This window comes from Aquabacterium sp. (genome assembly GCF_030652515.1).
Taxonomy (GTDB): domain Bacteria; phylum Pseudomonadota; class Gammaproteobacteria; order Burkholderiales; family Burkholderiaceae_C; genus Aquabacterium.
In genome coordinates this window covers 115,344-173,014 of record NZ_JAUSAR010000188.1, presented here as the reverse complement: position 1 = coordinate 173,014, position 57,671 = coordinate 115,344, and the positions used below count along the sequence as shown (strand labels likewise).

51 protein-coding genes, 1 tRNA gene and 1 pseudogene (2 of these 53 cut by a window edge) are annotated in these 57,671 nt (G+C 59.0%); 26 read left to right on the top strand and 27 right to left on the bottom strand.

The window, feature by feature from the left end:
• The 3 genes from Q7V20_RS21675 to Q7V20_RS21665 form a co-directional block, all read right to left on the bottom strand.
• Nucleotides 1–2,920: the 5' portion of a CHAT domain-containing protein gene (locus Q7V20_RS21675; RefSeq protein ID WP_304795828.1), read on the bottom strand. It extends 1,895 nt beyond the left edge of the window; only the first 2,920 of its 4,815 coding nucleotides appear in the window; its start codon is at nt 2,918–2,920; its stop codon lies off the left edge, out of view.
• 152 nt (nt 2,921–3,072) lie between these two features.
• Entirely contained in the window at nt 3,073–3,348 is a 276-nt protein-coding gene (locus Q7V20_RS21670; protein WP_304795826.1) for a DDE-type integrase/transposase/recombinase, read from the bottom strand.
• 484 nt (nt 3,349–3,832) lie between these two features.
• Nucleotides 3,833–5,800: a hypothetical protein gene (locus Q7V20_RS21665; protein WP_304795824.1), complete on the bottom strand. Its 1,968-nt coding sequence runs from the start codon at nt 5,798–5,800 to the stop codon at nt 3,833–3,835.
• 193 nt (nt 5,801–5,993) lie between these two features.
• On the opposite strand from Q7V20_RS21665, the gene Q7V20_RS21660 reads away from it, so the two are divergent.
• Genes Q7V20_RS21660 through Q7V20_RS21650 form a run of 3 tightly spaced genes read left to right on the top strand, consistent with a single transcriptional unit; the run spans nt 5,994 to nt 7,833 of the window.
• Nucleotides 5,994–6,809, top strand: coding sequence for a hypothetical protein (locus tag Q7V20_RS21660; RefSeq protein ID WP_304795822.1), 816 nt, complete (start codon nt 5,994–5,996; stop codon nt 6,807–6,809).
• Nucleotides 6,810–6,863: 54 nt separating this feature from the next.
• Nucleotides 6,864–7,208 (top strand): DUF2628 domain-containing protein, encoded by a 345-nt coding sequence (locus tag Q7V20_RS21655; protein WP_304795821.1) that lies wholly within the window; start codon nt 6,864–6,866, stop codon nt 7,206–7,208.
• Nucleotides 7,189–7,833 (top strand): hypothetical protein, encoded by a 645-nt coding sequence (locus Q7V20_RS21650; RefSeq protein ID WP_304795819.1) that lies wholly within the window; start codon nt 7,189–7,191, stop codon nt 7,831–7,833. Before Q7V20_RS21655 ends, Q7V20_RS21650 begins: the two co-directional genes overlap by 20 nt.
• Before the next feature lie 1,135 nt (nt 7,834–8,968).
• On the opposite strand, the gene Q7V20_RS21645 is transcribed toward Q7V20_RS21650, so the two are convergent.
• The 6 genes from Q7V20_RS21645 to Q7V20_RS21620 all read right to left on the bottom strand — a co-directional run bounded on the left by Q7V20_RS21645 (nt 8,969) and on the right by Q7V20_RS21620 (nt 16,466).
• Nucleotides 8,969–9,772: a hypothetical protein gene (locus Q7V20_RS21645; protein ID WP_304795818.1), complete on the bottom strand. Its 804-nt coding sequence runs from the start codon at nt 9,770–9,772 to the stop codon at nt 8,969–8,971.
• A gap of 3 nt (nt 9,773–9,775) precedes the next feature.
• Entirely contained in the window at nt 9,776–10,861 is a 1,086-nt protein-coding gene (locus tag Q7V20_RS21640) for a hypothetical protein (RefSeq protein WP_304795816.1), read from the bottom strand.
• A 10-nt stretch (nt 10,862–10,871) separates the two neighbouring features.
• Nucleotides 10,872–13,238, bottom strand: coding sequence for a sensor histidine kinase (locus tag Q7V20_RS21635; RefSeq protein ID WP_304795814.1), 2,367 nt, complete (start codon nt 13,236–13,238; stop codon nt 10,872–10,874).
• Nucleotides 13,239–13,247: 9 nt separating this feature from the next.
• Nucleotides 13,248–14,546, bottom strand: a complete 1,299-nt coding sequence (locus Q7V20_RS21630) for an Eco57I restriction-modification methylase domain-containing protein (RefSeq protein WP_304795812.1) — start codon at nt 14,544–14,546, stop codon at nt 13,248–13,250.
• 751 nt (nt 14,547–15,297) lie between these two features.
• The gene (locus Q7V20_RS21625) at nt 15,298–15,888 is read right to left on the bottom strand and encodes a hypothetical protein (RefSeq protein ID WP_304795810.1); all 591 of its coding nucleotides are present in this window, start codon (nt 15,886–15,888) and stop codon (nt 15,298–15,300) included.
• A 98-nt stretch (nt 15,889–15,986) separates the two neighbouring features.
• Nucleotides 15,987–16,466 (bottom strand): HAD domain-containing protein, encoded by a 480-nt coding sequence (locus tag Q7V20_RS21620; protein ID WP_304795808.1) that lies wholly within the window; start codon nt 16,464–16,466, stop codon nt 15,987–15,989.
• A 165-nt stretch (nt 16,467–16,631) separates the two neighbouring features.
• Here Q7V20_RS21620 and Q7V20_RS21615 point away from each other — a divergent pair, with 165 nt between their 5' ends.
• The 3 genes from Q7V20_RS21615 to Q7V20_RS21605 all read left to right on the top strand — a co-directional run bounded on the left by Q7V20_RS21615 (nt 16,632) and on the right by Q7V20_RS21605 (nt 17,859).
• The gene (locus Q7V20_RS21615; RefSeq protein WP_304795806.1) at nt 16,632–17,186 is read left to right on the top strand and encodes a hypothetical protein; all 555 of its coding nucleotides are present in this window, start codon (nt 16,632–16,634) and stop codon (nt 17,184–17,186) included.
• Between the two features lie 189 nt (nt 17,187–17,375).
• On the top strand, nt 17,376–17,675 hold the full coding sequence (locus Q7V20_RS21610) for a helix-turn-helix transcriptional regulator (protein WP_304795805.1): 300 nt from the start codon (nt 17,376–17,378) through the stop codon (nt 17,673–17,675).
• Entirely contained in the window at nt 17,641–17,859 is a 219-nt protein-coding gene (locus Q7V20_RS21605) for a hypothetical protein (protein ID WP_304795900.1), read from the top strand. The genes Q7V20_RS21610 and Q7V20_RS21605 overlap by 35 nt, the downstream gene beginning before the upstream one ends.
• A gap of 101 nt (nt 17,860–17,960) precedes the next feature.
• Here the strand turns inward: Q7V20_RS21605 and Q7V20_RS21600 are convergent.
• Nucleotides 17,961–18,836 (bottom strand): annotated as a pseudogene (locus Q7V20_RS21600) (YifB family Mg chelatase-like AAA ATPase); the annotation flags it as partial.
• Between the two features lie 352 nt (nt 18,837–19,188).
• Between Q7V20_RS21600 and Q7V20_RS21595 the strand changes: the two are divergent.
• The 7 genes from Q7V20_RS21595 to gshB all read left to right on the top strand — a co-directional run bounded on the left by Q7V20_RS21595 (nt 19,189) and on the right by gshB (nt 27,498).
• Nucleotides 19,189–19,527 (top strand): P-II family nitrogen regulator, encoded by a 339-nt coding sequence (locus Q7V20_RS21595; protein ID WP_230182375.1) that lies wholly within the window; start codon nt 19,189–19,191, stop codon nt 19,525–19,527.
• Nucleotides 19,528–19,625: 98 nt separating this feature from the next.
• The gene (locus Q7V20_RS21590) at nt 19,626–21,161 is read left to right on the top strand and encodes an ammonium transporter (protein WP_304795803.1); all 1,536 of its coding nucleotides are present in this window, start codon (nt 19,626–19,628) and stop codon (nt 21,159–21,161) included.
• Nucleotides 21,162–21,367: 206 nt separating this feature from the next.
• Nucleotides 21,368–21,982: a PEP-CTERM sorting domain-containing protein gene (locus tag Q7V20_RS21585; RefSeq protein ID WP_304795801.1), complete on the top strand. Its 615-nt coding sequence runs from the start codon at nt 21,368–21,370 to the stop codon at nt 21,980–21,982.
• A 126-nt stretch (nt 21,983–22,108) separates the two neighbouring features.
• On the top strand, nt 22,109–23,404 hold the full coding sequence (gshA, locus tag Q7V20_RS21580; RefSeq protein WP_304795799.1) for a glutamate--cysteine ligase: 1,296 nt from the start codon (nt 22,109–22,111) through the stop codon (nt 23,402–23,404).
• 52 nt (nt 23,405–23,456) lie between these two features.
• Nucleotides 23,457–25,343 (top strand): potassium transporter Kup, encoded by a 1,887-nt coding sequence (locus tag Q7V20_RS21575; protein ID WP_304795797.1) that lies wholly within the window; start codon nt 23,457–23,459, stop codon nt 25,341–25,343.
• A gap of 17 nt (nt 25,344–25,360) precedes the next feature.
• Nucleotides 25,361–26,554 carry a benzoate/H(+) symporter BenE family transporter gene (locus Q7V20_RS21570; protein WP_304795898.1) on the top strand — a complete coding sequence of 398 codons (1,194 nt, stop codon included), beginning with the start codon at nt 25,361–25,363 and terminating at the stop codon, nt 26,552–26,554.
• Entirely contained in the window at nt 26,551–27,498 is a 948-nt protein-coding gene (gene gshB / locus Q7V20_RS21565; protein WP_304795796.1) for a glutathione synthase, read from the top strand. The genes Q7V20_RS21570 and gshB overlap by 4 nt, the downstream gene beginning before the upstream one ends.
• Here gshB and Q7V20_RS21560 read toward each other — a convergent pair.
• Together Q7V20_RS21560 and Q7V20_RS21555 are read right to left on the bottom strand one after the other, a co-directional pair.
• Nucleotides 27,488–28,162: a response regulator transcription factor gene (locus Q7V20_RS21560; RefSeq protein ID WP_304795794.1), complete on the bottom strand. Its 675-nt coding sequence runs from the start codon at nt 28,160–28,162 to the stop codon at nt 27,488–27,490. The two genes, gshB and Q7V20_RS21560, sit on opposite strands and share 11 nt — an antisense overlap.
• A complete protein-coding gene (locus Q7V20_RS21555) occupies nt 28,146–30,044 on the bottom strand; it encodes a sensor histidine kinase (RefSeq protein ID WP_304795792.1) in 1,899 nt (632 codons plus the stop codon). The genes Q7V20_RS21560 and Q7V20_RS21555 overlap by 17 nt, the downstream gene beginning before the upstream one ends.
• 66 nt (nt 30,045–30,110) lie before the next feature.
• Between Q7V20_RS21555 and Q7V20_RS21550 the strand changes: the two genes are divergently transcribed.
• Both Q7V20_RS21550 and Q7V20_RS21545 read left to right on the top strand, forming a co-directional pair.
• Nucleotides 30,111–32,024 (top strand): ATP-binding cassette domain-containing protein, encoded by a 1,914-nt coding sequence (locus Q7V20_RS21550; RefSeq protein WP_304795790.1) that lies wholly within the window; start codon nt 30,111–30,113, stop codon nt 32,022–32,024.
• Nucleotides 32,025–32,046: 22 nt separating this feature from the next.
• Complete coding sequence (locus Q7V20_RS21545) at nt 32,047–33,063, top strand: AraC family transcriptional regulator (protein ID WP_304795788.1); 1,017 nt, start codon at nt 32,047–32,049, stop codon at nt 33,061–33,063.
• Here Q7V20_RS21545 and Q7V20_RS21540 read toward each other — a convergent pair.
• Nucleotides 32,990–34,036 carry a fatty acid desaturase gene (locus tag Q7V20_RS21540; RefSeq protein ID WP_304795786.1) on the bottom strand — a complete coding sequence of 349 codons (1,047 nt, stop codon included), beginning with the start codon at nt 34,034–34,036 and terminating at the stop codon, nt 32,990–32,992. The two genes, Q7V20_RS21545 and Q7V20_RS21540, sit on opposite strands and share 74 nt — an antisense overlap.
• 96 nt (nt 34,037–34,132) lie before the next feature.
• Nucleotides 34,133–35,929 (bottom strand): phosphoenolpyruvate--protein phosphotransferase, encoded by a 1,797-nt coding sequence (gene ptsP, locus Q7V20_RS21535; protein ID WP_304795784.1) that lies wholly within the window; start codon nt 35,927–35,929, stop codon nt 34,133–34,135.
• A gap of 161 nt (nt 35,930–36,090) precedes the next feature.
• On the opposite strand from ptsP, the gene Q7V20_RS21530 reads away from it, so the two are divergent.
• From Q7V20_RS21530 to Q7V20_RS21505, 6 genes are all read left to right on the top strand, one after another.
• A complete protein-coding gene (locus tag Q7V20_RS21530) occupies nt 36,091–36,924 on the top strand; it encodes a GNAT family N-acetyltransferase (RefSeq protein WP_304795782.1) in 834 nt (277 codons plus the stop codon).
• Nucleotides 36,925–36,963: 39 nt separating this feature from the next.
• Complete coding sequence (gene rsmB / locus Q7V20_RS21525; protein WP_304795781.1) at nt 36,964–38,322, top strand: 16S rRNA (cytosine(967)-C(5))-methyltransferase RsmB; 1,359 nt, start codon at nt 36,964–36,966, stop codon at nt 38,320–38,322.
• Between the two features lie 7 nt (nt 38,323–38,329).
• Entirely contained in the window at nt 38,330–38,917 is a 588-nt protein-coding gene (locus Q7V20_RS21520; RefSeq protein WP_304795780.1) for a DUF4390 domain-containing protein, read from the top strand.
• A 7-nt stretch (nt 38,918–38,924) separates the two neighbouring features.
• Entirely contained in the window at nt 38,925–41,264 is a 2,340-nt protein-coding gene (locus Q7V20_RS21515) for a PAS domain-containing sensor histidine kinase (RefSeq protein ID WP_304795778.1), read from the top strand.
• A 31-nt stretch (nt 41,265–41,295) separates the two neighbouring features.
• A complete protein-coding gene (locus Q7V20_RS21510) occupies nt 41,296–42,057 on the top strand; it encodes a response regulator (protein ID WP_304795776.1) in 762 nt (253 codons plus the stop codon).
• 44 nt (nt 42,058–42,101) lie between these two features.
• A tRNA-Phe gene (locus Q7V20_RS21505) sits at nt 42,102–42,177 on the top strand.
• 138 nt (nt 42,178–42,315) lie between these two features.
• Here the strand turns inward: Q7V20_RS21505 and Q7V20_RS21500 are convergent.
• The 5 genes from Q7V20_RS21500 to Q7V20_RS21480 all read right to left on the bottom strand — a co-directional run bounded on the left by Q7V20_RS21500 (nt 42,316) and on the right by Q7V20_RS21480 (nt 45,500).
• On the bottom strand, nt 42,316–42,717 hold the full coding sequence (locus Q7V20_RS21500; RefSeq protein WP_304795774.1) for a type II toxin-antitoxin system MqsA family antitoxin: 402 nt from the start codon (nt 42,715–42,717) through the stop codon (nt 42,316–42,318).
• Between the two features lie 2 nt (nt 42,718–42,719).
• Nucleotides 42,720–43,016 (bottom strand): type II toxin-antitoxin system MqsR family toxin, encoded by a 297-nt coding sequence (locus tag Q7V20_RS21495; RefSeq protein ID WP_304795772.1) that lies wholly within the window; start codon nt 43,014–43,016, stop codon nt 42,720–42,722.
• Between the two features lie 82 nt (nt 43,017–43,098).
• Nucleotides 43,099–43,854, bottom strand: a complete 756-nt coding sequence (locus Q7V20_RS21490; protein WP_304795771.1) for a tyrosine-type recombinase/integrase — start codon at nt 43,852–43,854, stop codon at nt 43,099–43,101.
• A 16-nt stretch (nt 43,855–43,870) separates the two neighbouring features.
• Complete coding sequence (locus Q7V20_RS21485; protein WP_304795769.1) at nt 43,871–45,217, bottom strand: type II toxin-antitoxin system HipA family toxin; 1,347 nt, start codon at nt 45,215–45,217, stop codon at nt 43,871–43,873.
• A 10-nt stretch (nt 45,218–45,227) separates the two neighbouring features.
• On the bottom strand, nt 45,228–45,500 hold the full coding sequence (locus Q7V20_RS21480; RefSeq protein WP_304795767.1) for a helix-turn-helix transcriptional regulator: 273 nt from the start codon (nt 45,498–45,500) through the stop codon (nt 45,228–45,230).
• A gap of 163 nt (nt 45,501–45,663) precedes the next feature.
• Between Q7V20_RS21480 and Q7V20_RS21475 the strand changes: the two genes are divergently transcribed.
• The 5 genes from Q7V20_RS21475 (at nt 45,664) to Q7V20_RS21455 (ending at nt 50,815) form a co-directional block, all read left to right on the top strand.
• Nucleotides 45,664–46,470: a glycosyltransferase family 25 protein gene (locus tag Q7V20_RS21475; RefSeq protein ID WP_304795765.1), complete on the top strand. Its 807-nt coding sequence runs from the start codon at nt 45,664–45,666 to the stop codon at nt 46,468–46,470.
• Nucleotides 46,467–47,567: a glycosyltransferase gene (locus tag Q7V20_RS21470; RefSeq protein WP_370652539.1), complete on the top strand. Its 1,101-nt coding sequence runs from the start codon at nt 46,467–46,469 to the stop codon at nt 47,565–47,567. Before Q7V20_RS21475 ends, Q7V20_RS21470 begins: the two co-directional genes overlap by 4 nt.
• A 134-nt stretch (nt 47,568–47,701) precedes the next feature.
• Nucleotides 47,702–48,562 carry a glycosyltransferase family 2 protein gene (locus Q7V20_RS21465; RefSeq protein ID WP_304795764.1) on the top strand — a complete coding sequence of 287 codons (861 nt, stop codon included), beginning with the start codon at nt 47,702–47,704 and terminating at the stop codon, nt 48,560–48,562.
• Entirely contained in the window at nt 48,559–50,094 is a 1,536-nt protein-coding gene (locus Q7V20_RS21460) for a glycosyltransferase (protein WP_304795762.1), read from the top strand. The genes Q7V20_RS21465 and Q7V20_RS21460 overlap by 4 nt, the downstream gene beginning before the upstream one ends.
• Nucleotides 50,095–50,104: 10 nt before the next feature.
• Nucleotides 50,105–50,815: a glycosyltransferase gene (locus tag Q7V20_RS21455; RefSeq protein WP_304795760.1), complete on the top strand. Its 711-nt coding sequence runs from the start codon at nt 50,105–50,107 to the stop codon at nt 50,813–50,815.
• A 6-nt stretch (nt 50,816–50,821) separates the two neighbouring features.
• Here Q7V20_RS21455 and Q7V20_RS21450 read toward each other — a convergent pair whose 3' ends face one another.
• The 8 genes from Q7V20_RS21450 to Q7V20_RS21415 all read right to left on the bottom strand — a co-directional run.
• Nucleotides 50,822–51,934: a glycosyltransferase family 1 protein gene (locus Q7V20_RS21450; protein WP_304795758.1), complete on the bottom strand. Its 1,113-nt coding sequence runs from the start codon at nt 51,932–51,934 to the stop codon at nt 50,822–50,824.
• 2 nt (nt 51,935–51,936) lie between these two features.
• On the bottom strand, nt 51,937–52,731 hold the full coding sequence (locus Q7V20_RS21445) for a class I SAM-dependent methyltransferase (protein WP_304795756.1): 795 nt from the start codon (nt 52,729–52,731) through the stop codon (nt 51,937–51,939).
• A gap of 129 nt (nt 52,732–52,860) precedes the next feature.
• A complete protein-coding gene (locus Q7V20_RS21440; protein WP_304795754.1) occupies nt 52,861–53,790 on the bottom strand; it encodes a glycosyltransferase family 2 protein in 930 nt (309 codons plus the stop codon).
• A gap of 6 nt (nt 53,791–53,796) precedes the next feature.
• Nucleotides 53,797–54,729, bottom strand: a complete 933-nt coding sequence (locus Q7V20_RS21435) for a UDP-glucuronic acid decarboxylase family protein (protein WP_304795753.1) — start codon at nt 54,727–54,729, stop codon at nt 53,797–53,799.
• Between the two features lie 20 nt (nt 54,730–54,749).
• Nucleotides 54,750–55,976, bottom strand: coding sequence for a glycosyltransferase family A protein (locus tag Q7V20_RS21430; protein WP_304795751.1), 1,227 nt, complete (start codon nt 55,974–55,976; stop codon nt 54,750–54,752).
• Nucleotides 55,977–55,990: 14 nt separating this feature from the next.
• Nucleotides 55,991–56,680 (bottom strand): hypothetical protein, encoded by a 690-nt coding sequence (locus Q7V20_RS21425; RefSeq protein WP_304795749.1) that lies wholly within the window; start codon nt 56,678–56,680, stop codon nt 55,991–55,993.
• A complete protein-coding gene (locus tag Q7V20_RS21420) occupies nt 56,677–57,513 on the bottom strand; it encodes an NAD(P)-dependent oxidoreductase (RefSeq protein ID WP_304795747.1) in 837 nt (278 codons plus the stop codon). Before Q7V20_RS21420 ends, Q7V20_RS21425 begins: the two co-directional genes overlap by 4 nt.
• A gap of 2 nt (nt 57,514–57,515) precedes the next feature.
• Nucleotides 57,516–57,671: the final stretch of a class I SAM-dependent methyltransferase gene (locus Q7V20_RS21415; protein ID WP_304795745.1), read on the bottom strand. It continues 1,071 nt past the right edge of the window; the window shows 156 of its 1,227 coding nt (coding positions 1,072–1,227); its start codon lies off the right edge, out of view; the stop codon is at nt 57,516–57,518.

The window sequence follows — 57,671 nt, the reverse complement described above, 5'->3', positions numbered from 1 at the left end:
GATGTGTCGCGCCCGTGTGTACAAACTCTATCAGAGTCTTAGTATCTCCGAGCGCATGAAGCACCTTCGTGACATTCACTTCTCTGAGCCATTGGGCGGTCTGCAACTCCGGGATGTCTGCTGCTAGAGTGGTTTCAAGCAATTGCACTTGGGACTGCAACTCAAACCTGTTTTCTTCATCGACAGGCGTTCCGCGGACGGAGACATGCATAGCTTTCGCAAGACGATTTCGGGCCTCGGTTAGCTGTAAAAGCCTGGCTTTCAGGAGTGGGTAGCGAAGATTATTGACGGTTTCTCTGGCAACAATGGCCCCTTCAGCCGCAAGGCACTTGCGCCGCAGAACGACATTGAAAACACACGCGAGTCGCACTGGGTCGTTAGGAAATTGTTCGCAGGCGAGCGGAACCAAATCGGCAAGTTCTACGCGGGCTTGCCACAGATAGTTTAGGCTCAATTCCGGATTGCCCATTGCAATGGTATCCGCTACTGCCGTGTCTGCAGCCTTTGAGGCCTCAAGCAACCAGTCCAGTGCACCATTTTGGTCGTTCTCACTAAGCGCGATCTGAGCCAATACCCGTTTGAGCTCATAGATGATGGAATCTCTGGCCCCTAAATTTTTGACCAAATGGGAAAGTGCTGCATTTGAAGCGTCTCGTGCTTCGGATAGTTCGTTGGCGCTCCACGCCGTATTTGCTATATGCACGAGATTTGTAAGCACCGCCGAATGCAGGCTAACAATTTCGGCATCGCGCCTCGTCCTCAGTTGGTCAAAGATCTGGCGTGCGCGTCGGTGCAAATTGAGCGCTCGTCCCACTTCTCCATCTAACCTGTAAAGGGTGGCTTGGGTATCCAAAATGACCCCGTGTATCACAGTCTCTTCTTGGCCTCCCTTTATGATCGTCTCAATAGCCATTTTAAGATAGTGAGATGCGCTGGTTAAATTGCCATATATCAATTCCACCGTTGCCAAAGAGTTTAGCCCTGACACGAACGCATCGGAAACTGAGTGTGCTTTTCCAAACTGCGTGACAGCTTGTTTGAGGAGTAGTCTTGCATTTTTAAGGTCTCTCACCTCCACTAGAATCTGGCCGACTCTCATGTCGAATAACGCGCGCTCGGATGTTAGTACGTAGCTTGAAAGTGATCTTCCTTTCGCAGCCACCGTAAGAACTTCGCTGTGACGCCCCTGCTGCGACAATAAAATTGCAAGAGACAAGAAGGCTTCAGCGAGATCCCCTTTGGGTGGATCCCCCATTTCCTCCATAATTTTTATTCTCGCCCGCATGGCTGCTTCCGCTAGCTCATAGCGACCACTGTGGCTATGTTGCCTCACCAACAAAGCAAGTCCGTCCAATCGAGCTAATGGGTTCGCGAGCGAAGTTTCGAGAATCTGACGTTCGACAAAGCTGGCGCCCACCTCAAGAACGCGTCGCTCCAGGAACTCGGCCTCTTGCCATCGACCGTCGGCTTGCATACGCAACATGCCATAGAACGCAACCTGCCCACGTGCTTTTAAATCTAGGCTGGTTTCTTCCCAAAGGTGATGATGCGATTTTTTTCCCATCAAAACTTGTAGAAGCTTCTCATACCATGGGAAATGCAATAGCTGCTTTCGAACAATTCCAGCCATACTTTCTGCAATAGAAGAAGCGCCAAGCAAGTACAGAGAAGCGACAGAAAGCAGTGCACAATCTGGTGTTATCTGAAACTCCACGTGATCTGTTTTCTTGTCAATCAGGCAAGTTGCGAAATCATATTTGGCAAAAGCTTCCCTTTTCTCTTCAATCAGCTTGCTGGACAGTGGTGTTAGGTTTGATTGCTCACGGGCTAGATTGGCAAGTGCTTCGAGTTCTAGGCCTGCTTGATGCTGTTCAGGCAAATTGGGATGCGCAACGAATTCGTTCACCGCAAGTTCGAAATACCTAGTTGCTTCCGCTGCATCCCGCGCCACCAAAGCATTGACCCCAGCAAAGTATGCAATAACACAACTCTCTCTCCCACTTGTTGAATTGAGCGCGGAATCAATATTTCCGATCCCAATGATGGCCATCGACACTCTACGTATCCAATCCTCATTCGCAATGCTAAGGACCGCTTCTTTCGCTTGGACATTTTCGAGATTGTCGAGCGCCCGCATTGATATTAGCCACACGAGCAGCATCCTCGGATGCCGCCAATTTGAGCGCAATACTTCGGCCGCGCATCGCCCGGCTGTTTCATAGTCGTGAACTATGAATGCGGCCCAGCTTTTATGCCCAGTGAGGATCGCTTGTTCTTCGGATTCTGGTTGTTCCAGTTGAGTATCCGAAATTTGTCTGCCGGAAAATTGCCGCATGCGATCGATGGCCCGATTCATATCGGCTAACTCTCTCACGCCGCACTCGGTTGCATTATCGCGCACACCTTGTGCATTAGAAATAAGAACCTCAACCATTGCTTGGCGGCCCGTGCATATGAAAACCAAGCCAAGAATCATATACTCAACAACCAGTTTGGGGTGATACGGGTCAATTCCGGATAGTCGATTTATCGTAGCTGTTGAAATTTGCTCAGCCAGTTCATACCGGCCGGCCCGCAAAAAAATATTGCCAAGTAGGCTGCGGGCATTAACCCAATGTTCGATTGAGTCGGCGGGGTCGGAAAGCTCTTCCAAGAGGGCTTGCGCCATGGTTTCGGCAGCGACGTAATCACCCATTGCAAGATGGCAATCGGCGAGATTCGCAGTAAACGCAAGCTTCTTCTCGTCCTTTGCTGGAATGTGGCAAGCCTTGCTTAACGCAGTATTGAGTAGAGTGCGCGCGCGTTCAAAAAGACCTTGCTTGAAGAAGGTTAGTGCTTGCATGCCTAACTGAAGGAATTCTTGATACTCTTCGCTTTGAAGGTATGCAGCCCGCTCGGTAGGTGTCGAAAAATCTTCCATGTGCTCTGCCAATCTAATCAAATATGATCATTTTTAATTGAAACATCAGCGACGCGTTTAGCTAAGCGCCGCATATTGAGCAGACTGGATCCCGCAACTGTGCCAATCTAAGTTGAACGTGGCGCGTCTAGCCAGCAGGAGCTTTGAATAACTCATGTCAGTGCATCAATGATCAATTGTGCTGTCGGATGGTTAGCCAAGCGCCAACCACTGATGCGGCCCGAGTAGTTGTCCATCATAGTGGCGAAATAATAGCTATGGCCGCTAACCTTGAGGTAGGTTTCATAGCCGATCCAGATTTGATCAGGTCGATCAATGCAAACTTCTCGTATGGTATTGGGCATACCCGCAAAAAACGTCTGGGTGCCCACGCGAGAGCGGAAGAGGCCATTTCCATGCCCCTTAGCCTGGCATGGCGCATCAGGCATGCGATGCACACACTGCCACCCTGATCTTTGGACCTGAGCCACCGCGAATCGTGGCGGCCTCTCATGCTGGCTCTGGACTAAGACCAGAGACCAACTCGTAGGTCTCGATACTGAAGCGGTTATGTTGTTATATTTGCTCAACCGAACCGAGTCCCCGTCATTCCCGTGCCTAGCGTGTGCCGGGGTATTCCTGAATGCTATCTTCTTGACTTCGAATCCGGAACCGGGACGCCGCTTTTGGATCGGCGTGAGCCAGTAACTCTACTCAGGAACACCCGCTCGAGCTGATGTGCCGGTTGAAGCGCAGTCAAGCGACTGGATTCACATGCAGCTGTCGGTTGAGATCGCCAACTTCAAGAGACCGCTGTTCGGAAGTAGCGGAACTTGACGATGCCGAAACGGATCGCCGACGAGTGGACTCTTAAGGCTAAAGCATCGTCGCGCGCGGCGGATTGCCTCCATAGGGCCCAAGCAAACAGTTAATCTAGGAACAATCCACCCGAAGGATGCCCTTCTCAACCAGCTCTTTGGTCAATTCGGGAGGGTACATAACTTCACCCTCGGCTTCGCCCCGGCCGAAACTCAAGACGCCATCAAGAACGCCGTCTAGCTCGCCGTTCCGATTGGCCAAAGGAGATAGCTCTTTCACAGCTGAAGACAGCGCCTCAATCCAATCGGAGGCTGGCTTAGTTGCATCCACGATGGAGAAAAGTTTCGATAAAAGGGGGAGCAACAGCTCGGACTGCCCTCGCATGCTTAATGTGGTGAGCATTTCACTTTGAGGCCAGGTCAGAGACAGCGCGATGCTCCCGATCCCAAGTTTTGAAACATCTTTCGTCAGTGCTTCGGCCAGGTCTTGTACCTGCTGATACATGGTTCCTGGGAACCCCGCTGAGGCCCCGAAAAGCAGTCTTACCAGTTCAAGTCGCCCATCCGGAACGCGCATCGACGCCACAGAGGCAAGCGAAAGTCGAGCTCTCAGCAGCTCGTCGACCTCTCCGATCCCAGTCTCCATGACAGCGACTGTGTGCTTCCCGTCTGGGAGGCTGACGTGCCTAGGCACTAGACCCAACGCCCCGAGGGGGCGGCCGGGCCCCAGATGAATGAACACGCAGAGCGGCTCTTCGGCCGAGAGCACTGGATCCAACGGCTCGTCAGCGGCCACAGATTCTGACGCCGGTGGCTCAACCGCCCGTTTGTCCGGCCCTTCATACGGGAGCTCATCCGAGGGCGCGCCAAGGTACTCCGGAATAAGCGGGTTTCCTCTGAAATAGTCGCTTAACAGCCGCTTCCAACTGTCGATCGGAAGCTCACCATCGAAGCGAAAGAGCTTTGTGTATTCGGAATTTTTGCCTGCATGATCAATGTTCTGGTCAATCCGCGTGAGATATGGCTCGGCCAGATAAGCACGGATGGCACCGTCGAAGTGAGTGATGCACGTGTCATCCAATGAGTATTCAGCGTGAGCGTAGCGACATCCATACCTATCTCCTGGCAATCCCGCCGCAGGCAAATCCACTAGCTCTTCGATCTCGAGCGTTCGATAGTTCTTCGCTCCTTCGCCGCTCGTGCGAGTCTCTGGCGACTTCCACCAGACCTGAGTCTTATCGACACCCTCGTACTCTCTCGTTTGCTCCGAAGCCTTGTGGACCGTCACCCCGCTCGGAATCGACGCGACGTCATCAGAGTACCTAGGCCCGTGCCAGTACTCGAACTCGAGCAGTTCTTTGAGGTCACCCGGGTGACCAACAAGATCAGGATCCAGTCGAATTCTGGGCCGCGTCTTTTCATTCCTGGCCACATCGGCAAAGCTGGTTAAGAAGTACTCATTTAGCTTGTTTCGGTGCGAGAGACTTCGTCGAAAAAACCGATGTGCAAATAGCAAAAGTTGCCGACGCTCATCGAGAAAAATGCCGGGACCGACAACCTTCAGCTGCCGGATCAGGTAGCGATAATCGGTCAATCCGTCCTTGTCGACGTGCTCACTCGATGTGGCAAACAGCTCTGGGTAGAGATTCGCAGCCAAATCCTTGCGGGCTGCCACAGAGGTCTCAACTCGGAGAAACACTGTGCTCGCCTCGTCCAATACTTCTGGATCAACTCGCTGCTCCACTTCCATCCGGAGAACTGCAGTTTCTGCCGTGTGATGGTCTTCCCAGAAGCGTTTACCAACACTTCTTAGCCGTGACCACTCAGCCTCCGTCTCAGGCTCCTCGATGAGGCCGACAACTCTAACCATTGATCCGTCAATAAAGTGCCCCAGTGTCAAGCTCCAACCAATCAGTCGATGCATATCATGCTGAAAGTTGACGGGCAAGCCCCGCGGAAGTCCCTGCTTCATCACGTATGCGACGTGGCTTTCCTCTGCTTCCATCAGGGCAGACGCCGGAACGCACATCTTTGCGCGGTTCACTTGGTCCGAATTGAAGATTGCCAAGCTGCGCTTCGCCATTGAACACCTCCCCCTAGTAATTCTGACTATAGCTGCGACACAGCTACTGACGGCGTTGCATCGGCATTGCCTCTGGGCCGAAGGACAGCAATAAGTCGAATACAGACAAAGTCAAAATGACTCAGCACAGCCGAGCCTTGTGCGAAAATCCTGCTCAAGCTCAGATGTTCAATGAGCAACGAAGGGGGACGACATGTGGTTGCACGTATTGGTCGCCGCTGTCTGCGGTGGTCTAGCCGCATCTTTGGCCAAGTTAACCGTCAAGAATCGGGCTGGCGGCGTGGTTGCCCAAAGGATTATCTTTGGATTGGCCTTCGTGCTCTTATGGGCCGCGTTTCAAAGGACAGTTGTGCCGCGCGCCCAAGGCATGCTTGCCTCCTTGACGATCGAGGATGAGTTTGCTCAGAACCCAGCCTTTTCTGCCCTGCGCAAATACGATCGCCTGACCTTCGACTCTGTGATTGAAGCGGCAGGCCAATCATTGCAGCATGGCGCGACCAATGCGCAGGTCATGTCGGAAGTAGGGGCTCGCATCAAGATCTCAGTGCTACCCAAAGTCTCATCGGCCTCGGATCAAGCCGCCATTCAATATGTCAGAGTTGTGGTTGCGTCCGCAGGTGAATTGGAGCGTCAAGGTGGCGACCTCTGCTATCAGTTTCTTTTCCCCAAAGACAACGCGCCTGCCGAGGCCTTTACTCAACTGGCCGTGACGACGAGAGGTGCGACCTACGCGGCCTTGGCTGAAGTCATTCGTACCTCGGCAATCTCGCCTCAAGCTGCGCCCAGGCAGATTGACGTGCGTGAACCCTTGACTTACATAGCCTCACTCGTGAACAACCGCTTTGGCGCAGACGTTTCGATGCTTGAGAATCCAGGCGCTTCTGAGGTGGACAAGACCAAGGTGTGCGCAATGGCCATCTACATGTACAACGAGATCTTCAAGTTGCCAGAGAGCGCGCAAGGCAAGCTTTTGCGTTTCATGCTCAACACAGGCGGACCACAAACATGAGCCCGTCCTGCCATCAAAAGGCAGCAGCCGCCCTAGCCCTTTGAGTAGCCAGTAGTGCCATCCACCGTCGCCCTTATCTCTCCAAAAGGGAAGCTGATCCTTGTGGATACCGGCTTTTGCTGGGGCGGATTCTTCTTCGGCGGCTTTTGGGCGCTATATCGCCAGCTCTGGCAGAAGGCAGCCCAGCTGCTGATTGCCTGGGTTAGCGTGGCGGTAACTGATGAGCTTTTCATCAAGAACAGCAATATTCCTGGCCTGATCTCAGCCGTCCTTATTTTTTACATCGGCTGCATGTTTGTGTGCGGCAAGTTTGGCAATGCTTGGCGACTTGATGGCTTGCTCAAGCGTGGCTACCAAATTGCAGCGATTGAAAGTGTCCATGAATCCGACAGAACGTGACCTCCGGGAAAACTATCAACAGCAGGAGACAGAGGAGCTGTTGTTCATCGCGAGCAAGGAGCTGACTGAGCTCGCGCGAACTGTGCTTCATGCCGAGCTTGCAACACGGGGGCTTACTGCCAACGAAATTGAATTGGCACGTTCAAATCCGGAACCTGAGCTTCTCCAGAACAGGGCCACTGGCTCCTTGGCAAGCTTGGCCAAGTTCGCAGTCAAAGCATCACCGGCACGAACAGCTGAGCCGCCGAAGCCAATCACTCGACCCGCAACATGGGAGTGGCTGGTCGTCGCGCTGATCGCAATAGCGTCCTTGGTCCAACTTGGGTCGCTTGTCATGATCATCTCGGGAAGTTGGGATTTGACCCGGGACAGTCTTGTCAACGGCACCATGTCTTGGGGGGTCTTCTCGATTCCCTTGTTGTGGCTCGTCGGAGTGGCAATGTTGTCGCTCATGCGCAAATGGGCATTGCCACTTATTACAGTCCACTTGATCGCTTCTATTGCGTATGCTACGTCGCTCGTCGGCCTCAAAGGCTTGACGCCGATCACTACGCTTGGCTATTGCTTGGAAGCGCTGGTAGTGCTTTTTTGCCTTCACCTGCTGGGCAAAGGGCGCCTGCGCTAAGGGTGAGCTTCCGATATCCAAGCCAGTCAATGCGTCTCATGATTAGTGAAAGTCCCTCGACTCGGTGACTAGCCGACCGAGCAAGTGACTCAGGTCCAGCAGCTTGCCAGCAATGAGGTTTCGCACCTCGCTTCTGACTGCCATTTTCCATAGACGCCGAAGACGAACTCTGGTCGTTCGCCACACGCGCCGGTACGCTGGCTCATTGGCGGCAGCTGAAGATGCTGCCCGCCTGTTTCGGACCGCTTGCGGTCGCCGCCTGCTCAGCGCAACGGGTTGATGGGCACTGGCGGATGGGGCGGGTCCGGCAGCGGGCGCACGACCACCGGTGGGGGCACGACGCGCAGGCGCGGCACCGTCTTGTGGTGCTTCTGAGCGAGTCGAGACCTGCCCCTGCATATCGCTCATCTGGTCCGCGCGGGACTCGGACTCTGACGCAGCCGTGAGCTGCAGTTGAAATGCGAACTGCCGTCCGACGGCGAACTGCTGTGGCCGCAGCGTTACGAGATGATTGGCCTCTCAGCGAGCGAGCTAGACGTGGCATTGCGATGGGCGTGAAGGTGCCCGTCCAACACTATCGCGTCAGCGCGCGATGTCAGCACTTCGGCTATCGAGGACCAGTTGAAGGCTGTACGTGCCCTGTTTCCCCGCGCTGCGGACCTGACCGACCGAATCCTTGGTCCGATAGAAGAGTCTCAATGATGGGCAAGAGCAGGCAAAATTCCTTCCTCTTCGCTAAGTTCGAATTCGAACCCTGAGTAGCTCTGGCTAGCCGGGATATTGCGTGGAACAGCCATTCATCAAAGTTGAATGACAGCCAAGGCGTTGCTTTGAGCAGACCGGCAAGTTAGTCGATGACTCTGGGGCCTCGCGCAGCGCTTCCAGCGTTGCATGAAGTTTTGTTTTTCTCGCTGAGGATCAGCATAGCGAAGGGCGCCTTTGTGTCGCGCGGTACCAGGAGCTCTTTTACCGACCGCCTGCTTGGCAGGACGCATGGGCTACGTAGCGTCTCTGCCCTTGACGTCCAAACCAACAATGTTGGAAAGTAATTCACCCTGACTTTCATTCATTTAGATCAGAAATTTAGCCTGCCGCCAAGAAGTGAAGCGAGCCAGAGTAGCGTTTCACCCTACGTTCAGACAAACTCTGCATACCAATGCGCGGCAGAGATATGACTATCAAATCTATCCTTAAGTCTTCTTGAGGAAGCCCCTTCTCGCACCGCATTTCTCTCATCAGTCAAGTGTTTCAAAATACTCCTGAACATATTTTGAATTCTCGGATTATCCTTCAATTCTCCGCCATTACAGAAAAAGTCCGCCATCAACAACGCAAAAACAGAGAATATATCCAATTGCGGCGTTGGAAGTCTAAAATATGGCGTTCCCAAATCAATCTTTTCATCATCGCTCACGATAACTTTCTCAGAACCCGGAACCCTATAATTCACCATCAGATCTTTAACTGATTCATGGGTAATAGTTCGGCAGCGCCCTCTTTGAGCATGAAAAACAGGATGGAAAGGAGTATGATTATTTGCCTTCTCATAGTCAAAATGCATTGCATCAAAAAGCTTTAATTGAACACCATCTCCATCCTCGCGTTTTATCCGATAAAAACTTATTTCACATGTGGCACCATGAAGCTCAAAGCCGCGCTCCAAGGGAGTTAATTCAAAACTCCCAGTAACAAATATTGCCATTCTCCCAGAGGACGCTATCCCCTTGCCACTAGATCCTTTGGGCGGGGCGTTATATATGCAAATTGGAGTTACAGGTTGAACGGTATACCAATTTTTTTCTTGATCTGGATCAGATTGCTTAAGTTTGGCTGGAAAATATAACTTGGCCGATTTGCTTTGTACCAGCACGCTAAGTTTTGATTCCCATTCCTTCCAATAGCGCTCCATAAGAGCAATTGGGCTTGAGTTTGCGGCCATCTTTCAAACCCTTAGAAGAGGACCAAGTTGGTCATAAATATCTTGCCGAATCCTAGCGAGCTGCGCTCCAGGTGGTATCCAGTCTGGTGATACTGCGGCGTCATCGCTGGATATAATCTCGCCAGTAACTAGGCAAACAAAGGCCGACGCGGTCGGGTCTGGATCAACCCTTGTAAGATTTGTCGCATCGATTCCTTCTAAATTCGCAATATCATTGCCAAATTTGTATAGCAACCCTGAAACATCTTCACGCCAATAATAATGACCCAAAGACGAAAATGGCCCATGGTATCGACATTTCTCCAATTCTGGATTACTCGAAATTTTACAAAATGCTTCTTCTGTTAGATTCAAAAATGCCGCAGTAGCCCTAGCGTCCAAAATTGGCCCTGGGAATGCGAGAACATAATTAATCAGCCAATAACCTAAAGTGACAGCCAATTGCGCATCCGCGTCATATTGGCTCTGCTCCAAATCGTCGTCGCCTGGGGAAAAGAAGAAGAAATTCTGTCCGCCGTACCCTAGAAGGTCTTCATTCAGAGATGGTTTTTTCAAAATACTAGCAAGTATTCCAATGGCGCCACCCGTTGAAGAATAATCGGATCGATTTAGCCGAACTGCCTCGCGAATTTCTTTAAAACCCCTATCGACTGCAATCATCCAAGGAAATAGTTCGCTGAGAAGCATATTTCTCTGAACCAAATTACTAGGAACCCAAACTGCTGATGATCCATCTCGGGCAAGTCGATACAAATCTCTGAGCTGAGAAACCTGCGTATTGCTTTGCTTTTTTGAATAACGACATACGGGCACCCCGGCCTGCCGCAACGCATGACGATATAGTGTATGACCAGCCCCGTTTTGAAACTTTGATATATCCGTATCCAAGAGAACTAGATCAATTCCTCTTGTTGAGCATATTTCTTTAACCCTCTTAAACAACTGTAGCTCGACAGACTCTCCATCCTGGAATTTTTCACTTAAGTTTGCTTCGCCAGGAGTTACTATCTCAATGTCGGAGTGCGATTCCGCTGCCACCTTTATGGAATCAACGAAATCCGATTCGTCTTCGATTATTAAAAAACGCATTTATCCACCCCTATTGATCTAACGGCAAAGTTACTTTAAACGAAGTCATAAAACCATTCGATGCATCATCCAGCAACTCAATTTTACCCTTCATTTTTTTCACTACTTGGCTGACCACACTTAATCCTAAGCCTAAACCTGTGCCAAGTGGATTGTCCTCATCGTTTCCAGGCGTCGTGCTAAAAAGCGGATCCCAAATTCTATTTCGCAGGTATGCCGGTATACCAACACCATTATCCGAAACCACCAAAATATGATTAAATAAATCATTTGTTGCGTATATTCGAATATTTCTTCCCTCTTTACCAATCTTTGGAACCAATGCTTTAAGAGCGTTAGAGACCAAATTGATGACTATTCCAATATATGCAGCCACCGGCATTTTGGGGCCATCTAACTTTCTATCTATCACAACCTCAATAGATACATTGTGCGAACTGGCAATTGGATTTAGAGTTTTTACCGCAAGCGAGACTTGTGCATTTGCTTTAAATGACTGAGGCACGGGATCTCTTGCTCGCTCAACAAAAACTCTCATATAGTCAAGATAATTGGCTAACGCAAGTTCGTGACGAGCGACATTTGCTGCGGCAACCTTCAGTTTCGGATCAAGAATTTCGAGATCCCTGAGGCTTGCCGCAGCCGCCTGTAGGGTATGCATTGCTTTTTCGAATTCGTGAGTCATGAAGCCCGCCATAACTCCCATCATGGCCATTAACTCAAGTGAAATCCTAGCATCCTTCTCATAGGCCTGTGCTTCGACAAACCTCGCACCGACAGCTTCTAACTGAGCAACGACTTTCTCTTTATAGTCTGGCTCAATCAGCGTCGAGGCTCGCAATTCATTAATTGCAATTGCCAACCCGTTTTTCGCCTCGGCTGAGTCTTTCGCGTATTTCTCCTCTTCGGCTTCAAGACGTGTCTTTCGATCGAAGTGAGCTAACAGCTCAACAGCAAAACGCGATATGTGCCATAGGAGATTGAATGCCTCATTAGTCTTCAGTGACTCTCGGTCCATATTGGGCTGCAACCAGGCGCCACTCTCACCATCGACATCAGCGCTCATCTTTCTTGTTGCAATATGCACCCTTCCTATTAATTGCGAACCTCGGGGCAGCGCCAACATAGGATTTTTCTGCGTATCTTGCTTAATGCCTGGGCCCATGCAATAAAGTTCTTCCGTGAAGATAGATTGCCAAGACCTTTCATTAATTGCCTTACTTGCATCAATCCCTAGCCAGTCGCTGCCCGCATCGGCGTAAGCTGCCATTGTGAAATTGTTATCGACAATGGCGAAGGACGCATTATCTCTTATCCAAGATTTCGCCACGCTGCCATTTAGGCCCAGATCGGTAAAAGTACCTTTTCTTTGTGGAAAGAATCTTAAATCCAAAAATACCGGCGAATTTAATTTCGTAGCAACAGGTAAATATTTAAATTCACCGAGAGCCGAACTTTTTTGCTTTTTTTCGCCCTTTTTTCGAAGAAAATTAGCGGTAAAGTGTTTATTTATATCATCTATACGAAAGCTTCCAACTTCTAACGCTTTCACATGACCACGCCAAAAAACTTTAAAGTCTAGCTTTCCGGTCTCGTCGACAGTTAATCTCACCCGCCCTACGTATGCATCCAGAATATCCTTCTGAATAGGATCTGCCACTGAGCCCCAATCGTCTGGGTCTTCGCTTTCAAACTTTACTGAGAAGCCGGGATCCTTATCAGGTGTTAGAGATTTACGATTCCACTTGAATGGCGGCTTTTCCAAACCTGCGGCCGGATTAGTCAGTTTAATTAAATCGCTTTTCAGCGATGTTGTTGCTATTTGGCTTGCTTCGGGGCGCAAGTCATTTATGGTCAGCTTTGTCCCTAAAGCTACAGTAAAGTCGACCTCTTCAACCGTATATGGAATTACCACGCTAGTTATATATTCTGCCGTATTGATTTTTCGCCAATCAAAAGTAGCAGATAGGCGAGTCCTTGTCCCTAATCTTGGGTCATCGGCCACGGTTTCGAGTATTGCGCGATTCCCAAGATAGCGCGCTGAAAACCGCCCTACGCCTTTTGAGCCGGCCATACTTCGGTCATATTTTCTAGAAAACCTGAGCCTTCCTTTTTCAGGAGAGCTGATCATCATCCAGTTTCCCTTAAATTCGCTCTCCGTCATCCCATGACCATCATCTCTTACTTGGATAAAATCACTTGATAGAATAATCGCACATTCTTTAGCATCTGCGTCGTAGGAATTCTTTACCAATTCCGCAAGCGCTATTTCTGGTTTGCCTACCAATCGCTCTCCAAGTTCTTCAAGCAACGCAGAGTTAACTACAAACTGCGCTTTTTCTTTTCGAGGCTTCACATTTAATGAATCGGCAGACAATTATATTCCTTACTGGGTAAGCTCGGTGAGCACCGAATTTAGTTGACGAACTTCTACTTTTTTTAGATTGTTGGAGTGACTTACAACCCTTTTTTCAAAGTCAAATCCACGTAGTTGATCCGCTAACTCAGAGACCCCATGATAATTTTTCGTGATAATTCCATAAACTGAACCCACAGCGATTGCCTTAACAGGATTTACTAAAACCTTTGGCGTCTTTCCAACGAATCCAGAAGAAATTATCAATGCTGGCGCTGGATGAGGTTTGTAACGCCACCACGTATCTCGCAAGGTACATGTTGTATATTTTTGCCAGCGTGTCCCCACATTAGAGATATAGGCTTGAAGGGAGGTTGACAGTTTGGCTTTATCGCTTCGAATAAGCCAACATCTTTTACCTGCCTGCACAAAATATTTCTGGAAAATTGCTTCGTTAAGAGTCGCCACGTCTTGAGGTAGATATCTCAATGAAGTGACACAGGCGATAACATCGCGATCTCGCTGTAGCGAAAAATGGAGCCGTTCTTCCTCTGTCAAAACGAAGATATCTTGCCCGCCAGGACTTAATCCCCTAAGACCATATGCGCCGCCATCTCGGTCTTGATAGGAAAGCACTTCATTTGAACCCGACGCGTAATTTAATGCCTTAGTTGTACCGTTTTTACCGATCTCGGCGAAGGTCCACTTACCAGAAGTACCGCTCTTGTCGATGATTGTGATCGAAGCCGTTGTAAGAACCCTAGGGAAGATGTCCGTGTCAAATCTAAAGACAGAGACGTCCCAACCCTGTTGTTTGATGTAATCCCGAAGCTCACTTGCACTTGGGCGAGAGACCCACTCGAAGGGAATAAGCTGAACCACCAGCCCGCCCTTTTTCGTCGAAAGAAGTGCTTGCATTAGGAACAGGATGAATAGGTTGGCGGTCTTCTTAAGCTGAAATCCTGAACGCGCCTTTAGTGCGTCGAGTACGCCATCTCGCCACTCGGGATCTAGCTTATGGTGACGAATGTAGGGTGGGTTACCAATGCAAAGATCGAAGTCTTTCAAACTTATTTGCATAGCGTCTCCGATGAGCACCTCAGCCCCCAGGGGCAGCTTCACCCCACTGATCTTGGATACGTCAGTCTCAACACCCTGATAGTCAAAGTATGCATCTGCTTGGAAAGCAAAGCGCGCATCGCCAGCTCCCAAGTCGATGACTTTCCCGAATTTGTGGTTTGGTCGCTGTGCTCGTGCGAACGCCCATACGAGATCAACGATCTCCCGTGGCGTCGCAACCTGACAGCTTTGCAGATGCTCAGTTTTCATTTGTACTGCCGTATCATATCCGTCATATTATCATGATAGCATCATAATATGACACAGACACGGCGAAGCGAAGCGCTTAAGCAGACGCTAGGGCGTCGACTAATGGATCTCGTTGAAAATTCCCTAAAAATGACGTGGGATGACATCGCCGAGAAGCTCGGCTACACCACTTCATCCACACTTAGACAGGCACGCAACGGCGAGACCCTAATAAGCGTCGAAAAGCTAAGTGAGTTGGCGAAGATTAGAACCGCGGATGGACGTAAGCGAGTCTCCGTCGACTGGTTTCTCACGGGGTCTGGATCACCTTTGATAGATGTCGATGGAGCTAGCCTTGAGCCGCATCCGACGGACCTATCGGTCGCAGTGCGAGTTGCTCAGGCCCCCTTATCGGTACAAAGGAAGATTGAAGCTTTTCTAGACATCCAGGGCATAGTGGCACCAGATGAAACCGGATCAGACTGAATCACATGACGCCACGTTTTCAATGAGGTGACACTCCGTCGGTGCCCTCCCAGAACCACAAGCCCTCATTTGTCAAAAATTGCTTGCGAGGATCTCTCGGTAGACGCAATGCGAGCCCAAGTAGTCACGAACGGAAGTCCAAGACAGCCACTGGGCAGATGCAGAGGCTTGATCGTGCTCTTATGTGAGCAATCTGCCTTCCGCAGGATGCGGGTAGCGTTATGCACGGCCTCCGCTTCGGATCTCGCCAGCCAGCCCGAATGGCCTCATGTGTTACGCAATGCCACTACATCCGCGCCAAGAACTCAAGCAGCTCGTCACCGCGCTTTGTTGGCCCGTTTCCGAACTCAGTCACTCTCAACAACCAGCCTGCATCTTTGAGCGCCTGCATGCCTCGATCGGTTGTGACCTCTCGACTGTACTGTTTCAGCTTTGAAGCCTGATGGTTAGGCGACGGCTTTCCACTCATGAAGTTGCGCCCTTGGTAGTAGCCTCTAGAAGCGAGAACAAACCGGTGCGGGTTGATGCCTCTTCGAACACGGCCTTTCAACGCATGCAATTTTCCAGCAAGCAAATGTGCACACGAAGAGCACGGTGCTCGGTTGATTGCCAGCAGCGTAAGAATTGGGCGCTGCCCTGGAGTCCACGCGTCAATTGCTTCGGTAATTTGATCCTGCCATAGAGCGCTTTGCATCAGCCGCTCCTCAGCATGTTCGGACTCAATGCTCTGCATCGCCTGCTGCCCAGCTTGTAGCGCACTACAGGCAAGGAGCCCATGCGTTGCTTGGGTCGCCTTCTCGAGCAGGCGCTGATGTGGTGTCAGCCCGCCCCCATAGACACGCACCATGTCCTTCCAGCTGAGTATGAGTTCATCCATGGTTCACCCTTTCGGCATTGATCATGGACTGAGTGCTGCGAAGCGGGTATCCCTAGCAGCCGCCCTATACGCTCGTAAGGTAGGCGCTCGCACAAGCCTTAACTGGATTGCCGCTTGATCCTGATTTTTTGCGAGAGCTCGGCCAAGCTTGCTGAGCTCAATCCAGTTTCATGATTGCACAAAACGAGGTTTTGGCAACCTGGCTCGAATAGTCTTGCCTCATCATCCAATGCAACCCATTTGCGTCCCGGATTGGCCGTTCCCTTCATCCAAGCTTCGATCTCGTACTGTCGTTCGAATTTTGACGCCGCAAGCTCTGATGGCGTGCGCACCCACCGGCGCCCAAGAAGGCGATCAGAAATCGGGGTTGTGCCCAGAATTCGGTGCTGAAGGTCGCCGGAGAAATACGATTTCATCTCGTCCAATGGATGCACTTCGCGCCAGCTTGAAGAAATGATGACGTCAACGTGCTGGTTGGCACGCATCCATTGCTCGAGCAACGGCAATCGGCAAAAGACGGGCTCGTTGTGGGTCGATCGTGGATGCAGCACGCCATCGAAGTCGAGAGCAAGAATCATCCGAGTATGTTACCGCCGGATGCAAAGCCCGCCTCCGTCGAGTGAAGCTCAGCCTTCACTTTTTATAATCGACTATCGCACCTAATATATCTCATACGCGATCAGATAAAATTTCAAGCCCAAATTGGCTAAAGGAGTGTCGCGGTAATGTAAGAATAAGCAACCATGATTGTTTTTTTCAATACTAAATTCACCGATTTTCAACACCCCGAACTGCTGTCCATCGGCCTTGTCAATGCCGATGGAGAAGAGTGCTATGCGGAGCTTGACCTTGGGTCGCCGGCAGGCCAAGAGGCTTGGTCACGTTCGTCAGAGTTCGTCTGCACGGGTGGCGTTCTCCATCAGTGGGACATTGTTAGCGGCTGTTCCGAAAACAGCGATGGCGAAATGGGCGCTAAGGTCGGCCGATGGATCCAAGCTCTACATCAGGCCTCACAGGAGCCAGTTGAAATCGCCTATGGGTCCGACACAGATGTGATGCTTCTGAAGTCTGCGCTTCGGTCTGCCGGGGTGGTTGAGGCCTTGGAGAAGATCGCCACGTTCGTGGACATTTCCTCTGAGATATCTTCGTCAGAAGCGGATGCTGCAATGGAAGCCTTCTTCGCCTCTTTGTCCATTCTGGGAATACGCCGACATCACGCCTTGGCTGATGCAGCCGCACTCATGACAGGCTACGCGACTGTCAGGGGCACTCCCACGATCCGGACATTCGAGTTCTAAGCCCAATTCGGCAGATGCTCGATAGGCGGCACTAGGGGCCGTGCGTCAAATGCAGATGGAACACGTCGCTTGGACTACTCATTTTGTTCAGCAGCGCGGACTAGGTAGGCCCTCGTGTGGCCAGCTGATTGCCGCCTAAGTTGCAAGTTACAACTTGCAAATCATCAAAAATAGGCAATTATGCAAGTTATGACTGACATGATCCGCCTGCCTGATGAGTTGGGGCAACTGCTGAAAGCCCATCGCGAAGCCGCTGGGCTTTCCAAGAAATACGTGGCACAGCGCGCCGGCAAGGTGCGCGAGGTCATCTATCGGCTGGAGGCAGGTGACGATGTCACCGTGTCCTCCATGCTGGCCGTGCTGGCTGCTTTAGGCCTGGCCTTGCGCATCGACAAGGTCGGCATGCCAACCATGCAGGAAGTTGCTGCCCGATTTGCCGAAGAGGACGAAGGGGATGGCGAAGATTCCGCTGCTGGAAGTCAGCATTGACGGCCCGGCCTCGGGCCAACTGATCAAGCGTTCCACGTACGAGTTTCGCTACCGGTATCCAAGGCTCGACCGAACGGTCGTTGCGCTGCTGATGCCCGCAAGCGCTCAGGCCACCTGGCAGGATGGTGACTTGTTTCCGGTGGTGGATGGCCCGCCCCAACACAAAGTTGACCTAAGTTGTTGATTCTTAATGAGATTGACACGCATAACATCTATCGGTTTTATAAATTTGCGTGGTTTTTATAAACCTACGTGACTTTTATAAATTAGCGAGACTCCTTACACGCCCCCCACCAAGGCCACCGGCGAGGCTGTGTGATGCGGGCTTCTGAAAACGCGCCTGCGCCATGCACTGGCCTCGAAACGCCCCGCCAGGCTCAGCACGGCCGCCGATTCCAAGGCTTCGTCCTGGGTCAGCGGCGGCAACAGCCCCGCAAAACGCTGTGCCAGCATGGATTTGCCGGTGCCCGGCGGCCCCACCATCAACAAGCTGTGGTTGCCCGCGGCCGCCACTTCCAGCGCACGCTTGGCGGCGGATTGCCCCTTCACATCACGCAGATCATGCACGCTCTCCAGCGCCGCCGCCGTGGCATCAGCCCGAGCCTGCTTCAAGGGCACCCGGGCCGCTTCATCGGCCACCAGGGACTGCACCACGTCCATCAAGTGACCGGCTTCAAACAAGGGCACGCCCGACACCAGGGCCGCCTCGCGGGCGCTCGCTTGCGGCAGCACCAGGCCGCGCTTGAGCAAACCGCCCTGCACCCGCCGCCGCAAGGCCAACGCCATGGGCAAGGCGCCGCGCACGGGGCGCAGCTCACCTCCCAAGGACAACTCGCCCGCGAACTCCAGATCGGCCAGGTGCCGGGCATCGATGTGGCCCATGGCGGCCAGGATGCCGACCGCGATCGGCAGGTCGAAGCGGCCCGACTCCTTGGGCAGATCCGCAGGCGCCAGGTTCACGGTGATCCGCTTGTTGAAGGGAAACTCCAAGCCACTGTTGCTGAGCGCCGCCCTGACCCGCTCGCGGGCTTCCTTGACTTCGGTGTCGGCCAGGCCCACCAGGGTGAAGCAAGGCAGGCCATTGGCCAGGTGGACCTCCACGGTGACCTCGGGAGCATTGAGCCCATCCAGGGCGCGGCTGTGAACGATGGCTAGGGACATGGCACTCGCATGGGACCGGCGGGCGGCGCACCGGCTCGGGGACCGGTGGTCCCACGGGAATCGTCCAGTGCGCGCCGATTGTGCCGAGCATCCCTTTGCTTGCCTTTCCCCCAATGGGGGCACTGTTCACCGGGCACCACGGTTCACGCACAACATTTGTGCACCCCCATTCACCATGCGCCAAACGCACTGGCAAAGCACGATTCAGGTGCAAAACAAGGCAAAAACACCCACACTGGTGCATTGCAGTGAGATCCGCTGTGCCAGCTCCCTGTTTTGGCGCGCTGGCACAGATCATGCAGACATGGTTGCCGAATCCTTTCACCAGACAACCCTTACCGGAGAACCACCCATGAAAATGGTGACAGCCATCGTCAAGCCCTTCAAGCTTGATGAAGTGCGGGAGGCCTTGTCCGCCATCGGCGTGCAAGGTATCACCGTGACCGAAGTCAAAGGCTTCGGACGCCAGAAAGGTCACACCGAGCTGTATCGCGGCGCGGAGTATGTGGTCGATTTTTTACCCAAGGTCAAGATTGAAGCCGCGGTGGATGAATCCATCCTCGACCGCGTGATCGAAGCCATCGAGGCTTCGGCCCGCACCGGCAAGATCGGTGACGGCAAGATCTTCGTGACCTCGCTTGAGCAGGTCATCCGCATCCGCACCGGCGAGACCGGTACCGACGCCCTTTGAGGCCAGGGGGCATCCGCCCTCTCTTTCTGACGACACCCATGGGGAGCGCCTTGAAGCGCGTCTCCGCGGCCATTTTTTGACTTTCCAAGAGGCATTTCATGAGAAAACTCCTTGCGTCGCTCGCACTGGGGCTCGCGGCTTTAGGTGTATTTGGCGTATCTCACGCCCAAGACACCGCAGCCTCCGAACCCGTCGCCGCCACCGCCGTGGCGGAAGCCCCCTCGGCCGCAGCCCCCGCTGCATCTGAAGCGGCCCCAGCGGCAGCTGAAGCTGCTCCGGCAGCGGCCGCACCCACGCCCGTGCCCAACAAGGGTGACACGGCGTGGATGATGGTCTGTACCATTTTGGTCATCCTGATGACCATCCCCGGCCTGGCGCTGTTCTATGGCGGCCTGGTGCGCAGCAAGAACATGCTGTCCGTGCTGATGCAGGTCATGGTGACGTTCTCCGTCATCGTCGTCCTGTGGTTCGTCTACGGCTACAGCCTGGCGTTCACCGAGGGCAACGCCTTCGTCGGCGGGCTTGACCGGCTGATGATGAAGGGGGTCTGGGACAACGCGGCGGGCACCTTCGCCAATGCCGCCACGTTCAGCAAGGGTGTCTACATCCCTGAAATCGTGTTCGCAGCCTTCCAGGCCACGTTCGCGGGCATCACCTGCGCCCTGATCGTCGGTGCATTCGCAGAGCGCGCCAAGTTCTCGGCCGTGCTGCTGTTCATGGTGCTGTGGTTCACCTTCAGCTACGCTCCCATGGCCCACATGGTCTGGTTCTGGATGGGCCCTGACGCCTACGCCAGCGCCGACGTTGCGGCCGAAATGACCAGCAAGGCTGGCCTGATCTGGCAGTGGGGTGCCCTGGACTTCGCGGGCGGCACCGTGGTGCACATCAACGCCGCCGTCGCTGGTCTGGTCGGTGCCTACATGATCGGCAAGCGCATCGGCTACGGCAAGGAAGCTTTCACGCCTCACTCGCTGACGCTGACCATGGTGGGCTCGGCCCTGCTGTGGGTGGGCTGGTTCGGCTTCAACGCCGGCTCCGCCCTGGAAGCCAACGGCTTCGCCGCCCTGGCCTTCATCAACACCCTGGCCGCCACGGCTGCTGCGGTGATCGGATGGATCCTGGGTGAGTCGCTGCTCAAGGGCAAGTCTTCCATGCTGGGTGCGGCGTCTGGCGCCGTGGGCGGCCTGGTCGCCATCACCCCCGCTGCCGGCAACGTCGGCATCGGCGGTGCGCTGATCATCGGCGTGCTGGCTGGCCTGATCTGCCTGTGGGGCGTGACCGGCCTGAAGAAGCTGCTGGGTGCGGACGACTCGCTGGACGTGTTCGGCGTCCACGGCGTGGGCGGCATCCTGGGTGCCTTGCTGACCGGCGTGTTCAACTCGCCCAACCTGGGTGGCCCCAGCGCCGTCGCTGACTGGGTGACCGTGGGCATGGTGGCCCCGGCCGACTACTCCATCGTCAACCAGGTCATCATCCAGGCCAAGGCTGTGGGCCTGACCGTGGTGTGGTCTGCCGTCGTGTCGGTCATCGCCTTCAAGATCGTCGATCTGGTGATCGGTCTGCGCGTCTCGGAAGAAGAAGAGCGCGAAGGCCTGGACATCTCGGCCCACGGCGAAACCGCTTATCACAAGTGAACTGGCTGTCAGGGGCTTGCCCCTGACTCCAACCCAAGGCCACCATCGGGTGGCCTTTTTCATTCCTGGAGCGCGCCCCCCAACTTGAGTGCTCCTCGCTAATTTGGGGGGGTTGGAAAAGTTGCCTGTTGGACACAATTGAAAAGCCTGTCCAATTCGTTCGGGCAAATCCACTTCAATTGACTGAAATCAGGGAACAGCTGACCATGAAAAAAATCACCTTGGCCTTGAGCATCCTGCTCGCAGCGTCAGCCCACGCCGCCAACATTGACAACGCGTCATCGCTGGCAGGCGGCACAAAGATCACCTTCGAAACAACCACGCCTGGCAGCTACACAGCCCTCACCTTGAGTGACGTGACATTCACGCCGGGCGCCAACAGCGCGCTCTACGTCAACAGCGACTATGCCGGCAGCTACAACACGCAAGGCCGGTCTTTGGCCAACACCTACGCCGACAATGCTTTCACACAGCTCACCATCACCTTCAATTCGGCCGTCAAGGCCTTCGGCTTCAACTGGGGGGCGGCAGATTCGACATGGACCCTGTCGGCCTACGACGCCAGCAATACGCTCCTGGGTAGCCGATCATTGACCGCCACGTTCTCCAGCAATGCAGGCGAGTTCCTAGGCTTGGGCTTTGCAACGGACATCGCTTTCGCCACGCTCACGGGCGCCCCAAGCGACTACGTGATGATTGACAACTTCACGGTGAGTGCCCAGCCGGTCCCCGAACCCTCAACCTACGGTTTGGTGCTGGGTGGCTTGGCCATACTGGCCATCGCGACTCGTCGCAAAGCAGCCTGGTTCCGGTCGGCATGAATTGAAAAGAAGGGGCCTCGGCCCCTTCTGGCGTTTCCCGCACCTCAATTGGCACGGGCGGGCATCTCAAACTCCTACAATCGACCGTCAGAATCCAAATATCTTCGCCTGAGCCCCCCAAAACCCATGGTTCCTCACCTGATTACCGCGCTCACCGGCCCCATCAACGAGCTGGAGCAGCGCATGCTCGAATCCATGCCGGCGATCGAACGCTGGTTCCGGCTGGAGTGGATGGAGCACACGCCGCCCTTCTACACCTCGGTCGATCTGCGCAATGCGGGCTTCAAGCTGGCCCCGGTGGACACCAACCTCTACCCCGGCGGCTTCAACAACCTGACCCAGGAAATGATGCCCCTGGCGGTGCAGGCCGCCATGGCCGCCATCGAGAAGATCTGCCCCGAGGCCAAGAACCTGCTGCTGATCCCCGAGCGCCACACGCGCAACCCGTACTACCTGTCCAACGTGGAACGCCTGGTGCAGATCTTCAGCCTGGCCGGGCTGAACGTGCGCTTGGGCACCCTGGACGAAACCATCACCGAGCCGGTCGAGTTGCCCCTGCAGGACGGCGGCCACCTGACCCTGGAGCCGCTGATCCGCACCAAGCGCCGCCTGGGCCTCAAGCACTTCGACCCCTGCACCATCCTGCTCAACAACGATCTGTCAGCGGGCATCCCGGACATCCTGACCGATCTGCACGAGCAATACCTGCTGCCGCCCCTGCACGCAGGCTGGGCCGTGCGCCGCAAGAGCCATCACTTCGAGTCCTACGAAGAAGTGGCCAAGAAGTTTTCAAAGCTGCTGGGCATGGACCCGTGGCTGATCAACCCCATGTACTCGGTGTGCGACGAGGTCGACTTCCAGGATGGCTCCGGTGGCGAGTGCCTGCAGACCCAGGTCGACGCCCTGCTGAACAAAATCCGCCGCAAATACAAGGAATACGGCATCAACGAGAAGCCCTTTGTCATCGTCAAGGCCGACAACGGCACCTACGGCATGGGCATCATGACCGTGCGCGATGCGAAAGAGCTGACCGACCTGAACCGCCGCACGCGCAACAAGATGTCGGTGGTCAAGGATGGCCAGGAAGTCAACCGCGTGATCATCCAGGAGGGCGTGCCCACCTATGAGCAGATGAACAACTCGGTGGCCGAACCGGTGGTCTACATGATCGACCGCTACGTGGTGGGCGGCTTTTACCGCGTTCACTCGGACCGGGGCATCGACGAAAACCTGAACGCCCCCGGCTCCAGCTTCGTGCCGCTGGCCTTTGCCGAACCCACCCAGATGCCCAAGCTGGGTGCCAAACCCGGCGCCAGCGCGCCCAACCGCTTCTACATGTACGGGGTGATTGGCCGATTGGCCATGTTGGCGGCCAGTTATGAGCTGGAAGCAACAGACCCCAACGCAGAAGTCTACGAATAAGCAGGCAATAAGCGGGCAGAATGGGCCCCTCGTCGATTCGCGTCCACCACTCGTGCAAACCAGCCCCAACGCCCCCCTCAGCCGCTCGCAACTGGCAGCGCTGACTTTGGGGGCCATCGGTGTCGTCTATGGCGACATCGGCACCAGCCCCCTGTACGCACTCAAGGAGGTGTTCGCCCATGGTCACCTGCCGCTGAACGAAACCAGCATCTTCGGCATCTTGTCGATCATGTTCTGGACCCTGACAGTCATTGTCTCGCTCAAGTACGTGACGCTGATCCTGCGGGCCGACAACAACGGTGAAGGCGGGCTGATCGCCATGCTGGCGCTGGCCTCAACGGCGGTCAAACAGCACCCCAAGCTGCGGCACTTTTTGCTGGGATTGGGCATTTTCGGCACGGCGATCTTCTTTGGTGACGGGGTGATCACGCCCGCCATCTCGGTGTTGTCTGCGGTGGAAGGCATGGAGGTGGCCGCACCCGGGCTGGAGCGTTTCGTGGTGCCGGTCACCCTGGTGGTCTTGACGCTGCTGTTCATGGTGCAAAAGCACGGCACGGGCGGCATTGGCAAATTCTTCGGGCCGATCACTGCGCTCTGGTTCCTGGTGCTGGCGGTACTGGGTCTGATTCACATCATCGACAACCCTTCGATCCTGTGGGCCATGAGCCCACACCACGCACTCGTCTTCATTTACGAGCACCCCAAGATGGCCTTTGTGGCACTGGGTGCCGTGGTCCTGTGCGCCACGGGGGCCGAAGCGCTGTACGCCGACATGGGCCACTTTGGCAAGAAGCCCATCCGCCTGGCCTGGTTCCTGTTGGCCATGCCGGCCCTGGTGCTCAACTATTTTGGCCAGGGCGCCATGCTGTTGGAGCACCCTGAGAACGCCAGCAACCCCTTCTTTGAAATGGCCCCGCACTGGGCCCTGTACCCGCTGGTGATCCTGGCCACCTTCGCCACGGTGATTGCCTCGCAAGCCCTGATCTCGGCTGCTTTTTCGGTCACCAAGCAAGTGATCCAGCTGGGCTACCTGCCGCGCCTGCGCATCATGCACACCTCGGTCGAATCCACCGGGCAAATCTACATTCCGTTCGTCAACTGGACGCTGTACGGTTGCATCGTCATGGCCGTGGTGTTCTTTGGCTCCAGCAGCAAACTGGCGGCGGCTTACGGCATCACCGTGACCATCGACATGCTCATCACCACGGTGATGACCTTCTTCGTGATCCGCTTCGCCTGGAAGCTGGCCTTGCCCCTGTGCATCGCCGCCACCGCTTTCTTCTTCGTGATCGACGTGCTCTTCTTCAGCGCCAATGTCATCAAGGTGATCGATGGCGGCTGGTTCCCGCTGCTGATTGGCGCGGTCATGTTCACCTTGATGATGACCTGGAAGCAAGGGCGCGCCATGCTCAGCGAACGCCTGCGCAGCGACTCCATCGACCTGGAGCCCTTTCTGGACGCGGTGTTTTCCAGCCCGCCCACGCGCGTGCAAGGCACGGCCGTGTTCCTGAATGCCGATGCGGGCACCACACCCAATGCGCTGCTGCACAACCTCAAGCACAACAAGGTGCTGCACGAACAGAATCTGTTCGTCACGGTGAAGGCCCACGAAGTGCCCTGGATCGGCCTGGACAAACGCGTCCAGATCGAAACCCTGGGCCACGACTGCTGGCAGGTGATGCTGCATTTCGGGTTCAAGAACGAGCCTGACGTGCCCAAGGCACTCAGCCTGATCAAACGCTATGGCGTGAACCTGGATGAGATGGAGACCAGCTACTTCCTGTCACGCGACATCGTCATCCCGACCATTGGCGGCGGCATGGCGCCCTGGCGCGAGAAGCTGTTTGCCAGCATGCACCGCAATGCCTCGGGCGCGGCGGACTTCCTGAGCCTGCCCACCAATCGCGTGATCGAGATGGGCTCCAAGGTCGAGATCTGAGCGCCCTGCTGTCATCGCTGAACCGCATCCGCCAGGACACCTCGCTGGCGGCGGTTTCGGCGGGGTTCGTGGCCACGCTGGTGGGTTTCACCAGCACCATCGCGCTGATCTTCCACGCGGCGCAATCACTGGGGGCCACGCCCGCGCAGATCAGCTCATGGGTTTGGGCCTTGGGGCTGGGCATGGGCCTGAGCACCCTGGGCCTGTCGCTTTGGGCCAGAACACCGATCCTGATCACCTGGTCCACGCCTGGTGCGGCGGTGATCGCCGCGGCGGCTGGCGGCGTGAGCTTGCCAGAAGCGGTCGGCGCCTTCCTGGTCTGCGGCGTGCTGATGTGGCTGTCGGGTGTCACCCGGGTGTTTGAACGCATGATGGGGCGCATCCCCGTGTCGCTGGCCTCCGCCCTGCTGGCGGGCATCCTGGCCAAGTTCGCGCTGCTGGCGTTCTCGCACACCACACTGCAACCCACACTGGTGCTCACCATGTTTGCCGCCTACGTGGTGGGCCGCCGCTGGTGGACGCGCTATGCCGTGCTGGGTGTGCTGGTGGTGGGCATAGTGGTTGCCGGCCTTCACGGCCAACTCAACACCCATGTGCTGCGCTGGCAACTGGCCACGCCAGTGTTGGTGGTGCCGCAATGGTCCTGGCACGCGATCATGAGCATGGGGCTGCCCCTGTTCATCGTGACCATGGCCTCGCAGGCGGTACCCGGTGTCTCGGCCATCCGCACGGCCGGGTACGAGCCTCGGGTGTCGCCGCTGATGACCTGGTCGGGCGTGACCACCGTGCTGCTGGCGCCCTTTGGCGGCTATGCCTTCAACCTGGCCGCGATCACCGCGGCCATCGTGCTCAGCCCGCACGCGCACAGCGACGCCCGCAAACGCTACACCGCCGCCATCATGTCCGGGCTGTTCTACATCGCCATGGGGCTGTTGGGCGGGGCGGTGGCCGGTGTGCTGGCGGCGTTTCCGCCAGCGCTGGTCATGGGCGTGGCGGGGCTGGCCCTGCTGGGCACCATTGGCGGCGGCCTGGCCACGGCCTTGCGCAACGAACGTGACCGCGAACCCGCCTTGATCACCTTCCTGGTGACCTTGTCCGGCATGAGCCTGCTGGGCGTCAGTTCGGCCTTCTGGGGCCTGGTCGCCGGCATCATTGCCCTATTGGTGCAACACTGGCGGGCTCCCGCCCCCGACATCGCAGATTCGCCATGAACATCCTCTTCCTCGCCGACCCGCTGGACAGCTTCAAAACCTACAAGGACAGCACCTTCGCCATGATGCGAGAGGCCGCGCGCCGTGGTCATCAGATCTGGGCGTGTGAGCAAGACGACCTGGTCTGGCAGCACGGCGGCAAGGTGCAGGCCCTGTCCCGCCAGATCGAGTTGACGGGCCACGCCGACCCCTGGTTCAAAGTGCGGCAGGAAAGCGTGGTGGTGGTGGCCGACCTGGACGCGGTGGTGATGCGCAAGGACCCGCCTTTCGATGCCGAATACCTGTACACCACGCACCTGCTGACCCAAGCCGAGCGCGAAGGTGCGCGTGTGTTCAACAGCCCCCACGCCCTGCGCGAACACCCCGAAAAACTGGCCATCCTCGAATTTCCACAGTTCACCGCGCCCACGCTGGTCACGCGCAACATCGACGCCGTGCGGGCCTTTCATGCCACGCACCAGGACATCATCCTCAAGCCCCTGGATGGCATGGGCGGCACCGGCATCTTCCGCGTGCCCGCCGATGGCCTGAACCTGGGCAGCATCGCCGAAACGCTCACCCGTGATGGGACTCAAACCATCATGGTCCAAGCCTTCTTGCCCGCCATCGCCCAAGGCGACAAGCGCGTGCTGGTGATCGACGGTGAACCCGTGCCTTTCGCATTGGCGCGCATCCCGCAAGGTGGTGAGGTGCGAGGCAACCTGGCGGCCGGGGGCAAGGGTGTGGCCCAGCCCTTGAGCGAGAGCGACTGGCACATCGCCCGCACCTTGGGCCCGATCCTGGCGGCACGCGGCCTGCTGCTGGTGGGCCTGGACATCATTGGCGACAAGCTCACCGAGATCAACGTGACCAGCCCGACCTGCTTTCAGGAGATCACCCAGCAAGCGGGCTTTGACGTGGCCGCGCGCTTCGTGGATGCACTGGAAGCCAAGATCAGCGCTTGAGGGTTTCGTTGAGCAGGCCCAAACGGTTGGCCTCGAACACGGCCTCACTGCGCGAGTGCACGGCCAGCTTGCCGTAGAGCTTCTTGATGTGGGTCTGCACGGTGTGCACAGTCACGCCCTGCAGGCGCGCGATTTCGGCATAGGCCAGCCCGCGCGCGATGTGCTGCAGCACCTCCTGCTCGCGCGGCGACAGGCTCACGGCGGCAGGCTCCGGATCGGGCGTGGCGGGCCGCATGCGCAACAGCAAGTGCCGCGCGATCATGGGCGAGATGGGCGAGGCGCCGCGCTTGACGGCCAGCAGGGTCTCGGCGATGTCGGCGGCCTCGTCGTCCTTGTGCACATAGCCCACGGCACCCGCCTCGATGCTGGCCACCACATTGACCTCGTCACCGAACATGGACACCACCAGCATGTCGCATTGCGGCCAACGCGCATGCACTTCGCGCATCAGGGTCAGGCCACTGCCATCGGGCAGGCCCAGGTCCACCAGCAACAGGTCGGATGGATGCTTTGAAAACCACTGGCGGGCGGAAGCCAGCGTGACAAAGGAGGCCGCCACCATCAGTTGCGGATGCGCGTTGATGCACGACACCAGGAACTCGCAGGTCAGCGGATTGTCTTCAACCACCACCACCGTCAATCTGTTTTCACTGTCCTGGCTCATCAGGCCTCCTCATGGGCAAACTCAAACGCACCTCGTAGCCGCCCTCAGGTGGGCTCACAAATTCAATGCCTGCGCCAATCGTGCCGGCCCGGCTGCGCATGGTCTGCGAGCCATGGCCTTCGGCCTGGGGCCCCAACGCCCCCCGGCCATCATCATGCAGCACCAGCAGCAATTGATCGCCGTGGTGCCGGGCCCGCAGCGTGACCTCTTGTGCACCCGCATGCTGCAGCACGTTGGACAGCGCTTCGAACAGGATGTACTGCAACTGGCGCAAGGCCGCTTGCGTGCCCGCAGGCCATTCGGGCAACTCATCCACGTCCCAATGCAAGGACAAGCCCGCCGCCTTGAAGCGGGGGGTCATGCGAAAGCGCAGGCTGGCCAGCAGGCCGACCACATCACCTGGCGGCATGGACATCGCGTCGATGGACAGCTTCAACTGGTCGAGTGCCTCGCGCAGGATGCGCGTCACCATGCGCAGATCCACCGCCTGCGGCGTGACGGGGTTGAGCTGGCGCAAGGCCGTGGTCAGGTGGGCGCCCACGCCATCGTGCATGTCACGCAGGATGCGGGCGCGCTCGGCCGACACCGCCTGCGCTTGCTCCAGCGACGCCACGCGCTGAAAGCTGTCGCGCAGCTCGGCTTCACGGCGCTGGATGCTGGCCACCAGGTCGTGGTTCAAATGGGCCAGTGCCCGCCTGGAACGGGCGTGGTCGCCGGCCACGATGAAGGCCATGCAACCCACCATCACCGGGCCACCATAAGGCAGCATGTACACCGAATCCAAAGACAGCTGGTTCAACTGCAGTGCCACGTCATGGGCCGCCGCCGGGATGGACACCAGGGAGCCAAAGGCGAACAGGTTGCGGTCTGGGCGCCGAGTGCGGTAGGCGTGCCACAAGGCCAGGGCAAAGCCCACCAAGGCCACCACGTAGATGGCCAGGTAAATCAAGCCCACCAGCAATTGCGACGGGATCAAGGCCACCACCAGGGGAGCCAGCAGCGCCAAGCCAAAGATGAGCCGTTCGGCCCAGGCCCATTGGCGCTCGGAAAACCGCAGAAAGAACAGGCACATGGACAACTGCGCCCACACGATGCACAGAAAGCTCAGCGAATCCCAGACCGGCATGGGCAGGAATGGATCGGGCACGATGTTGGCCGACGAGCCCACGCCCCACAGGATGGCTGCTTGGCCGATGAAGCCAAACGCGCTCTGGCTGCGGTCTCGCATCCACAGCACCATCAAAAACAGGCCCATCATCACCAGGCCGACATTGGCCGCGTGCACGCCCATCACCTGCACCCACCAGCGCTGGTTGTACATGCGGGAGATGGTGCGCGCCGAACCGATCCACACCGGGGCCAAACCTGAGCGACTGACACTGTCGCCACTGACCCGCACTTCGACCACGTTGTCACCCACCTTCCACAAGCTGGGCGGCACGGTGAACATCAAGGGGGTGTACCAGTTGGCGCTGAGCGGCGGCTCCATCGACCCCACGGCGCCCAGCGACACGCCGTTGATCCAGACCTCGGCATTCATGCTCACTTTGGGCACATACACAGCCCAGGTCTGCGGGGGCAACGTCGGCAAAGGTGCATTCAGCCGGTACCACAGGCTGCCCGTCAGCTCGCGGTGCGTTTGCGACCATCGATGCGGCAACCTCACGCTCACCCAATTGTCCAGGTCGTCGGGGGGCGTGGCGCGTGGCGAGGCCAAGGCCTCGGCATCCGTCAATTCCATCACGTGGGATTCACGCCCCGAGTGATCCGCCGGAAAGTGCCACAACCACCAACCCACGGCCAGCACCAAAGCGCCCGCCAGCCCCCAGATGGCGGAAAACAGGCGGGCACGGTGGCGGGGATCCAGGAGAAAAGGCGGCATGACCGCGCATTGTGCGGGCGCAGGCCTGACAATGCCGACTTCACGAACCCTCAAGCACCCAAACGAATGGCCCTCCTGACCTTGAATGACGCCTGTCTGGCTTTCGGCCACGTGGCCCTGCTGGACCACACCGCCTTCGCGCTCGAAAGCAGTGAACGCGTCGGCCTGATCGGGCGCAACGGCACGGGCAAGTCGTCCCTGTTGAAGATCATCGCCGGCATGGAAAAGCTCGACGATGGCGTGGTGCAATTCCAGAACGGCGTGCGCCTGGCCTATGTGGCCCAGGAACCGCAATTCGCCGACGGCATCAATGTGTTCGACGCCGTCAGCCTCGGGCTGGGCGACATCCGCGAACTGCGCGACCGCTTCGAAGCCCACCAGGAAGGCGACGACCTCGACGCCCTGATGACCCAGATCGAAGCGCGCGACGGCTGGAACTGGGAGCAACGCGTCGAACAGACCCTGCAGCACCTGGATTTGCCACCCAACCTGATGATCAGCGACCTGTCAGGCGGCATGAAAAAGCGCGTGGCTTTGGCGCAGGCCCTGGTGGCCTCGCCCGATGTGCTGCTGCTGGACGAACCCACCAACCATTTGGACTTGAACGCCATCACCTGGCTGGAAGAACTGCTGGTGGCTTTCAAGGGCAGCGTCCTGCTGATCAGCCACGACCGCGCCTTCCTGGACAACGTCTGCACCCGCATCATCGAACTGGACCGCGGCATCCTCCGCTCCTACCCCGGCAACTTCGCCGCTTATGAGCTGCTGAAAGCCGGTCAGTTGGCCGACGAGGCCCTGGCCAACGCCCGCTTCGACAAGCTGCTGGCGCAAGAAGAAGTCTGGATCCGCAAGGGCGTGGAAGCCCGACGCACCCGCAGCACCGCCCGCATCAAGCGCCTGGACGACCTGCGTGGCGCGCGCGCTGCCCGCCGCGACACCATCGGCCGCGTCAAGCTGGAAGTCTCGCAAGGCGACCGTGGCGGCAAGATCGTGGCCGAGCTGGAAGACGTCAACAAGCGCTATGGCGACCGCGACATCGTCAAGAACTTCACGGGCACGTTTTTGCGCGGCGACAAGGTCGGCCTGGTCGGCTCCAATGGCGCGGGCAAGACCACGCTGCTCAAAATCATCCTGGGCGAGCTGGCGGCCGACAGTGGCAAGGTCAAGATCGGCGCCAACATCAACGTCGCCTACTTTGACCAGATGCGCGACAACCTCGACCTGAACGCCACGCTGGCCGACTTCATCAGCCCCGGCAGCGAGTGGATCGAGATCAACGGTTCGCGCAAGCACGTGATGGGTTACCTGCAAGACTTTTTGTTCTCGCCCGCACGCGCCAATTCGCCCGTGCGCACTCTGAGCGGTGGCGAGCGCAACCGACTGCTGCTGGCGCGCCTGTTCGCCCGCCCCTCCAACGTGCTGGTGCTGGACGAACCCACCAACGACCTGGACATCGACACGCTCGACCTGCTGGAAGACTTGCTGGCCGAGTACCCGGGCACCGTCTTCCTGGTCAGCCACGACCGGCGCTTCCTGGACAACGTGGTCACCAGCACCGTGGTGTCCGAAGGTGGCGGTAGCTGGCGTGAATACGAAGGTGGCGTGCAGGACTGGCTGATCCAGTCGCGCCGGGCCGAGGCGCTGGCCAACGCCAATGCCAAGTCGTCGGGCTCTTCGGGCAACAACACACCGCCCGCTTCGGCAGCACCCGCACCTGCGCCCGCTGCCCCCGTGGTGGCCGCGGCAGCCCCGGCCAAGGCCCGCAAGCTCAGCTACAAAGAGCAGCGCGAGCTGGACGAGCTGCCCAAGCGCATTGCCGACCTGGAGACCGAGCAGGCGTCCTTGAACGCGCAATTGGCCGATCCGGACATCTATAAAAAGAACCCGCAAGGTCTGCCTGCCATGCAGGAACGCATCGGTGCCATCGACGAAGAACTGTTGACCCTGCTGGACCGCTGGGAGACCTTGGGTCCCAAGTAAGCCAGGCAAGGTGGGCCACCAGGTGCAGCAACACACCGTTCTGGCCAGTTGGGCCCGGGTGATCCGGCGCACGCTGGATGCCAGCGGCTGTGACAGCACGCAACTGTTGTTGGACGCGGGCCTGAGCAACGCCATGCTCGACGACCCCAACGGCCGCTGCCCGGCCCAGGCCATGGCACGGTTGTGGCGCCTGTCCGCGCAGGCCACGGGTGACGACGCGTTTGGCCTGAAGGTCGCGCGCCACGTCATGCCCACTTCCTTCCACGCCTTGTGGCAGGCCCAGTCGGCCAGTCAGACCTTGAAGGATGCTTTCGAGCGCGTGGCGCGGCACTTCCATGTCGTCACCGATGCGTGGAGCCTGGCGTTCACGCCGCAAGGCGATGAGCACATGGTGCGCTTGCTCGCCCCGGCTTCTGGCATTGCGCCCGAACCTGAAGCGATTGACGCGGCGGCAGCCCTGGTGGTGTACACGGCGCGCTCGCTGCTGGGCAACCGCAGCATCGCCCCACTCCGGGTCGAGTTGCAGCGCGCCGCGCCTGCCGCGTTAGACGCCTTCGAGCGCACCTTCAGGTGCCCCGTCAGTTTCAGCGCGGGGCAAAATCTCATCGCCTGGCCTCAGACTTTGATCAACGCCCGACTGGAAGGCGCCAACCCCGAACTGGCCCGCCACAGCGAGGCCTTGCTGACCACCTACCTGGCCGGCATCCACAAGGACAACACCGTGGCACAAGTGCGCGCCTGCCTGGCCGATCTGCTGCCACGTGGCGAGCCTTCACAAGCGCAGGTGGCGCAGCAACTGAACTGCAGCGTGCGCACCTTGCAGCGCCGTTTATCAGACCAGCAAACCAGCTTCACCGACCTGCTGGACCGCACCCGGCACACGCTGGCTTTGTCGCACCTGGCCGACCCAGCCTGCTCGATCAGCGAAGTGGCCTACCTGCTGGGCTTTGCCGACACCAGCAATTTCACGCGGGCTTTCCGGCGCTGGACGGGACAGTCGCCGACCGAGCATCGGCGCGCCAGCGGTTCGCCCGGCTGAACGTGCCCAGGTCATTGAAGCGCACGCCCACCTCGCGCATCACGCGGTGGGCCACTGGCGCCGTCAGCTGCCGCACATAGAACGGCTCCTTGACCACGAAATGGTGGATGGCGTGGGTCGATCCGAAGTTGCAGCAAAACAGTTGGAAAGGCCACATCCACACCGGCGTCAGCACCTGGCATTGCTGCAGCACGTTGCCGTCTTCAATGTCACCGTAGTAATGCATGTTGCTGCTGACAAAATGCAGGCAGAAGGTGCGCCACACATTGGGCGCAATCCACACCACCACCAGCGTGTCAAGTGCCGTGACCCACGACGCGGTCACAGGGTGCCCGGCCAAGGCCAGCGCATGCACGGCCAGGAACACATACCAAAGCGCCCAGTGCAGCAGGCCCAGCGGAAAGTAAGCCGCCATCGTGCGCGTCAGCATGCGCAAGCGCAGCTGGCGCGTTGGCGCCCGGTGCAAGCGCAACAGCACCGACAGCATGTTGTCGCCCGTCATCAAGAAGCGGCGCAAGCCCCAGCGTTCGCCATTGGTGATGGCGCGCTCTTCGATGTCACGCTCGGTGCCCGAATGCTTGTGGTGGTTGAAGTGAATCTCGCGGCGTATCCAAGGGTTGATGGTGCTGGGCCGGGCCAGCCACACCAGCGCCATCATCAGGTGATGCGCCCAGGGCTTCTGCCGAAAATACATCCAGTGGATGAGGTCGTGCTCCAGCTCGTGCGTGAAGGACGCGAAGAAAGCCACCAGCAGGATCGTGGCCCAGGCGGGCAAGGCACCCTGCACATACCCAAAGGCCGAGGCCAGCATGCCCGCCCACGACAGCACCAGAATGGCCACACCGATGGCGTTCTGCTGCTTCAGGATGGGAAAGCGCTGGCGCAGTAGGGCACCTTCCTGCGTCACCACGCGCTTGACGTATTCGGCCCGCTCGTGAGGCGATTGGCGGCTGATATCTGGGTTCGAAGACATGATCGGTTCGCGGGCCGGCAGCCCAACTGTGACAAACCGCACGACTTTAGGAGCCTGCCGCTTTCACCGCCTGTCTTTGAACGCCAGGTTGTTGGCTTACGCCGCCACCGACAGCAAAGTCTTGCCAGCCAAGCCCGGCGTGGCCACGGCCGGGAACAGGTGCGTGCAGGTTTCTTCCGGATCGTCGCTGTTCAGCACTGGTTCGAGCAAGGCCGCCAGGCGGCGGGTGTCGGCGCGCAGCACCCGCTGCTTGACCGATGCGATCTGCGACGGGTGCATCGAGAAACTACGCAGCCCCATGGCCAGCAACAACTCGGTGAAGATGGGATCGCCCGCCATTTCGCCGCACACGCTCACACCGCGCCCCGCCGCGCGAGCCTGCTGGATGGTGGTCGACACCAGGTGCAGCACAGCCGGATGCCAGGGGTCGTACAAATGCGCCACGGCCTCGTCGGCCCGGTCGATGGCCAGGGTGTACTGGATCAAATCGTTGGTGCCGATCGACACGAAATCAAAGTGCCTTAAAAACACCGGCAAGGTCAGCGCGGCCGCAGGCACCTCAATCATCGCTCCCAGCTCGACCGTGCCAAACGGCTTGCCCGATTCGGTCAGTTGCCGCTGCACGTGCGCAATGTTTTCCAAGGTCTGGCGGATCTCGTGCAGGCTGGCCAGCATGGGGATCAAAACCTTGACCGGCCCGTGGTATGCCGCCCGCAGCAAGGCACGCAATTGGCGGCGGAACATGCTGGGCTCGGACAAACTCCAGCGAATCGCCCGCAGGCCCAGCGCCGGGTTCAGCACCGATTCATGGCGCAATTCGTTGGGCGACAGGCCATCCAGCGGTTTGTCGGCGCCAATGTCCACCGTGCGGATCGTCACCGGCAGGCCTTTCATGGCATCGACCGCCGCGCGGTAGGCCATGTATTGTTCTTCTTCGTCGGGCAGGTTGTCCATGCCGCGGTTCATGAACAGGAACTCGCTGCGGAACAGGCCCACGCCCACGGCACCAGCCTCCAGCGCGGCCGCGCCGTCTTCCGGCATCTCGATGTTGGCCAGCAGTTCGATGCGTTCGCCATCCAGCGTGACCGCTGGCGTGTGGCGCAAACGGGCCAGCCGACCACGCTCCAGCTCGCTCTGGCGCTGCCTGAAACGGTACTCTTCCAGCACGATGGGCGAGGGGTCCACGATCACCAAACCGGCATCGCCGTCGATGATGATGCAGTCATCCTGCCTGATCAGGTGGCTGGCCTGGCGGGCGCCCACCACGGCCGGGATGTCCATGCTGCGCGCCACGATGGCCGTGTGCGAGGTCTTGCCGCCCACATCGGTCACAAAGCCCTTGAACACGCTGCGCTTGAAGCTGAGCATGTCGGCCGGGGCAATGTCGCTGGCCACCAGCACCAGGGGCTCGTCGCCACCAAAATCCTTGGCGCTGGTCACCACCGACGGCGCGCCGCGCCCCAGGGTGCGCAAGATGCGCTCCACCACCTGCTCCAGGTCGGCCTTGCGCTCGCGCAGGTAGGCGTCTTCCATTTCGTCAAATTGACGGGCCAGCACTTCCAGCTGGGCCGACAAGGCCCATTCGGCGTTGTAGTGGCGCGAGGTGATCCAGTCGGCCGTGGCCCCGATCAGGGCCTCGTCCTGCAGCAGCATCTGGTGCACGTCCAGCAAGGCGGCCAGCTCAGAGGGCGCGTCTGGCGGCAAATCACGCTTGAGCACCTCGAATTCGTGCGCAACCACGTCGCGGGCGTCCAACAGGCGCGAGATCTCCTCGTTGACCAGGTCAGGGTCGACGAAATGGTGGGGCACGTCCACCCGGCTGGAGGCGACCAGCACCGCCCGGCCAATGGCCACGCCCCTTGAGACAGGCAAACCGAATATCTGGATGCTCATGGTCTTCGATGCTAACAGCGCTGAATGAGGCGCAGCGTGAGGATTTACAAGGATCTGCACCCCCGTCACCGTTCTGTCATGCGAGATTCACGCCAGCGTCACGCCCTCCGCCAACACTCGGCCCCGTCACACGTTCATTGAACTCACTGAAGGAGCCGACCATGAGGGATTTGCCGCTGCCCACGCTGCCCATTGCAGACCTGCGTCCCAACTTCACGGCCGAATCGCGCGCCGCCCGGAGGTCACTTCACCCAAGCTCACACGCATTTGAAGTCGTTTGGGCACGCACTGAAGAAGATGTTCTCGCGGCGCAGCGCCTGAGGTACCACGTCTTTGCCGAGGAAATGGGCGCCAAGTTGCGCGTGCCCGCCGGCAGCCCCGCAGGCCATGACATCGACCTGTTCGACCCCTATTGCGAGCACCTGCTGGTGCGCCTGACCGGCCCGGGCCCAGACACCGGCATGGTGATCGGCACCTACCGGGTGCTCACCCCTGACTCGGCCAAGCGCGTGGGTGGCCTCTACAGCGAGACCGAGTTCGACCTGATCCGCCTGCGCCCACTGCGGGCCAAGATGGTGGAGCTGGGCCGCTCCTGCGTGCACCCCGACCACCGCACCGGTGGCGCCATCATGGCCCTGTGGGGCGCCCTGGCCGAATTCATGGTGCGCAATGACCTGGACACCATGATCGGCTGCGCCAGCATCAGCATGCGCGATGGAGGCCACATGGCCGCCAGCCTGTGGAACAAGCTGCGCCACACCCACCTGGCCCCGATCGAGCTGCAAGTGCGCCCGCGCCTGCCCCTGCCGGTTGAAGAGCTGGACCACCACCTCAACGTCGAAGCCCCCGCGCTGATCAAAGGCTACCTGCGCTGCGGCGCCAAAGTGCTGGGCGCGCCCGCCTGGGATCCGGACTTCAACACCGCCGACCTGCCCATGCTGATGCGCATTGGCGACTTGCCCAGCCGCTACCGCCGCCACTTCCTGGGGGACTGAGGCTCGGATCCTGGGGCAAACGCGCATAGACTGCGCGCCATGACCTCGCCCTCCCCCTCTCAAGCCACCCCGCTCAGCCTGCCTTTGTGGCAATTGCTGGCGGGCTGCGCCGACGCCGTCACCGCCGTGAGCAACGGCCAATCCCTGACCGAAGCCCTCACCGCCTGCCGCCCGGCTGAACGCCCCGGTGTCCAGGCCCTGTCCTTCACCGTGCTGCGCCGCATCGGCCGCGCCCAGGCCCTGCGCCAGGCCCTGGTGCCCAAGAAACCCGCCCCCTGGGTCGACAGCCTGATCATCTCGGCCCTGGCCCTGGCCTGCGGCACCGAGTACGACGAGCACACCCTGGTCGACCAGGCCGTGACCGCCGCCAAACGCAAGGCCGAACGTGCCTCTGGCTTGGTCAACGCCGTGCTGCGCCGTTTTCTGCGCGAACGCGATGCCTTGATGGCCGCCACCGACCGCGACCTCATGGCCCGCTACAACCACCCCGAGTGGTGGATAGCCCGCCTGCGCAAGGATTGGCCTGACCACTGGGAAGCACTGCTGAATGTCAACCAGGTCCAGCCCCCCATGACCTTGCGCGTCAACGCCCGCAAGACCACCGCGAGCGCCTACCTGCAGCGCCTAAAGGATGCTGGCATCGACGGCCACCTGCTGCCCGACGACGCCCACGCGCGTGATGCCATCGTGCTGGACGCCGCCGTGCCGGTGAACCGCCTGCCCGGCTTCGAGCAAGGCGAGGTGTCGGTGCAAGACGCCAGCGCCCAACTGGCCGCGACCTTGCTGCTGGCCCCCATCGATGGCCAGACGCTGCCCAGCGGCGCCCGCGTGCTCGACGCTTGCGCCGCCCCCGGTGGCAAGACCGCCCACCTGCTGGAGTTGGCCGACCTGAACGTCACCGCCGTCGATGCCGACCCAGAGCGCCTCAAGCGCGTCACCGACACCTTGAACCGCCTGGGCCTGCAAGCCCAGACCATCGCAGCCGATGCCAGCCAACCCGACAAATGGTGGGACGGCGAGTTCTTCGACGCCATCCTGCTCGACGCCCCCTGCAGCGCCTCCGGCATCGTGCGCCGCCACCCCGACGTGCGCTGGCTGCGCCGCGACAGCGACATCGCCAACCTGGCCCGCACCCAGGACGCCATGCTCACCGCCTTGTGGCCCAAGCTCAAGGCGGGCGGCCGCCTGCTGTACTGCACCTGCTCCGTCTTCAAACAAGAAGGCCAGGCCCGGATCGACGCATTTTTGCAACGAACCCCGAGCGCCCGGGCCCTGCCGTCCCCCGGCCACCTGCTCCCTGTGGTCGAATATCCCGACGACCCTGCCCTGGCCAATCCGGCCCTGCTGCAGGACATGGGCGACGGCTTCTTCTACGCCCTGCTGATCAAAACCCCCTAGGTGCTCGATGCCCCTGTTGCGCCGCCGAGACCTGCTGCAACGCAGTGCCTCTGCACTGCTGACCGCCGCTCTGACACTGACAGGGCTGCCTTCGCTCGCCCAAACTGGCGGCCACCCAGGCATTGAACTGACGCAACTGAGCACCGAGCGTGGCGACGACGGCCTGCTGCTGAGCTACACCGTCCGCCTGGAACTCTCCAAAGATGTGGAAGACGCGCTCTACAAAGGCGTGGCCGTGGTCTTCGTGGCCGAAGCCGAGCTGTTCAAAAGCCGCTGGTACTGGTACGACAAGCCCAAGGTTCGAATCGTGCGCCGTTGGCGCCTGGCCTACCAACCACTCACGCGCCATTGGCGCCTGAGCTTTGACGGCCTCAGCCGCTCCTACAACACCCTGAACGAAGCACTGGGCGTCATGCGCCGATCGTCGCAATGGCGCATCTCCGACAACGTCTCGGGTGAAGACGACCACTACGTCATCTTCAGCTTCCGCCTGGACACCGACGAGTTGCCCCGCCCCATGCAGATCGGCCTGGGCGGCCAGAACGACTGGAACCTGGCCGTGCAGCGCCGCATCACCGTCACACAGGGCCGCTGACGCCACCATGAGCTCGATCAAAGCCAACCGCTGGGCCTGGCTCGTTTCAGCCCTGGCCATGATCGGGGCCGGCCTGGTGCTGGCCTTCATGCTCGTGTTCGCCACGCAAAACGGCGAGCGCTACGAACGGCACTTCGAATGGCTGTTCATCGCCAACATCGCCATCGCCTCCTCGCTGGTGCTGGTGATCCTGCTGGCCCTGGCCCGTTTGGCCGTGCGGCTGCGGCGCCGCAAGTTCGGCAGCCGCTTGCTGCTCAAGCTGGCCGGCATCTTCGCCGTGGTCGGCGTGATCCCCGGCTTGCTGATCTACACCGTGTCCTACCAGTTCGTCTCGCGCAGCATCGAGACCTGGTTCGATGTGCGCGTCGAAAGCGCGCTGGAAGCCGGCCTCAACCTGGGCCGCAGCACCATCGACACCCTGGGCCTGGACCTCGGCAACAAGACACGCCTGGCGGCCGAACGCCTCAGCTCCTCGCCCAACAACAGCTTGGAAGCCTCATTCACCCCCGGCGTGCTCGACCTCGAACGCGTGCGCGAGCAGCTTGGTGCGCAATCCGTGGCACTGATCAGCGAGACCGGGCAATTACAGATCGGCGCCGGCAGCGAGACCCTGCCCCTCATGTCGGCCGAGCGCGTGCCGCTGAGCATGCGGCAGGACGCCCGCAACAAAGGCGTCGTCAGCCTCATCGAAGGCCTGGAAGAAAAAGGCGACCCGGCAGCCCCTGCGCCGACCAACAGCGTGAACAACGATGCCCGCATCGTCGCGCTGGCCTGGATGCCCGACCGCAGCTTCAGCCTGCAAAGCAAAGGCCACTACTTGATGGTCACACAGAAGCTGCGCGCCGACCTGGTCAAAAACGCCCTGGACGTGCAGAACGCCTACCGCGAATACCAGCAACGATCGCTGGGCCGTGAAGGCCTGCGGCGCATGTACATCGGGACCTTGACCCTGGCCCTCATCCTGGCCGTGTTCGGTGCCTTCTTGCTCGCAGCGATCCTGGGCCAGCAACTGGCCCACCCCTTGCTGCTGCTGGCCGAAGGCGTGGACAAGGTGGCCAAGGGCGACCTCAGCCCCAAAGCCATTTTCGCCAGCCACGATGAACTCGGCGGCCTGACGCGCTCTTTCGCCGCCATGACCCAGCAGTTGTCCGACGCCCGCATCCTGGCCCAGCGCAGCGTGGCCGAGCTCGACAGCGCACGCGGCCACTTGCAAACCATCCTGGACAACCTCACCGCCGGCGTCATCGTGTTCGACGAACACGGCAACATCGACACCGTGAACCCCGGCGCCACGCGCATCCTGCGCTTGCCCTTGTCGGCTTACCGAGGGCGCCCCCTGTCCGACGTTCCCGGCCTGGAAACTTTCGCGGCCAGCTTGAACGAGCGCTTCGAGCTCTACGCCAGCGACCCCACGCCGGGAGAACGTCAGCAATGGCAAGAATCGTATGAATTGCAACTGAACCCGCAACAAGAACCTCAGACCCTGCTGGTGCGCGGCGCCGACCTGCCGCCAGATGCCAACCTGATCGTGTTCGACGACATCACCGAGGTCGTCTCGGCCCAGCGCGCCGAAGCCTGGGCCGAGGTGGCCCGGCGCGTGGCCCACGAAATCAAGAACCCGCTCACGCCCATCCAGCTGTCGGCCGAGCGCCTTCAACTCAAGCTCGAAGACAAGCTCGATGAGCCGGGACGCTCATTGCTCAACCGCTCGGTCAACACCATCGTCACGCAGGTGCAGGCCCTCAAGACCTTGATCAACGAGTTCCGCGACTACGCCCGCCTGCCCACGGCCAAGCTCGTGCCGCTGGACTTGAACGCCCTGATCACCGATGTGCTGGCCCTGTACGGCCATGCCATCGACAAGGGCCTGCTGGTGACCGAACTGACGCCCGAGTTGCCCACCATACTTGGCGACGCGACCTTGCTGAGGCAGGTGGTGCACAACCTGGTGCAGAACGCTTTGGACGTCGTCAACGACCATCCGCCCACCGATCAGCCCGCCCAAGTCATGGTGCGCACCGACATGCCGCGCCACCCCGATGGCAGCGTTCGCGCGGTCAGGCTCGCCGTGCGCGACAATGGGCCTGGCTTTTCAGACAAAATACTCAAGCGGGCTTTCGAGCCCTACGTCACCACCAAAGCAAAAGGAACAGGCCTCGGCTTGGCCGTCGTCAAGAAAATCGCCGATGAACACCATGCCCTGGTGCGCATCCGAAACCTTGAAAACCCCGTCACAATGACCGCACCCCCAGGCAAGTCCCCGGAAGAAGTCGTTTGGAGAGGGGCGCAAGTTTCGTTATCATTTTCAAAGCTGTCATCCACATTACCTCTGGCTGGTACACACTAGTCGTGTTCCGACTACCGAGGACATTAAATTCATGGCCACCATTCTTGTAGTTGACGACGAACTGGGCATCCGTGCCCTGCTCTCAGAAATCCTCACCGACGAAGGTCATTCCGTCGAAGTCGCTGAAAACGCAGCGCAAGCTCGCACCATGCGAGAGTCCTGCAAGCCAGACCTGGTCTTGCTCGACATCTGGATGCCCGATGTAGACGGCGTCACGCTGCTCAAGGAATGGTCCGCCAACGGACAACTCACGATGCCCGTGATCATGATGTCCGGCCACGGCACCATCGATACCGCGGTCGAGGCCACCAAGTTCGGCGCCCAAGCCTTCCTTGAAAAACCGGTGACCATGCAAAAGCTGCTGCGCGCCGTTGAGCAAGGCCTCACCAAGCCCGCACCACGCGCCACCAACTCGTCGGCCCCGGTGCACCTGGCCACGGTCACGCCCATCACGGCCGCACCGTCGTACAGCAGCATGATGCAACCCAGCCTGGCGGCAGTGCGCATCGAAACGCACCACCCGGTGGACAACAGCCACCACCATGCGCCGGCCAACCATGGCTTTGCGGCGCATCAAGCGCTGTCGCACGAGCAAAGCTTCGAGCTTGACCGCCCACTGCGCGAAGCGCGTGATGACTTCGAGCGCGCCTACTTCGAGTTCCACCTGGCCCGCGAAGGCGGCAGCATGACCCGCGTGGCCGAGAAGACTGGCCTGGAGCGCACTCACCTGTACCGCAAGCTCAAACAATTGGGCGTGGACTTGAGTCGCAACAAGAAAGCGGCTGCAAACTGATGTATACTTTTGGTCTTCGCTGATGAAGCGAATGAAGTCAAAAAGGCCAAGTAGCTCAGTCGGTAGAGCAGCGGATTGAAAATCCGCGTGTCGGTGGTTCGATTCCGCCCTTGGCCACCAGTATTCATGGGCCCTGCAAGCTGTTCTAGCTCGCGGGGCCCTTCTACATTTCGGGCCTCTGCTCTACAAAACAGTCGGCCAGGAAGAAGGCGCCCCACCGTTGCCAGAGGGGCGCCCAATACCGTGGTGCGATGGCCTTTACCCGGCCCTGACCTCGCCCAACAAATCGGGGTGGCGGTCAAGCACTTTGAGCAGCTTCACCAAGGCCAAGGGCGGCTTGGTCTTGCCGTTCTCGTAGCGAGAAAACGCATTGACGCCGCCGCCAAAGATCTCAGCGGCTTCGCGCTGATCAAGTGCCAGCTTCTTGCGCACTTGGGCAATGAAGCCAGGGTCAACAATCGCCGCATTCACCTGCTTGTTGAAGTCCAGCATCGCCGCGCTGGTGCGCGTCGATTCCGCCAGGTCAAGCACCACCTCGCCACAAGCCGGGCAGTAGTCGCCGCTCACGGCCGGGATGGTGGTCGATTCACCTTTGTAGGTGTAAGGCATGTCACGGGTGTCATGCACCAGTTTCGCCGCCGCACAAGTTGGGCACTTCATGTTCACAACTCCTTGAAGGACACGATCAGCACGTCATCAATGACCGTGAGTTTCAGATAGACCTCACCGACTGGCGTGCTGGGCCTGTACACGTCTTGCCAAACACGGTGGTCAGCGTGCGTGGTCATGCTCTTGTAGAAATCCGCCGTGGTCATGGTCTGGATCACACCGATGATTCCACCGAAGTCCAAACCCAAAGCCGCACCACCCGCCAGTGCTGACATGGTGGAGCGGACCTTGCCCGCTTCGATCAATGCTTTGACCAGAGACAGCTTGCAATGAGGCGAGCCTTTTTCCATGATTGAATTTAACCTAGTTGGTTTAATTTGGCAAGTTGGTTAATTATCCACCTGGCCAGAATTTGAAGTTCAGCGGCATGCCTCAGCGCAGCGGCTTAACCCGCTCACCGGTTCGGCGCTTCACGTAGTGCTCAGTCATTTCCCGCCGCTTGTGGCCCAACAGCACCTGGGCATGAGCCAGGTCGCCCGTGTCGGTAGCGGCCTTGGCCCGGATGTCCCGGAACTGGAACGACACGCCCGCCGCCTTGCGGGCCTTGTCAAAGCGTGAACGCAGGGCATCGGTGCGCAGAGGCTTGCCGTCATCGTCCTGGATCAGAAACGCGCTGACGCGCTCACGTGGTCGGGCGTTCATCCGGTCGATCAACGCTTTCAACTCGCCGGTCACCTCAATGGCCCGCTTGGCGCCCGTCTTGTTCTGGACGATCCACAAGGCACCATCATGGATGTCAGCGCGCTTGATCTTCAGCACGTCGGCGGGCCGCTGGCCGGTCAGCAAGGCAATGTCCATGGCATCGCGCACCGTGGGGTGCGCAGCTTCCCGCACAGCCTGAAATTCGACATCGCTCACGTACCGGTCGCGGCCCAACTCTTTGAAGCCCTTGACGCCCTGGCAAGGGTTTGGCGCGTCGGTGTAGCCCCACTCCCTGGCCCGGTTGAATAAATGGCTCAAAAGGGCCTTCTCGCGGTTTGCACGGCACTTGGCGGCCTGGCCTCGCTTGTCCAAGTAGGCGCGCACATGGTGCGGCTTGATTCGGTCGATCTGCACGCGGTTGAACACGGCCCTCAGCAGCTCCAATTCCTTGAGGTTGGTCGCCGCCGCACAAGTTGGGCACTTCATGTTCACAACTCTAAATTCAAAAGCCCCTCAGCTTGCCTGCCGCATCCTGCAGACCACCAAGAACGCTGTCCGCCAGCATCCCCGGAAAGTCCTTCGGCAGCATGGTCCGCACAGCCTCCACCACCTGCGGCGTGCGGTCGATCAGGTCATCAATGACGAACTGAGCCGGACGACCGTCCGGCGTGAGCACGCCGTGCCGCTCACCCACGGCCAGCCAATGTCGGCGCTGAATGTCACGCATATTCCAATGCACGTTTTTTGAGCAGACCGCCATCGCCATCCTGGCCTTGAAGGGCGAAAGCTTTCCAGGGCCTTCACCCAGCACCGGGTAGGCCGACAGCACGTCGTAAAGCGGTGTGAGCTGGTACTGACCTGCGGGGCGCAAGAACAAGCTGAAGTTCTTGGCGTGGCCATCGGTGGCGCACAGCATCCAGAACAAAACCTGCGCCTGGAAGAACGTCCGCCTGTCGCGGTCTCGATCCATGGATCCTGCCAGCACGTCCATGATGGCGTCGATGCCCGGTCCGCCTTCGTTCTCGTACTTGGCCAGTGGTGGCACGCCCGTGGCCTGGCACAGGTCCTCCTGGGGCAAGCGGATGAGTCGGCTTTCTCCAGTGGGGCTGCGCCACCATGCACGGTCGAAGCGCTCAACCGAGAGCACTTTCAGATCCTCGAATTGCAGGGGCTCGCAGTTCGCGACAGGCAGCCCATACGCCTTCAGGATCAAAGCGCACAGCCACTCGTTTTCCACCGACTCGCTCATGTCGAACTTCAGGCCGCCCACCAAGCCCAAGGGCAGCTTGAAGATGTGCGTCGTCGCAGTTGCGCCCTGCGGCTGGCACCATTGGCCATCGATGGACAGCAGCGCCGTCTTTTCTTGCGCGCCCGCAATCGAGATGCGAAAGTCCTCATCGTCGTGGCCCAGTGGCGCGGGTGCCATGGCTCCGCGCAGCACTGTGGCAACTTCTGCCTCACTCAAGGGCGTGGCTTGGACCGTGTGCACACCAGCGGGCACGGCATGCTCCGGCAGAATTTGCAGTGCCCCTACGCAGTCCCGACCAATCTGGGCCAGCAAGTCGAAGGCCTCGGTGGAGCCCGTGTGAAACCGGCGCGCCACGCGCTCGCGGATCGCCTTGCTGTCGGGCAGCAGGTTCTCAAAGTAAGCCCGCACTTTCTCGCCGCGGTGGGGGGCATTGCCAGGGATGAAAGGCAATGACAAGGACAGCGGCCGGCCCTGCCGCGAGTTGGCCCAATCGGGTGCGTACTGCAGCACTTCGCCTGAATTTGGCAGGTTGCGCCAGGTGCCCACAAAGTCACCATTCATCCAAAGACCCAAGGTGCGGGTGTGTGAAAGTCGCCCCATGATGCTCGCCTTACCAGGTCGGCCCGGAAGATGCCGCATCCGAGGGCTTCACTGCGTCGCCAGGCGATGACTGACGCATCACGAGCTCCACGCCCAAGATGCTCAGCAGCCGCATCAGCCGCTCAACGCTCACCTTCTCGGCATTGCGCTCAAGCGCGGACATGGTCTGCTGGGTCACCCCCAGGCGAAGGGCCGCCTCTGCTTGCGTCAAACCTGCTTCCTTTCGGAAGGCCTGTAGCAAGGTCGGCAACTGCTCCGAGGTGCGAATGATGAAGTCAATCATACAAATCTAAGGCTGTTTTTATGATTTACAAATGATAGTTTGTTTATCGGGAATACACAAGATGATTTGTATTTTCGAGCCCAGAAACACGCCAACGATCTGCCACAATCCTGCCTCCTGACCCACGGCTAAGCTCAAAGCCCCGTCAGAGAAAGCGCACCAGATGCAGATCCTGATCATCAATTTGCCCCGACACAGTGATCGCCTGGCATTTCAGAAAACACAGATGGACAAGCTCGGGCTATCTTTTGAGCTGGCCCATGCGGTCGATGCCGCCACCCTGCCCGAGGCCACCTACAACAGCTTGGCCAACACCTGGGAACGGCCCTTGCGGAAAGCCGAAGTGTGCTGCTTCCTGAGCCACCGCAACGCCTGGCAATCCGTGGTGGACAGTGGCCAACCCGCGTTGATCCTTGAAGACGACGCCGTGTTGGCCAACACCACACCCGAGCTTCTGGCTGAGCTGTCCACGCTGAAAGACATCGACCTGGTGGTGCTGGAGATTCGAGGACGCAAGAAGATCATGGGCAAGCGCACCACCCGCATCACCCCGGCCTTTGGCTTGCTGGATTTGTTCCAGGACCGCACCGGCTCGGCGGGCTACGTGGTGTGGCCCTTGGGCGCGCAGAAGTTGCTGGCCAAGGCGAACCAGGGACTGGCCGGCCCCTCCGACGCGTTCATCAGCAGCCACTACGCCTTGCGCGCCTTGCAGGTCGAACCCGCCGCCATCGTCCAGCTGGACATGTGTGAGCACTATGGATTGAGGCCGGCAGCAGGCGGCCACTCGTCCATTGGCATCGTCGGCAGGCCCCAGGTCGAGAAGAAATCCAAAGCCTTGTTCGTTTACCGCCGCCTCATGTCACAGCTGCGCATTGGATGCCGCATATTGAGCGTTCTCCACAAGGCTGAACGTCGGCACGTGCGGCTGGACAAAACTCAGTTCAGCATCGCCCCAAGGGCCAACAAGTGACCCCATCAAAAAAAACTGAACCAGTGCGCGTACTGCATTTTGTCTCCGGCGGGTTTTCCGGCGCAACCCAGGTGGCGATCGATTTAGTCAAGGCAGCGAATGGCACCTCCGTGCAACCGCTTTTGGTGCTCAGGCGCAAACGCCAAATCCCCACAACCCGCGTCGAATCTTTGAAAGACGAAGGGGTGCCTGTTGAAACCGTGTCCGGCTTGAACCATGCTGCGTCGATATGGCAACTCAAACAAATCTGCCTGCGTTTCAAACCGCAAACACTGGTCGCACACGGATTCAGCGAACACTTGATCGGGCGCTATGCAGGCCTCTGGGCTGGTGTCCCCAACTTGATTCACGTCGAACACAACTCGCGAGAACGCTACACCTACTTGCGCCTGAAACAGGCTCGTTGGCTGGCTCACCGAACCCGGCACATCATCGGCGTCTCCGAGGGCGTGAAGGGCCGGTTGCTGGAACTGGGCTTTCCTTCGGAAAAGGTCATCAGCATCCCCAATGGAATCGCCCTTGGCAAGTTCCAGGACGCCGAGACGATCTCTTATTCTTCGCGCGCACCAAACATCGTCATGTGCGCTCGCTTCTCGGGGCAGAAGGACCATGAGACGGCCATTCGTGCTTTGAAGCTGCTCAAGGAAACCGGGCTGACACCCAAACTGCTTCTGGCTGGCGGCGGCAAACAGCGCTACAGAAACAAGGCCGAAACACTCAGCAAAGAATTGGGGCTCAAGGACCAAGTCGTTTTCATCGGCCTGTGCAAAGATGTGCCCGCCTTGCTGAAGCAGAATCAAATTTGCCTGCTCAGCACCCATTACGAAGGCATGCCACTGGCCTTGATTGAAGGCATGGCCGCCGGTTGCGCCGTGGTGGCCAGCCAGGTCGTTGGCATCAAGGAGATCATCGACCACGACCGCAATGGGCTTCTCGTGCCAGAAGGATGCCCGGCGGACATGGCCAACGCGCTGCGGCGCCTGCTCACGCAGCCTGAGCAAGCCGCCACGCTGGCTCAACATGCTCGTCAAGACGCTTTGGCCAGGCACGGTGTCGAACTCATGCGTCAGCGCTACCAAGCGCTGTTCACCGCCTGAGGAGTCAAAGCACGCCGTGGTGTCCTGACTCCAAAAGCAAGTCCACTTCCCTGGCAAAATTGCGCATGCTCAGCACTCCGCCTGTCCAAACCCCGGCTTCGCAAGCCGGAGATCTCGATCGAGTCACCGTGGTCATGGCCACGTACCACAGTGGACATTGCGCGCCTGAACTGGGGCGCTGCCTCGCGGCGTTTCCCCATGTCACGGTGATCGATAATGCCAGCAGTGACGACACGGTGGCCCAAGTGCGTGAGCACCTCCCGCATGCCCGGATCATCGTCAATGAACGCAACCGCGGTTTTGGCGCTGCCAACAATCAGGGCGTCTGGGCCGCCACCACCGAGTTCGTGCTCTTGCTCAACCCGGATTGCGTCATTGGCGCCGATGACGGCATAGCCATGATTCAGGCGGCCGACCGGTATCCAAAAGCCTCAGCCATCGGCCCACAACTGTCGGGAAAAAGGGGCTACCTGGATTTGAGCTATGGCTGGACGCCCGGTTCATGGTCACCAAAAGGCCCAGGCGCCGAGGCCGACACCTGCGTGGGATTCATCTCTGGCGCATGCATGCTGATTCGGCGCGAAGCCATGATCCAGATTCAAGGCTTTGACGAAGACTTCTTTCTTTATCAGGAAGACACCGATCTCTGCATGCGCCTTGCCCAGCAATGCGGCGAGCTGATCCTGGCGCCCAAAGCCACCGTCAAGCACCTGTCCAGAAGCTCCAGCAGCGGCAAGGGGCGCTTCAAAGCCGAGTACCTCCGTGGATATCACCATATCCAGTCCAAGTTTTTATTTGAGCTCAAGCACCTGGGTGTGCAAGTGTCCACGGCACGCCGCTGGCGGTATTGCGCAACGGCCGCACTGGAAATGCTGGCACGAGTTCTGGTGCTGGACGTGGTTCGGGCCACGCGGGTATTCGGTCGGGTCATAGGGGCAATACGCTACCCACGTGACAGAAAGCTACGCAGAACCGACGCCAAACACGTCATATGATTGCCGCAATAAAGAAGCTGCTTCGGCAGTGGAACCGCCAGCGGCTGGCGCGGCGCCAACTTGGCAAAGCGCGCCAGTACAAGGCTCGCCTTGATCTGGCACAGCGCCGTCATCAACTGGGCAATGGCATTGCCGGGCCTTTCCCCGTCATCGCGTGGGGTGTGCTAACCCATATGGCCACAACAGCCGAACAAGCCAGGTGTCTGCGCGGCATCGCCACGGCTAGCGCGCAAGCACGCGGGCAGGCCAACAGCCTAGTGCTCACCGGCGACACCCACCACGTCATGATGACAGAGGCCTTTAAGACGGGCTGCGGGGCATACATCGCAGTGGACGCACGAGGAGCACCCCATCCAGACGCGTTGACCGCACTGCTACAGATGCACATGGCCGCCGACGGCGCCGCACTCATCGACGCCACGATCTTTCCGCAGCAACACCCAAAATCCTTCGAGCCGAACACCTACGACACGCCCTGGGTCCAGCGTGTGTGCATGCTAATCCCCCGCACGCTGTACGAGCAAACGCTGGGCTTCGATCCCTCGCTGCCCGCACCACAGGCCGACATCGCCTTGTCCGAGCGCGCCAGGGCTTTGGGCTTCAAGGTCAAGACCTGTCCGGCGGCTCTGTATTTCATGACTCCAGAGGCAAGTAGTCCGGCGGCAGACACCAAAAGCACCGGCAGGTTATCGGTCGTCTGCCGATTCCACGACGTACGCCGTCTCAGCGAACTCAAACGGGCCGTGTTCTCGGTGGCTTGCTCGGCCTACCCAGACATCGAGCTGCTTATCGTCACGCAGAACTTTACAGCCGCAGACATCGTCGTCGTCCAGCGCGCCGTCGCAGCCATCGCTCAACTCGCGCAAAATCCCCCTTCCGTCCAGATCGTCAACCACCCATGCACCCCCGGCAAGGACGCGCGCACCGAGTTGCTCAACCTGGGCGTGGTGCGCTCCACCGGCCGCTACCTGGCCTTCCTGGATCACGACGACGTCATCTACCCCGAAGCCTATGGTCTCTTGATTGGCGAGCTAGCCCAGACCCAAGTTGGCATAGCCTTCGGTGGAATCGTCACCAAGCACTTCGAATGCTTCGACGAGGTCAGCCAGCTCAGACACACGGACCCGCTCAACCAACAAGGATCCTTAAGCGCCTTGTTCAAGATGAACTGCTGCCCGATCCACAGCTATGTAATAGACAAGTCCCGCATCTCTGCGCACGACCTCCGGTTCGATGAGCAACTGGTGCGCTACGAGGACTACGAGTTCCTGCTACGCATCTGCGCCCACCACCTCTCCTCATTCAAGCACTACCGGACTGCGATCGGCGACTACTACATGAAAGACGACGGTAGCAATTCGACCTTGTATCTGGCCAGCAGCGCGTCATCCGCAAACCAGGCCATGTGGATGGAGGCCAAGAGCCGGATCACCCAGCGCAAACAGGAGATCCACCTGAACTCGGCAGTGCTTGAACAACTCAAGCTGGCCAGCCCACTCAATCCCATGTCAATTGCGGACTACAACGCCTGAACGCCCAAGCATGCTGCTATCGATCATCACCATCAACCTCAACAACGCGGAGGGCCTGAGGCGCACCCTACGCTCTATCGGCCCGTTGCTGTCAGACCAGGTTGAGCACATCGTCATCGATGGCCAATCCTCAGACAGCTCGGGCGAGGTCATCGCGCAATATACTGCTGGCCGCTCGCATGTCCGCACCATCTGCGAATGCGACACGGGCATCTACAACGCCATGAACAAGGGCATCGACTTGGCCAGAGGCCATTACATCGCCTACATCAACTCGGGCGACGAAGCCATCCCAGACGCATATGCTCGCTACCTCGACGTGATAGGCAGCCGCCGCAGCGATGTGTTCTACGCGAAAACCCAGGTGCGACCAATCGACGAGCAGCCTGTGTTCATCCATGAGCGTCACCCCGACAAGCTCTACCGAGACACGCTGCCGCACCTGACCTGCGCTGTGCGCAAATCGGTACTGCAACAACTCCAGGGCTTCGACGAGAGCTACCGAATCTGCGCCGACCGCGACCTGATGATCCGCCTGCAACAAGCCAATGCCAGCTTCTCTTTCCACGACGACGTCGTCAGCATATTCGAGCTGGGCGGCGTATCGTCTGGCCGATCGACCAAGATGGAGAATCTGGAGATCAACCGCAAGCACCGCTTCATCGGGCTCTTGAGGTACCACCTCAAGAGAGGCCTCTACCGACTCAAATCGAAGGCATAGCGTGCTTCAAGCTCCCAGAACTTGGCGGTAGACGGCCAGAGTTTCGTCAGCACAGCGTTGCCATGAATAGAGCCCCGCCCGCTGCCGCCCCCGTTGGATCAGGTCCGCGCGCAGCGTGCTGGAGTCCTTGACCTCCTCCAGAGCGCGCCGGATGTCATCAACGTCGTCCGGATCGACGTAGTACGGCGCATCGCCCAAAACCTCTGGCATCACACTAGCTTTGCTGCAAACCACCGGGCAGCCCATGTGCATGGCCTCCAGCGGCGGCATACCAAAGCCCTCATAGCGGGACGGATAGACCATGGCCAGCGCAGCGCCCATGTGCGCACCCAAAATGCCATCGTCGCCACCCACGAACGCCACGTTGCCTGCGGCTTGACCCACAGACAGGCCCAGGCTCTGGATCAAGGTGATCTCAGAGGTCTGAGCCACACCTCCGCCAAAAGCCACAAGGCGCAAATCACGGCGCAAACTCGGGCTGGCCGCAAACGCCCGCAACAGGCTCTCGAAATTCTTGTAGCCCTGCCGATTGCCCACAAACAGAAAGAAAGGCGGACCAGGCGGAAGCAAAACCTGGAATGCGTCCAGCTCACTAATGCCATGGTGAACCACCGAGGTTTTGCCAACCGGAGTGCCAAAACGATCGACCAGATCCTGCCGAGTTCGTTCGGACACGCAGATTACGTGGTCGGCCCGCTGCACAGCAGCCCGCATGGTGGCCGCCACCTTGTCATTGGGCGAATACTCAGCGGCGAAGATCTCGTGGATCAGGTCATGGACCGTGACCACCCGAGGCACCAGGCCTGCATGCCGATCGCCTTCATCCGGGCGGTAATAGGTTTCGTGCAGAACATCAATTTCGGCTCGGCGCAAGTAGAAGTCGGAGTAAGCCGCATTGCCACGCCTGATTTTGTTGGCCAGTGCCTTGTGATACGACTGGACATAAAGGCCTGAAACCTTGAAGCCAGGTCTGGCCAAATGCATGTTCACATGCATGCCTGGCGCACACATCACCCGCACACCATGGGTTTGCATGGCACGCCCAATTTCCGCGAAGTACCGTGAGATGCCCCCTCGCGACTGCAAACCGAAAATTTGTTCATCAAAACCAATGTTCATAACTAGCCAGCGCCCTGCTGGTCTGGCTTGGCCAACATCTCGTAGTCGCTCCATGTCCTGGACTTCAGCCCCTTGCGCGCCATTTTCAGGAAACGCTTGCGACGTTTTATTAACTGATTCCAGAGGAACTCATTGACGCTAGCACGCGTGAACAGATGAAACGAGCGCCCATCGGACAACAAACGCATGCTGTGTCGAGCGGCCATCCACTCCAGCGTGCGGCGCCTGAAGAAACCGATGTGCTGCCCATGATCCAGACCGTAGTACCACCAATCCTTCGCGGCCGGGGTGGGCTCGGGCGCGAACTCCGTTGAAATCAAGAGCGAGTCCGCTGACTCCAGCAAGGCATTGAGTTCCTCCATCGGCTGAACGAAATGCTCGAACGACTCGAATGATGTCGCCAAGAACGCATGCTGCCCATCATCTTCAAAACCACGCGCGAGCTGATTTTGAGCGTATTTGTCAGACCAGAGGGCATCCACACCAACATCACGCAGCATGCGCACCAGCACCCCATACCCACCAGCAACATCTATCACTCGCCCGTGCTTGCCACCCAATATCCACAAGGTGATCAAGGTCCCCTCCATGCAAAACTGATTGCGCGCCAGTATTCCAGTATCGGACGAGTTGATCGCCGACGAATAGGCTTCCTCCAGCCAATGAGGTTCCTCCGTTTGGATGTAGGCGCACTGTGGGCATTCGTAGTACGCGACATCGTGCCTCAACAGTTTGGTTGACCAAATGTGTTGCGCCATCGAACCACAGACGCGGCAAACCAGTTCTTTGCTTTTCATGCAACGATCAATCAAAGGAAAGTAAGACAGCACGATTGCTTCACGCAAGACCCCATGTCATGCAGAACAAGCTCAACTACTCCCGAGACTAGCTAAAAAAGGCAAAATTTATCGCGCACCGAAGCGAACTCAATGCCCGCGCAGCAGCAGCGCTTTCAAGCGTCGACCCAGCACACGCCGCGCCGAATAACGCTTAAGCGGGAACAGGTTTGCACCCGACCAGTTGTCGGCCGCCACGTTGTTCTGCACCTGCTCCGGATGCACCAAGGGTTGCGACAATGAATGCATTTGCAGGTTAGCCAATTTGCTTTCCGCATCCACCGTGTGCGTGGCACCCGCACCGAATCCGACATTGGAGATGAGGTTGACCGCCGGCGCACACGTGAGGCCACCTAGGCGCCAGCAGGTGAAGTTCCACTGATAATCCCAAGTGTCGATCTCGCCTGCGGCCACCTTGCTGAAGCAGTCTATCCAGAAGCGGCGCAGCGGCGCGTTATCAGGGAACACGCCTTTGAGCACCTGCTCGCCCAGCTCGGTGTTCCAAGCCTTCATGCCCACGTCATAGTGAGTCCAGGCGCGGCGCCAGGTGGCCCAACCCCAGATGTGGTTGAACTTGGAGAAGTAATACGACTGCTCAATGGCGATACCACCACCTTCGGTCACGAAGTTATCGCCGGTGATGCACATCACGCGCGCGTCGTCGCTGTATCGATTCAGCAGCTCGTCACAGTAACCAAAGAAACTGGGATCGGGCAGGCAATCGTCCTCCAGGATGATGCCCTGCTCTTCGTTCTCGAAGAACCAGTTGATGCCGCCGGACACCGCCTTAAGGCAACCCAGGTTTGCCTCGCGGAACAATGTCTTGACCTCACACGGCCAGTCCACTTGCGTGACGATGCGGCGCGCCTCGGCGCAGCGCTCGGCCTCATCGAGTCGGCCCGCGCGAGCCCCATCGGCCGCGATGTACAGGCGCGGTGGCCTGGCCCGGCGTATCGCTTCGAACACCTGGGTGGTAGTGTCCGGCCGGTTGAAGATCAGGAACAGAACAGGGGTGTTCATGGCGGATCAGGCGAGCACGCCACGGAAGTAATCGATGGTTTTCTGCAAGCCTTCCTGCAGGTTCACCCGGGGCGTCCAGTCCAGCTTTTTCTTGGCCAGCGAGATGTCGGGCTGGCGTTGGCGAGGGTCATCGCTGGGCAGGGGCTTGAACACCAGCTTAGACGTCGATCCGGTCAAGGCCAGCACGGACTCAGCCAGCTCCAGCATGGTGAACTCGTGGGGATTGCCAATGTTGATCGGGCCTGTGAAATCGGGGCCGGTGTCCATCAGGCGCAGCATGCCTTCGAGCAAGTCATCGACATAGCAAAAGCTGCGTGTCTGATGCCCGTCGCCATAGATGGTGATGTCTTCGCCTCGCAGCGCCTGCACGATAAAGTTGCTGACCACGCGACCATCGCTCGGGTTCATGCGCGGCCCGTAGGTGTTGAAGATGCGCATGACCTTGATGTCCAGCTTGTGCTGGCGGTGGTAATCGAAGAACAAGGTCTCGGCGCAACGCTTGCCCTCGTCATAGCAACTGCGGATACCGATGGGGTTGACCTTGCCCCAGTAGCTTTCAACTTGCGGGTGTACTTCCGGGTCGCCATAGACCTCGCTGGTCGAGGCCTGCAAGATGCGCGCGCGCACCCGCTTGGCCAGGCCCAGCATGTTGATCGCGCCGTGGACGCTGGTCTTGGTGGTCTGGACCGGGTCGTGCTGGTAATGGATGGGGCTGGCTGGGCAGGCCAGATTGAAGATGCGGTCGACCTCCACGTACAGCGGGAAGGTCACGTCGTGACGCATCAGCTCGAAACGCGGGTGGCCGATCAGGTGGCTGACGTTGGCCTTGCTGCCGGTGAAGAAGTTGTCCACGCACAGGACATCATCGCCACGCTCGATGAGGCGGTCGCACAAATGAGAGCCGAGAAAGCCGGAACCGCCTGTGATCAGTACTCGCACATTGTTTCCAATTCAAAAAATCAAAGGCCGATCTTGCGCTTGAGTCGCTTGGTCAGCGTGGAGCGGGTCGTGGTGATCTGGTCGGCGCTGAAGCCCTGGCTGAGCACATGCGCCACCAGCGCCGCGTCGTCCACGTCCTGGATGCCCAGGTCCCATGAGCGCGCGATCTCGATGCCCCGTGGCGTACGCAGCCCAGCCACATAGCCGTGCAGCGATTCGCCCAAGGTCGGGCGCCCCATCTGGCCGCGCTTGACCTTGGGGATGGCGGGCACGGGGGCGGACAGATCCAGCGAGAAATGCGCGGCCATCTGGGCCACCGCCGCCTTGACCGCATCGCGCGTGCGCTCGTTGGCATTGTCCAACGCACCCTTGAGCATGGCCGCGTGGTTGACCTTGTAGGGGGCACAGCGCTCGGGGAACATCTCGGCCAGCTTGGCAAAGGCTTCGCCCGCCGCAATCTCGAAGCTGGGGCAGTTCACATACCCTGCGCTGAATTCGATGTCGTTCTCGACATTGAACTTCTTGAACTCCTCGCCAGCACCCACGGGGTGCATGGCCGACGCGCCATTGCTCTTGGATGATGCCCCGGCGATCACGAAGGACTTGTGCGAGAAGGCATACCGGTCTACCGAGATGGCCGTGGCAAAGGCGGCATAGGCGTCGGGCGTGATGGAGTTGAAATACCGGCCGTTCTTGTAGGCCTTGTCCAGCACCCGCTTGTGGACGAAGCCACAATAAAGGTTGGGCAGGTCAAAGCAATAAGGCGCCTTGAAATTCAGCGTCCGCTCAATCCATTCTTTGGAATTTCTGATCTCGACGTCGTCGCGCAACTGGCCGAACGACAGCCGTCCCGCAATGCTTTGGTCCATGAAATTGGGCCAAACATACGAGGCCTGCCGGCACGACACTGCATCGACCCCATGCTGCCTGGCCAGCGCGCTGGCGTATTCGACTGCATCAGGCATCACCCCATCGTCAGAGCCGATGCACATCACAAAGCCCTCGGTGGCGTGGCCCAGCGCGAAGTCGAAGTGCCCGGCCATGCTCAGCCGGTGGCCCGGGTTGATGTAGCGCAGGCGCGGCGAGGCAAACCCCTCGACCACCGCTTTGGTGTTGTCGGAGCTGACGTTGTCGCTGACGATGATTTCCAGGTTCTCGTAGCGCTGCCTCAAGCACGTCTTGATGGTGGCCGCCAGGGTTTCAGCCCGGTCGCGCGTCGGGATGATGATCGTGAATTTTTCCAACATGAGCCTCGATGCCCTCAGGGCGACGGAGAACCACCGGCCGAAGCCACAACGGCCCCCCGGTCATAGTATTCATCCGCATAGTATTTGTTCAGTTCCTTGAAGACCGGGCGGCCGCTCTTGCCCTGAAAGACATAGCAGTTGCCCGGCGTCGAGGTGTTCACCAGGGACACCCCCGCGCTGAGGACCGTGTTCTCTTTCACCACGCAGTTGCCGACGATACACGAACCCGGGAACATGACCACGCCATCTTCGAGAACGGGCCGATGCGCCCCCTGGCGGCCCACAGTGCAGTTCTGGTGCACGACCAGGTAGTCGCCATAGTCAGCCTTGGCAAACACCGCGCCCACCGTGTGCCCGATGAAGAAATGCGTCGGCATCTCGATTTCATAGAACAGGTCCAGCCCGTTCAAGGCCTTGTTCAGCAGGAACAGCCTCACGGGCAACTCGGTGCCGCCATCTTGCAGCCAGATCCTGCGCGACAGCTGGTAGATGAAGACGGCGTACTGCCACGACACCAGGTAGTCGAAGCCTTTGTTGCGAACCGTCTTCAGGGCCGACAAGCCCGTGACGGCGTCAAGCAGCGCGGCCTCGAAGTGATCCCGCACGCCAGTGCCCAGGTCAACACCATCCGGCACCAGGTGCTGGATCTGGCGCTCCACATAGCCCGCGTCAAAGCTTCTGGCCAACAGCTGCGCCGCACTCACAGGACATCCCTCTGCCCCACCACACACGGCGGATCGAAGGCGCCCGCCGCACGGATGCCGAACTTCAGCAAATCGCGCTGACCGTATTCGTCGGCGATGCTTTCAGCCAACTGGCGCACCGTCACGGGCACGCCCGAACACACATTGAACGCGCCTTGCCGCTCGCTCAAGGCCAGGTCCACGATCTGGCGCGCGGCTTCCCGCACGTCCAGGAAGTCCCGGATCTGCGTGCCGCCGCTCAGTTCTGCCACTTCGCCCACAGCCAGCTTGCTTCGCAGATAGGCTACCAGGCGCCGACTGTCTTCGCCTTCGCCGTGCAGGTAGAACAGACGCGCCCACGCGAAAGACATGCCCTGCCGCGCCAGCGCCTGCGACAAGGCCAGGTAGGCCGCCGCCTTGGCCGCCGCATACGGCGTGCTGGGCTTGAGCGGCGTGCTCTGCGCGGACATGAAGCCGGCGCTCAGGTCGTATTCGGCGCAGGTGCCGATGCCCACAAAGCGTTTGACACCCGCCTGAACCGCACCCTGAGCCATGGCCAGGGTGCCGCTCAGGCAATCCAGGTTCTTGGGCGACAGCTGGTATTTGCCGGGCTCCGCGTACCAAGCCAGGTGGACGATCAAGTCCACGCCCTTGCACGTATCGGCCCACCACTGCGCGGTTTCCGCAAACAAATCGGGCGAGGTGGTGATCTTCGCGCCCGATGCAGTGATGTCGTCAGGCCAGGGGCCGGTACGCTCGCGCAAGACCAGGTGAAGCTCGCAGGGCTGGGCCGACAAGGCCTGGAGCACCTGCCGGCCAACAAAACCCGAAGCACCAGTGAGCAAAATGCGCACGGTCAGATCACCTCCAGGCGAGGCACGCCCACGACGAAGCGGCCGCCCCAGGCACGGATGTAGTCCAGCTGGCTGGTGACCTCGTCGCGCAGGTTCCAGGGCAGGATCACCACGTAGTCGGGCTGCTGTGCTTTCAGATGGGCTTCGTCGACGATGGG

Coding starts and splice junctions, on each gene's coding strand:
- Q7V20_RS21670 (WP_304795826.1), bottom strand. CDS start 3,348: ATGCCTGATGCGCCATGCCAGGCTAAGGGGCATGGAAATGGCCTCTTC.
- Q7V20_RS21665 (WP_304795824.1), bottom strand. CDS start 5,800: ATGGCGAAGCGCAGCTTGGCAATCTTCAATTCGGACCAAGTGAACCGC.
- Q7V20_RS21660 (WP_304795822.1), top strand. CDS start 5,994: ATGTGGTTGCACGTATTGGTCGCCGCTGTCTGCGGTGGTCTAGCCGCA.
- Q7V20_RS21650 (WP_304795819.1), top strand. CDS start 7,189: ATGAATCCGACAGAACGTGACCTCCGGGAAAACTATCAACAGCAGGAG.
- Q7V20_RS21645 (WP_304795818.1), bottom strand. CDS start 9,772: ATGGCCGCAAACTCAAGCCCAATTGCTCTTATGGAGCGCTATTGGAAG.
- Q7V20_RS21640 (WP_304795816.1), bottom strand. CDS start 10,861: ATGCGTTTTTTAATAATCGAAGACGAATCGGATTTCGTTGATTCCATA.
- Q7V20_RS21630 (WP_304795812.1), bottom strand. CDS start 14,546: ATGAAAACTGAGCATCTGCAAAGCTGTCAGGTTGCGACGCCACGGGAG.
- Q7V20_RS21625 (WP_304795810.1), bottom strand. CDS start 15,888: ATGGATGAACTCATACTCAGCTGGAAGGACATGGTGCGTGTCTATGGG.
- Q7V20_RS21620 (WP_304795808.1), bottom strand. CDS start 16,466: ATGATTCTTGCTCTCGACTTCGATGGCGTGCTGCATCCACGATCGACC.
- Q7V20_RS21615 (WP_304795806.1), top strand. CDS start 16,632: ATGATTGTTTTTTTCAATACTAAATTCACCGATTTTCAACACCCCGAA.
- Q7V20_RS21610 (WP_304795805.1), top strand. CDS start 17,376: ATGACTGACATGATCCGCCTGCCTGATGAGTTGGGGCAACTGCTGAAA.
- Q7V20_RS21605 (WP_304795900.1), top strand. CDS start 17,641: ATGGCGAAGATTCCGCTGCTGGAAGTCAGCATTGACGGCCCGGCCTCG.
- Q7V20_RS21595 (WP_230182375.1), top strand. CDS start 19,189: ATGAAAATGGTGACAGCCATCGTCAAGCCCTTCAAGCTTGATGAAGTG.
- Q7V20_RS21590 (WP_304795803.1), top strand. CDS start 19,626: ATGAGAAAACTCCTTGCGTCGCTCGCACTGGGGCTCGCGGCTTTAGGT.
- Q7V20_RS21585 (WP_304795801.1), top strand. CDS start 21,368: ATGAAAAAAATCACCTTGGCCTTGAGCATCCTGCTCGCAGCGTCAGCC.
- gshA (WP_304795799.1), top strand. CDS start 22,109: ATGGTTCCTCACCTGATTACCGCGCTCACCGGCCCCATCAACGAGCTG.
- gshB (WP_304795796.1), top strand. CDS start 26,551: ATGAACATCCTCTTCCTCGCCGACCCGCTGGACAGCTTCAAAACCTAC.
- Q7V20_RS21560 (WP_304795794.1), bottom strand. CDS start 28,162: ATGAGCCAGGACAGTGAAAACAGATTGACGGTGGTGGTGGTTGAAGAC.
- Q7V20_RS21555 (WP_304795792.1), bottom strand. CDS start 30,044: ATGCCGCCTTTTCTCCTGGATCCCCGCCACCGTGCCCGCCTGTTTTCC.
- Q7V20_RS21550 (WP_304795790.1), top strand. CDS start 30,111: ATGGCCCTCCTGACCTTGAATGACGCCTGTCTGGCTTTCGGCCACGTG.
- Q7V20_RS21540 (WP_304795786.1), bottom strand. CDS start 34,036: ATGTCTTCGAACCCAGATATCAGCCGCCAATCGCCTCACGAGCGGGCC.
- ptsP (WP_304795784.1), bottom strand. CDS start 35,929: ATGAGCATCCAGATATTCGGTTTGCCTGTCTCAAGGGGCGTGGCCATT.
- Q7V20_RS21530 (WP_304795782.1), top strand. CDS start 36,091: ATGAGGGATTTGCCGCTGCCCACGCTGCCCATTGCAGACCTGCGTCCC.
- rsmB (WP_304795781.1), top strand. CDS start 36,964: ATGACCTCGCCCTCCCCCTCTCAAGCCACCCCGCTCAGCCTGCCTTTG.
- Q7V20_RS21520 (WP_304795780.1), top strand. CDS start 38,330: ATGCCCCTGTTGCGCCGCCGAGACCTGCTGCAACGCAGTGCCTCTGCA.
- Q7V20_RS21515 (WP_304795778.1), top strand. CDS start 38,925: ATGAGCTCGATCAAAGCCAACCGCTGGGCCTGGCTCGTTTCAGCCCTG.
- Q7V20_RS21510 (WP_304795776.1), top strand. CDS start 41,296: ATGGCCACCATTCTTGTAGTTGACGACGAACTGGGCATCCGTGCCCTG.
- Q7V20_RS21500 (WP_304795774.1), bottom strand. CDS start 42,717: ATGAAGTGCCCAACTTGTGCGGCGGCGAAACTGGTGCATGACACCCGT.
- Q7V20_RS21495 (WP_304795772.1), bottom strand. CDS start 43,016: ATGGAAAAAGGCTCGCCTCATTGCAAGCTGTCTCTGGTCAAAGCATTG.
- Q7V20_RS21490 (WP_304795771.1), bottom strand. CDS start 43,854: ATGAAGTGCCCAACTTGTGCGGCGGCGACCAACCTCAAGGAATTGGAG.
- Q7V20_RS21485 (WP_304795769.1), bottom strand. CDS start 45,217: ATGGGGCGACTTTCACACACCCGCACCTTGGGTCTTTGGATGAATGGT.
- Q7V20_RS21480 (WP_304795767.1), bottom strand. CDS start 45,500: ATGATTGACTTCATCATTCGCACCTCGGAGCAGTTGCCGACCTTGCTA.
- Q7V20_RS21475 (WP_304795765.1), top strand. CDS start 45,664: ATGCAGATCCTGATCATCAATTTGCCCCGACACAGTGATCGCCTGGCA.
- Q7V20_RS21465 (WP_304795764.1), top strand. CDS start 47,702: ATGGCCACGTACCACAGTGGACATTGCGCGCCTGAACTGGGGCGCTGC.
- Q7V20_RS21460 (WP_304795762.1), top strand. CDS start 48,559: ATGATTGCCGCAATAAAGAAGCTGCTTCGGCAGTGGAACCGCCAGCGG.
- Q7V20_RS21455 (WP_304795760.1), top strand. CDS start 50,105: ATGCTGCTATCGATCATCACCATCAACCTCAACAACGCGGAGGGCCTG.
- Q7V20_RS21450 (WP_304795758.1), bottom strand. CDS start 51,934: ATGAACATTGGTTTTGATGAACAAATTTTCGGTTTGCAGTCGCGAGGG.
- Q7V20_RS21445 (WP_304795756.1), bottom strand. CDS start 52,731: ATGAAAAGCAAAGAACTGGTTTGCCGCGTCTGTGGTTCGATGGCGCAA.
- Q7V20_RS21440 (WP_304795754.1), bottom strand. CDS start 53,790: ATGAACACCCCTGTTCTGTTCCTGATCTTCAACCGGCCGGACACTACC.
- Q7V20_RS21430 (WP_304795751.1), bottom strand. CDS start 55,976: ATGTTGGAAAAATTCACGATCATCATCCCGACGCGCGACCGGGCTGAA.